General features: G+C 67.7%; 41 protein-coding genes and 1 pseudogene (1 of these 42 running past the window's edge). 20 read left to right on the top strand and 22 right to left on the bottom strand.

Annotation, left to right across the window (positions count from 1 at the left end; all coding sequences use genetic code 11):
* A protein-coding gene (locus ACTOWK_RS08760) for an efflux RND transporter permease subunit (RefSeq protein ID WP_441329928.1) crosses the window boundary here: on the top strand, positions 1-1,850 show its 3' portion. It extends 1,375 nt beyond the left edge of the window; the window shows 1,850 of its 3,225 coding nt (coding positions 1,376-3,225); the start codon falls outside the window, past its left edge; its stop codon occupies positions 1,848-1,850.
* 94 nt (positions 1,851-1,944) lie between these two features.
* Entirely contained in the window at positions 1,945-2,832 is an 888-nt protein-coding gene (locus tag ACTOWK_RS08755) for a cation diffusion facilitator family transporter (protein WP_441329790.1), read from the top strand.
* Between the two features lie 157 nt (positions 2,833-2,989).
* On the opposite strand, the gene ACTOWK_RS08750 is transcribed toward ACTOWK_RS08755, so the two are convergent.
* The 3 genes from ACTOWK_RS08750 to ACTOWK_RS08740 all read right to left on the bottom strand — a co-directional run bounded on the left by ACTOWK_RS08750 (position 2,990) and on the right by ACTOWK_RS08740 (position 6,273).
* Positions 2,990-3,559, bottom strand: a complete 570-nt coding sequence (locus ACTOWK_RS08750; protein WP_441329789.1) for a hypothetical protein — start codon at positions 3,557-3,559, stop codon at positions 2,990-2,992.
* Positions 3,560-3,569: 10 nt separating this feature from the next.
* A complete protein-coding gene (locus ACTOWK_RS08745; RefSeq protein WP_441329788.1) occupies positions 3,570-5,753 on the bottom strand; it encodes a molybdopterin cofactor-binding domain-containing protein in 2,184 nt (727 codons plus the stop codon).
* A gap of 64 nt (positions 5,754-5,817) precedes the next feature.
* Complete coding sequence (locus ACTOWK_RS08740; protein WP_441329787.1) at positions 5,818-6,273, bottom strand: (2Fe-2S)-binding protein; 456 nt, start codon at positions 6,271-6,273, stop codon at positions 5,818-5,820.
* Positions 6,274-6,580: 307 nt separating this feature from the next.
* Between ACTOWK_RS08740 and ACTOWK_RS08735 the strand changes: the two genes are divergently transcribed.
* Both ACTOWK_RS08735 and ACTOWK_RS08730 read left to right on the top strand, forming a co-directional pair.
* Positions 6,581-7,597, top strand: a complete 1,017-nt coding sequence (locus ACTOWK_RS08735) for an XdhC family protein (RefSeq protein ID WP_441329786.1) — start codon at positions 6,581-6,583, stop codon at positions 7,595-7,597.
* A 3-nt stretch (positions 7,598-7,600) separates the two neighbouring features.
* Entirely contained in the window at positions 7,601-8,200 is a 600-nt protein-coding gene (locus tag ACTOWK_RS08730; protein WP_441329785.1) for an NTP transferase domain-containing protein, read from the top strand.
* A 1,123-nt stretch (positions 8,201-9,323) separates the two neighbouring features.
* Here the strand turns inward: ACTOWK_RS08730 and ACTOWK_RS08725 are convergent.
* Entirely contained in the window at positions 9,324-9,539 is a 216-nt protein-coding gene (locus tag ACTOWK_RS08725; protein ID WP_031372547.1) for a hypothetical protein, read from the bottom strand.
* A gap of 274 nt (positions 9,540-9,813) precedes the next feature.
* A complete protein-coding gene (locus tag ACTOWK_RS08720) occupies positions 9,814-10,725 on the bottom strand; it encodes a LysR family transcriptional regulator (RefSeq protein ID WP_441329784.1) in 912 nt (303 codons plus the stop codon).
* Positions 10,726-10,823: 98 nt separating this feature from the next.
* Here ACTOWK_RS08720 and ACTOWK_RS08715 point away from each other — a divergent pair, with 98 nt between their 5' ends.
* Complete coding sequence (locus ACTOWK_RS08715; protein WP_441329783.1) at positions 10,824-11,270, top strand: carboxymuconolactone decarboxylase family protein; 447 nt, start codon at positions 10,824-10,826, stop codon at positions 11,268-11,270.
* 143 nt (positions 11,271-11,413) lie between these two features.
* Here ACTOWK_RS08715 and ACTOWK_RS08710 read toward each other — a convergent pair whose 3' ends face one another.
* Entirely contained in the window at positions 11,414-12,223 is an 810-nt protein-coding gene (locus ACTOWK_RS08710) for a class I SAM-dependent methyltransferase (protein WP_441329782.1), read from the bottom strand.
* Positions 12,224-12,564: 341 nt separating this feature from the next.
* On the opposite strand from ACTOWK_RS08710, the gene ACTOWK_RS08705 reads away from it, so the two are divergent.
* Positions 12,565-13,497: a DedA family protein/thiosulfate sulfurtransferase GlpE gene (locus ACTOWK_RS08705; protein ID WP_441329781.1), complete on the top strand. Its 933-nt coding sequence runs from the start codon at positions 12,565-12,567 to the stop codon at positions 13,495-13,497.
* Positions 13,498-13,515: 18 nt separating this feature from the next.
* Here the strand turns inward: ACTOWK_RS08705 and gloA2 are convergent, their stop codons facing one another.
* Positions 13,516-13,905 carry an SMU1112c/YaeR family gloxylase I-like metalloprotein gene (gene gloA2, locus ACTOWK_RS08700; RefSeq protein ID WP_441329780.1) on the bottom strand — a complete coding sequence of 130 codons (390 nt, stop codon included), beginning with the start codon at positions 13,903-13,905 and terminating at the stop codon, positions 13,516-13,518.
* Positions 13,906-14,146: 241 nt separating this feature from the next.
* On the opposite strand from gloA2, the gene ACTOWK_RS08695 reads away from it, so the two are divergent.
* The gene (locus ACTOWK_RS08695) at positions 14,147-14,431 is read left to right on the top strand and encodes a DUF4031 domain-containing protein (protein WP_031372541.1); all 285 of its coding nucleotides are present in this window, start codon (positions 14,147-14,149) and stop codon (positions 14,429-14,431) included.
* Between the two features lie 3 nt (positions 14,432-14,434).
* Here ACTOWK_RS08695 and ACTOWK_RS08690 read toward each other — a convergent pair whose 3' ends face one another.
* The 4 genes from ACTOWK_RS08690 to ACTOWK_RS08675 all read right to left on the bottom strand — a co-directional run bounded on the left by ACTOWK_RS08690 (position 14,435) and on the right by ACTOWK_RS08675 (position 21,332).
* A complete protein-coding gene (locus ACTOWK_RS08690) occupies positions 14,435-15,064 on the bottom strand; it encodes a LysE family translocator (protein ID WP_441329779.1) in 630 nt (209 codons plus the stop codon).
* 446 nt (positions 15,065-15,510) lie between these two features.
* Positions 15,511-18,630: an autotransporter domain-containing protein gene (locus tag ACTOWK_RS08685; RefSeq protein ID WP_441329778.1), complete on the bottom strand. Its 3,120-nt coding sequence runs from the start codon at positions 18,628-18,630 to the stop codon at positions 15,511-15,513.
* 531 nt (positions 18,631-19,161) lie between these two features.
* Complete coding sequence (locus ACTOWK_RS08680; protein ID WP_031372538.1) at positions 19,162-19,827, bottom strand: response regulator; 666 nt, start codon at positions 19,825-19,827, stop codon at positions 19,162-19,164.
* The gene (locus ACTOWK_RS08675) at positions 19,824-21,332 is read right to left on the bottom strand and encodes an ATP-binding protein (RefSeq protein WP_441329777.1); all 1,509 of its coding nucleotides are present in this window, start codon (positions 21,330-21,332) and stop codon (positions 19,824-19,826) included. Before ACTOWK_RS08675 ends, ACTOWK_RS08680 begins: the two co-directional genes overlap by 4 nt.
* A gap of 128 nt (positions 21,333-21,460) precedes the next feature.
* Between ACTOWK_RS08675 and ACTOWK_RS08670 the strand changes: the two genes are divergently transcribed.
* From ACTOWK_RS08670 to ACTOWK_RS08645, 6 genes are all read left to right on the top strand, one after another.
* Positions 21,461-22,672: a DUF418 domain-containing protein gene (locus ACTOWK_RS08670; protein ID WP_441329776.1), complete on the top strand. Its 1,212-nt coding sequence runs from the start codon at positions 21,461-21,463 to the stop codon at positions 22,670-22,672.
* Positions 22,673-22,888: 216 nt separating this feature from the next.
* The gene (locus ACTOWK_RS08665; protein ID WP_441329775.1) at positions 22,889-23,473 is read left to right on the top strand and encodes a hypothetical protein; all 585 of its coding nucleotides are present in this window, start codon (positions 22,889-22,891) and stop codon (positions 23,471-23,473) included.
* Positions 23,470-25,623: a peptidase domain-containing ABC transporter gene (locus ACTOWK_RS08660; RefSeq protein ID WP_441329774.1), complete on the top strand. Its 2,154-nt coding sequence runs from the start codon at positions 23,470-23,472 to the stop codon at positions 25,621-25,623. Before ACTOWK_RS08665 ends, ACTOWK_RS08660 begins: the two co-directional genes overlap by 4 nt.
* Positions 25,624-25,703: 80 nt before the next feature.
* Positions 25,704-25,889, top strand: a complete 186-nt coding sequence (locus tag ACTOWK_RS08655; RefSeq protein WP_057916646.1) for a hypothetical protein — start codon at positions 25,704-25,706, stop codon at positions 25,887-25,889.
* 195 nt (positions 25,890-26,084) lie between these two features.
* Positions 26,085-27,206, top strand: coding sequence for a hypothetical protein (locus ACTOWK_RS08650; RefSeq protein WP_441329773.1), 1,122 nt, complete (start codon positions 26,085-26,087; stop codon positions 27,204-27,206).
* A 369-nt stretch (positions 27,207-27,575) separates the two neighbouring features.
* Positions 27,576-28,661, top strand: coding sequence for an IS30 family transposase (locus tag ACTOWK_RS08645; protein WP_441329772.1), 1,086 nt, complete (start codon positions 27,576-27,578; stop codon positions 28,659-28,661).
* Positions 28,662-29,039: 378 nt separating this feature from the next.
* Here ACTOWK_RS08645 and ACTOWK_RS08640 read toward each other — a convergent pair whose 3' ends face one another.
* Complete coding sequence (locus ACTOWK_RS08640) at positions 29,040-30,086, bottom strand: lipid A deacylase LpxR family protein (protein WP_441329771.1); 1,047 nt, start codon at positions 30,084-30,086, stop codon at positions 29,040-29,042.
* Positions 30,087-30,410: 324 nt separating this feature from the next.
* Entirely contained in the window at positions 30,411-30,815 is a 405-nt protein-coding gene (locus tag ACTOWK_RS08635; RefSeq protein WP_441329770.1) for a DUF3224 domain-containing protein, read from the bottom strand.
* 297 nt (positions 30,816-31,112) lie between these two features.
* Between ACTOWK_RS08635 and ACTOWK_RS08630 the strand changes: the two genes are divergently transcribed.
* The gene (locus ACTOWK_RS08630; RefSeq protein ID WP_441329769.1) at positions 31,113-33,275 is read left to right on the top strand and encodes a TonB-dependent receptor; all 2,163 of its coding nucleotides are present in this window, start codon (positions 31,113-31,115) and stop codon (positions 33,273-33,275) included.
* A 1-nt stretch (position 33,276) separates the two neighbouring features.
* On the top strand, positions 33,277-34,647 hold the full coding sequence (locus tag ACTOWK_RS08625; protein WP_441329768.1) for a PepSY-associated TM helix domain-containing protein: 1,371 nt from the start codon (positions 33,277-33,279) through the stop codon (positions 34,645-34,647).
* Between the two features lie 104 nt (positions 34,648-34,751).
* Here ACTOWK_RS08625 and ACTOWK_RS08620 read toward each other — a convergent pair whose 3' ends face one another.
* The 3 genes from ACTOWK_RS08620 to ACTOWK_RS08610 all read right to left on the bottom strand — a co-directional run bounded on the left by ACTOWK_RS08620 (position 34,752) and on the right by ACTOWK_RS08610 (position 42,545).
* Entirely contained in the window at positions 34,752-41,075 is a 6,324-nt protein-coding gene (locus tag ACTOWK_RS08620; protein WP_441329767.1) for an autotransporter domain-containing protein, read from the bottom strand.
* 449 nt (positions 41,076-41,524) lie between these two features.
* Positions 41,525-41,950, bottom strand: a complete 426-nt coding sequence (locus ACTOWK_RS08615; RefSeq protein WP_441329766.1) for an organic hydroperoxide resistance protein — start codon at positions 41,948-41,950, stop codon at positions 41,525-41,527.
* A gap of 127 nt (positions 41,951-42,077) precedes the next feature.
* Entirely contained in the window at positions 42,078-42,545 is a 468-nt protein-coding gene (locus tag ACTOWK_RS08610) for a MarR family winged helix-turn-helix transcriptional regulator (RefSeq protein ID WP_441329765.1), read from the bottom strand.
* A 350-nt stretch (positions 42,546-42,895) separates the two neighbouring features.
* Here ACTOWK_RS08610 and ACTOWK_RS08605 point away from each other — a divergent pair.
* Positions 42,896-44,005: pseudogene (locus tag ACTOWK_RS08605) on the top strand (serine hydrolase domain-containing protein).
* A 319-nt stretch (positions 44,006-44,324) separates the two neighbouring features.
* Here ACTOWK_RS08605 and ACTOWK_RS08600 read toward each other — a convergent pair.
* From ACTOWK_RS08600 to ACTOWK_RS08585, 4 genes are read right to left on the bottom strand one after another with little or no spacing between them, the layout of a single operon-like run.
* Positions 44,325-45,044: a M15 family metallopeptidase gene (locus ACTOWK_RS08600; RefSeq protein WP_441329764.1), complete on the bottom strand. Its 720-nt coding sequence runs from the start codon at positions 45,042-45,044 to the stop codon at positions 44,325-44,327.
* Position 45,045: 1 nt separating this feature from the next.
* The gene (locus ACTOWK_RS08595; protein ID WP_441329763.1) at positions 45,046-46,683 is read right to left on the bottom strand and encodes a serine hydrolase; all 1,638 of its coding nucleotides are present in this window, start codon (positions 46,681-46,683) and stop codon (positions 45,046-45,048) included.
* Positions 46,684-46,742: 59 nt separating this feature from the next.
* Positions 46,743-49,712, bottom strand: a complete 2,970-nt coding sequence (locus tag ACTOWK_RS08590) for a TonB-dependent receptor (protein WP_441329762.1) — start codon at positions 49,710-49,712, stop codon at positions 46,743-46,745.
* Positions 49,713-49,754: 42 nt separating this feature from the next.
* The gene (locus ACTOWK_RS08585) at positions 49,755-51,269 is read right to left on the bottom strand and encodes a transglutaminase-like domain-containing protein (RefSeq protein ID WP_441329761.1); all 1,515 of its coding nucleotides are present in this window, start codon (positions 51,267-51,269) and stop codon (positions 49,755-49,757) included.
* A 229-nt stretch (positions 51,270-51,498) separates the two neighbouring features.
* Between ACTOWK_RS08585 and ACTOWK_RS08580 the strand changes: the two genes are divergently transcribed.
* From ACTOWK_RS08580 to ACTOWK_RS08565, 4 genes are all read left to right on the top strand, one after another.
* Positions 51,499-52,962 (top strand): C40 family peptidase, encoded by a 1,464-nt coding sequence (locus tag ACTOWK_RS08580; RefSeq protein ID WP_441329760.1) that lies wholly within the window; start codon positions 51,499-51,501, stop codon positions 52,960-52,962.
* Positions 52,963-53,112: 150 nt separating this feature from the next.
* Entirely contained in the window at positions 53,113-54,210 is a 1,098-nt protein-coding gene (locus tag ACTOWK_RS08575; protein WP_031373019.1) for a dipeptide epimerase, read from the top strand.
* Positions 54,211-54,262: 52 nt separating this feature from the next.
* The gene (locus ACTOWK_RS08570) at positions 54,263-55,111 is read left to right on the top strand and encodes a MurR/RpiR family transcriptional regulator (RefSeq protein WP_223620724.1); all 849 of its coding nucleotides are present in this window, start codon (positions 54,263-54,265) and stop codon (positions 55,109-55,111) included.
* A gap of 158 nt (positions 55,112-55,269) precedes the next feature.
* Complete coding sequence (locus ACTOWK_RS08565) at positions 55,270-55,998, top strand: L,D-transpeptidase family protein (protein ID WP_441329759.1); 729 nt, start codon at positions 55,270-55,272, stop codon at positions 55,996-55,998.
* Between the two features lie 799 nt (positions 55,999-56,797).
* Here the strand turns inward: ACTOWK_RS08565 and ACTOWK_RS08560 are convergent.
* Complete coding sequence (locus ACTOWK_RS08560) at positions 56,798-56,935, bottom strand: hypothetical protein (protein ID WP_441329758.1); 138 nt, start codon at positions 56,933-56,935, stop codon at positions 56,798-56,800.
* Positions 56,936-57,414: 479 nt separating this feature from the next.
* Positions 57,415-57,671 (bottom strand): transposase (locus tag ACTOWK_RS08555; protein WP_441329757.1); only part of this gene is annotated, 257 nt, incomplete at its 5' end.

Raw genomic sequence — 57,671 nt, 5'->3', positions numbered from 1 at the left:
TCGCCGCGGTGTACCTGCCGATCTTCGCGCTCAGCGGCATCGAAGGGAAAATGTTCCACCCGATGGCGATCACCGTGGTGCTGGCGCTGACCGGCGCGATGCTGCTCTCGCTGACCTTCGTTCCGGCCGCGGTCGCGACCTTCCTCGGCGGCAAGGTCGCGGAAAAGGAAAACCGCGCGATGGCGTGGTTGCGGCGCCGCTACGAGCCGGTGCTGGCCTGGGCGTTGCGCAGCCGCACGGCGGTGATGGCCGGCACCGCGGTGCTGGTGATCTTCAGCGGTGTGCTGGCGACGCGCATGGGCAGCGAGTTCGTGCCGAGCCTCGACGAAGGCGACGTCGCGGTGCAGGCCATGCGCATTCCCGGTACCAGCCTGACCCAGTCGGTCGGCATGCAGAAGACCATGGAGCAAGCGTTTCTGGCGATGCCGGAAGTCGAACGGGTGTTCAGCAAGATCGGTACCGCCGAAGTCGCCAGCGACCCGATGCCGCCCTCGGTCGCCGACACCTTCCTGATGCTTAAACCGCGCGAACGCTGGCCCGACCCCGGCAAGACCAAGGCCAGGCTGATGGAGGACATCGAAGCGGTCGCGCGCATCCTGCCCGGCAACAACTTCGAGTTCACCCAGCCGATCCAGATGCGCATGAACGAGTTGATCTCCGGCGTGCGCGCCGACGTCGCGATCAAGGTCTACGGCGACGATCTGCAGCAGTTGCTCAAGATCGCCCAGCAGATCGAAGCGGTCGCCAAGCAGGTGCCCGGCGCGGCCGACGTCAAGGCCGAGCAGGTCACCGGCCTGCCGATGCTCAGCGTCGAGCCGGATCGCCGCTCGCTGGCGGTGTACGGGCTCAACCCGGCGGCGGTGCAGGACACCGTGGCGACCGCGGTCGGCGGCGAAGTCGCCGGGCAGTTGTTCGAAGGCGACCGCCGCTTCGACCTGGTCGTGCGCCTGCCCGAACGCCTGCGCCAGGACACCGCGGCGCTGGCCGATCTGCCGGTGCCCTTGCCGGCGCGCAGCGAAGGCGATCGCGACGAGTCCAGCCGCGACGCCACCTGGAGTTCGGGTGCGCCGCGCACCGTGCCCTTGCGCGAAGTGGCCAAGCTCAACTCGATTCTTGGCCCGAACCAGATCAACCGCGAGAACGGCAAACGCCGCATCGTGGTGACCGCCAACGTACGCGATCGCGATCTCGGCGGTTTCGTCACCGAGCTGCGACAGAAACTCGATGCCCAGGTGAAGGTGCCCGAGGGTTACTGGATCGGTTATGGCGGCACCTTCGAGCAACTGATCTCGGCCAGCCAGCGCCTGGCGGTGGTGGTGCCGGTCACCCTGGTGCTGATCTTCGCCCTGTTGTTCATGGCCTTCGGCTCGGCCAAGGACGCCGCCATCGTCTTCAGCGGCGTGCCGCTGGCGCTGACCGGCGGGGTGATCGCCTTGGCTCTGCGCGGCATTCCGCTGTCGATCTCGGCCGGGGTCGGCTTCATCGCCCTGTCCGGCGTTGCGGTGCTCAACGGCTTGGTAATGATCGCCTTCATCCGCAAGCTGCGCGAACAAGGCGACCCACTCGACAACGCCATCGTCGACGGCGCCTTGGGCCGTTTGCGGCCGGTGCTGATGACCGCGCTGGTGGCGTCGCTGGGTTTCATTCCGATGGCCTTCAACGTCGGCGCCGGCTCGGAAGTGCAGCGGCCGCTGGCGACGGTGGTGATCGGCGGCATCGTCTCCTCGACCCTGCTGACCCTGCTGGTGCTGCCGGTGCTGTACCGCTGGCTGCACCGCAACGACGCCGGAGAGCGCAAGCTCGATCCGCCGCCGGCGCCGGCAACGGCGGAGCCCTCGCCCGCCCACTGAGGCGGTGCCCCGGCGGGTCGCGCAAGCGCGGCCCGCCTCGATCCTGGGCATCGCCCGCGGGCGATCCGCTTACGACGCAAACAGGAGCATCGATATGAGCAGCGGACACGACCACGGCAGCACTGCCATCCGCCACGAACGTCCTCTGTGGTGGGCGCTCGGATTGACCGGCGGCTTCCTGATCGCCGAAGTCGTCGGCGCCTTCCTGACCAACAGCCTGGCGCTGTTGTCGGACGCCGCGCACATGGGCACCGACACCCTGGCGCTGATGATCGCGCTGACCGCGGTGCGGCTGAGCCGCAAACCGGCCGACGCCAAACGCAGCTACGGCTACGCGCGCATGGAAGCGATGGGGGCGATGGCGAACGGCCTGATGCTGTTCGCGGTCGCCGCCTACATCCTGTGGGAAGCCGCCGGCCGCTTCAGCGAGCCGCCGCAGATCGCGACCACCGGCATGCTGGCGATCGCCTCGCTCGGCCTGGTCGTCAATTTGGTGGCCATGCGCCTGCTCAAGGCCGGCAGCGGCGAAAGCCTCAACATGAAAGGCGCTTACCTCGAAGTATGGAGCGACATGCTCGGCTCGGTCGCGGTGATCGCCGGCGCCATCGTCATTCGCTTCACCGGCTGGACCGTGGTCGACCCGATCCTCGCGGTGTTGATCGGATTGTGGGTATTGCCGCGCACCTGGACCTTGTTGCGCGAGGCCGGCAACGTGCTCATGGAAGGCGTGCCGGGCGGCATCGACCTCGCCGCGGTGCGCGCAGTGCTGTTGGAAGCGCCCGGCGTTAACGACGTGCACGACCTGCACGTGTGGTCGCTGGGATCGAGCACCCCGGCAATGACCGCACACCTGGTCGTCGACGCAGGCATCGATGCCGATGCCTTGCGCGGCGAATTGGTGCGAGAGCTCGACGAACGCTTCGGCATCGAGCATTGCACTTTGCAGATCGAGAGCGTGGCCTGCGATCCACCAAGTCACTGAAGACCGCTTCAAAGAGTAGGAGCGGCGCAAGCCGCGACCGCGAAACCACGCTTGCGTCGCAGCCGAGAGGTCGCGGTCGCGGCTTGTGACCAAAGGAAATCCCTGTGGGACGCCGCTCCTACTCTTCAGCTCAACCGCATCGGCGTGATGCGCCCGGCTACGACGCCGGGCACGGCCCGCCCGCATCGGCCCAGGTCTTGAACTTGGCGACGAATTCCGGGTGCGGCACCGGCACCGGCTTGCGTTCGCCGCCCGGCGCCCAGCCCCACAGCACCAGTTTGTCTTCGCTGACGTGCTTGATCAGCGCGGCGAAGTCGCGGCCGCCGTTGCTCTTCTTGTCCTTGATCATCTCGCACAGCTTCGGCGCCGGCAGACCGATCCAGGCCATCTTGTGGTCCGGCGGCGGCAACTGCCAATGCGGCGCGCCCGGCGGCGCGTTCGGGCCGTAGCTCGCCGGCAGATTGGCTTCGCCGTGGCAGGTCGAGCACGGCAGGCCGGCGGCGCCCTTGCCTTCGGGGCCGCGCACTACGCCCATCGCATGCGGCAGGCCGGCATCGAATTGCAGCGGTTGGTCGCCGGGAATATGGCAGTTCTGGCAGCGCGGGTGCTGGAACACCTGCTGCACGGTCGCGAACGCGGCGACCGCCTGTTCGCGTTGCTCCGGGCTCACCTTCGGTCCGCAAGCGGTCGCGGCAACCGCCGCGATGGCGATGATCCATGCACGCATCGTCGTCTCCTCAGGCCGGCAACTGCAGCGGCAGTTCGCGCAGCCGCTGTTGATTGAGTGCGAACACCGCATTGGCCACGGCCGCCGCGACCGGCGCGGTGCCGGGCTCGCCGGCGCCGCCCATCTTGTCGGTGCTCGGCACGATGTGCACTTCGATCTGCGGCGCTTCGTCCAGGCGCAGCACGCGGTAGTCGTGATAGTTCGACTCCTGCACTCTTCCGTCCTTGAAGGTCAGCTGGCTGTACAGCGCTGCGCCGAGACCGAAGTTGATGCCCGATTCCATCTGTGCGCGCACGCCGTCTGGGTTGACCGCCAGGCCGCAGTCGATCGCGCAGACGAAACGGTGCACGCGAATGCCTTGGCCTCCGCCCGGTTTGGGCTCCACCGAAACCTCGGCGACCTGGGCGATGAAACTGCCGAAGGATTCGTGCACCGCCACGCCGCGCGCGCGGCCCTTCGGCAGAGCCGTGCCCCAGCCGGCCTTGTCGGCAACCAGATTGAGCGCCGCCAGATGCCGCGGATGCTGCTTGAGCAGCGCGCGGCGATACTCGACCGGATCCTTGCCGGCGGCATGGGCCAGCTCGTCGATCAGGCTTTCCATGACGAAGGCGTTGTAACTGTGCCCGACCGAACGCCACCACAGCACCGGGATGCCGGTGCTCGGCGAATGCAGGTCGACGCGGTAGTCGGCGATCTCCTTGAGATACGGCGAATCGGCGACGCCCTCGACCGAGGTCGCGTCGATGCCGTTCTTGATCATCGCCCCGGCGAACGGCGTGCCGGCGATGATCGATTGCCCGACCAGCACGTGCTGCCACGCCACCGGGACGCCCTGCGCGTCGATGCCGATGCGCGCTCGCTGCAGGTACATCGGCCGGTAATAGCCGCCGCGCACGTCGTCCTCGCGCGACCACACGGTCTTGACCGGTTTGCCCGCGGCCTTGGCCACATGCACCGCTTCGGTGACGAAGTCCGCGGTCGGGGTGGCGCGGCGGCCGAAACCGCCGCCGAGGAACATGGTGTGGATCTGCACCTGATCGGGCTTGAGGCCGGTGATCTTGGCCGCGACCTGCTGGTCGACGGTCTGGAACTGGGTGCCGGTCCATATCTCGCAGCGGTCGGCCTCGATCTTGACCGTACAGTTCAACGGCTCCATCGGCGCATGCGCCAGATAGGGCACGTTGTACTCGGCCTCGATGGTCTTGGCCGCTTTCGCCAAGCCGCTCTTGACGTCGCCGGCCTGGGCGGCGATGTCGCCGTCGGTGGCGGCGAGCTTGCGGAATTCTTCGCGCAGTTTCGCCGTGTCCAGGCCGGCGTTCGGGCCGAGGTCCCAGTCGATGATCAGCGCGTCGCGCCCTTGTTTCGCCGCCCAGTAATGATCGGCGATTACCGCCACGCCGCTCGGCACCTGCAGCACGTCGCGCACGCCGGGCACGGCCTTGGCCGGCGCCGCGTCGAAGGATTTGACCGTGCCGCCGAACACCGGCGCACGCGCGACCACCGCGGTCAGCAGGCCGTCGAACTGCACGTCCATGCCGAACTTGGCCTTGCCGGTGATTTTCTCCGGCGAGTCCAGGCGCTTGGTCGGCTTGCCGATGATCTTCCAGTCCTTGGCCTCCTTGAGCGTCTGCGGCGCAGTCGGCGCCGGCAGCTTGGCCGCGTCGTCGGCGAGCTCGCCGTAACGCGCGCGCTTGTCGCCGGCGATGGCCACGCCGTTCTCGGTGCGGACCTGGTCGGCCGGTACGCCGAAGCGTTGCGCCGCGGCCGCCACCAACAAGGCACGCGCGGTCGCGCCGGCCTGGCGATAGCGGTCGAACTCCGACCAGGTGCTGGTCGAGCCGCCGGTCATCTGCATGCCGAAGGCGGTGTGCGCATAGGCCGGCGCAGCCGGCGCGTGTTCGACCTTGATCTTCGACCAGTCGGCATCGAGTTCTTCGGCGATCAACATCGCCAGGCCGGTCCACACGCCCTGGCCCATCTCCGAATGCGAGATCAGCACGGTGACGGTGTCGTCGGCGCCGACGCGCAGGAAGGCGTTGGGCACGAAGCCGCTCGATACCGCCGCGGCTGCAGCCGGATCGGCGTGGGCGAAACGCTTGGCGCCGGGCACCACGAAGCCGACCACCAGACCGCCGCCGATCAGGGCGCTGGTCTTGAGGAACTGGCGCCGCGACGGCGCCGGTACGGTATTCACATCGACCTCCTAAAGCGCCCAAGGTGCCGGCGCTGCGAGCATGACGTCGTGGGGAATGACGCGATCAGGCCTTGCCGATCTCGGCCGCGCGCTTCACCGCCGCGCGGATGCGCGGATAGGTGCCGCAACGGCAGATGTTTCCGGACAGGGCCTGGTCGATGTCGGTGTCGGTCGGCTTGGGGATCTGGGTCAGCAAGGCCGCTGCCGACATGATCTGGCCGGACTGGCAGTAACCGCACTGGACCACGTCGATCTCGGCCCAGGCGCGTTGCACCGGATGGCTGCCGTCCTGCGACAGGCCTTCGATGGTGGTGATCTGTTTGCCTTCGACGCTGGCGACCGGCATGACGCAGGCGCGTCGCGGCGCACCGTCGACATGGACCGTGCAGGCACCGCATTGGGCGATGCCGCAACCGAACTTGGTGCCGGTCAGGTGCATCAGGTCGCGCAGCACCCACAACAGGGGCATGTCCGGTGGAGCGGCAACCTCGTGTTCGGTGCCGTTGACAAGAAGCTTCATGGTTCCCTCGCGGCGGCTGGGGTCGTCCGAGCCTACTCCTCAAAATTGGCCGCCGCCAGATCGCCGGCGATACCAAGATGAAGCGACGAAACGCGGCGCTTGCCGGATTCTCCGAGCCTTCGCGCCGGTTGTTCGACGCAAGTCGATGGGTTCTGTGCGAGCGATGCGGCACGTCCCTGGATTTTCGTGCGCGGGCCGCGCTCGCGGCTTGCCCAAAACTGCCGGCGCAGGTCGACGTGATGCAGCGCAACGCCATCGCGACCGCGAACGTTCTAGACTCGAAACTTCTCCGCCCCTGGGCGTACGCATGGCCGACTCGCCGGACCCCGCACTAGCGAAGCGCAGCGCGCCGGGCGGCCCGCGCGCGGTGCTCGAGGCCAGCGCCGCCGCGGCCGCGCGCGGCGACCCCGCCACTTTGGCGGTCGTGCTCGAAACCGAAGGCTCGACCTATGTCCGGCCGGGCGCGATGGCCTTGTTCGGCGCACGCGACGGCCAGGTCGGCTGGCTCAGCGGCGGCTGCATCGAGCCGGACATCGAACTGCGCGCGCAGGACGCCGCGCAATCGCAAGGCATCGAATGGATGGACATCGACACCCGCAGCGACGAGGACCTGTTCGCCGGTTCTGCGGTCGGTTGTCGCGGCCGCCTGCGCCTGGCGCTGCTGCCCTTGTCGGCGCTGCGCGAATGGCCGGCCTTGATCGACGAGTGGCGGCGCGGCCATGGCGACCTGCAGCTCGACCTGCGCAACCACGGCGCCCTCGTCGCCACGGTCGGCGACGAACGCATGCGCTGGACCCTCGCGGTCAACACGCCACCGTGGTCGTCGGCCGCAGCCGCGCAGTGGAACCTGGAAATACCGGCGCCGCCGTCGGTGCTGGTGTTCGGCGCCGGCCCGGAAACCCCGACCCTGCTGCCGCTGCTGCGCACCCTGGGCTGGATAACCACCCTGGTCGAACGGCGCTCGCGATGGAGCGCCGCCGGTGGTCTTGCCGATCACGCCATCGAGCGCAGCCCGGCGCAGGCGCTGGCGACCGCGCGACCGCACGATGCCGCGCTGGTGATGCATCACCACTTCGATCTGGATCGCGAAGCGCTCGCACACCTGGCCGAAAGCGTCAACGGCCAGCAGATCGGTTTCGTCGGACTGCTCGGCCCGGTGCGGCGGCGCGAGGACTTGTTCCGGGTGCTGCCGGCCTCGGCGCAAGCCTCGCTGGCGCCGCGCCTGCATTCGCCGATCGGCCTCAAGCTCGGCGGCGAGGGCCCGGAGGCGATCGCCCTCAGCATCGCCGCGCAATTGCAGACCCATCGCCACGGCGAGCCCTGAGCGATGGCGCATGTCGCGGTGGTATTGGCCGCCGGCGCGAGCCGCCGCCTCGGACAGCCCAAGCAAGGGCTGCGTCGCGACGGCGAGACCTTGCTGCATCGCGCCGCGCGGTTGGCGACGACGACCGCAGCGCAGCGGGTGCTGGTCGTGCTCGGCGCGCAGAGCGGCGCGATGGCTGCGTCGATCGCCGACTTGGCGGTCGAATGCATCGACAACGAGCTCTGGGAGGAAGGCCTGGCCAGCAGTCTGCGCGCCGCCGCGCGCGCGCTGGCCGACTTCGACGGACCGATGCTGGTGCTCGGCTGCGATCAGCCGGCGCTGGAGGCCGGGCAACTGCAGGCCTTGCTCGATGGCGCCGCGGCGGCCGCGTCCGGTTGCGCCGCGACCGCACATGGCGATGCGCTCGGTATCCCGGCGGTGATCGCCGCGGCGATTTGGCGCGAGGCCGGGCAGCTAAGCGGCGACCGCGGCTTCGGCGCGGCGCTCAAGCGCCTGCCCATCGAGACCGTTTGGCGGTTGCGCGCCCCGGAGCTGGAACACGACCTCGACACCCCGGCGGATCTGATCGCGGCGATGACGCGGGGCTGGATCGATGAGGCCTAGGAAACGCAGAAGCCCGATCCGGCCATTGCACCCACGGCGTGCGTGGATCTCTCCGAGACAGCTGTAGGAGCTGCGATCGCGAAGCCGGAGTTGCGACGCAACCGACAGAACGCGGTCGCGGCTCGCGCCGCTCCTACCCAGGAGCGCTGACGAATCGTTCTGGAGCCCCTGCAGGAGCTGCGCAAGCTGCGACCGCGAAACCACAGTTACGACGCAACGGACAGAACGCGGTCGCGGCTTGCGCCGCTCCTACCCAAGAGCGCTGACGAATCGTTCTGGAGCCCCTGCAGGAGCTGCGCAAGCTGCGACCGCGAAACCGCAGCTACGACGCAACCGGACAGAACGCGGTCGCGGCTTGCGCCGCTCCTACCCAAGAGCGCTGACGAATCTCACCGAGGCCCCTGTAGGAGCTGCGCAAGCTGCGACCGCGAAACCGCAGCTACGACGCAACGGACAGAACGCGGTCGCGGCTTGCGCCGCTCCTACCCAAGAGCGCTGACGAATCGTTCCGGAGCCCCTGTAGGAGCTGCGCAAGCTGCGACCGCGAAGCCGCAGCTACGACGCAACCGGACAGAACGCGGTCGCGGCTCGCGCCGCTCCTACCCAAGAGCGCTGACGAATCGTTCTGGAGCCCCCGTAGGAGCTGCGCAAGCTGCGACCGCGAAACCACAGTTACGACGCAACCGGACAGAACGCGGTCGCGGCTCGCGCCGCTCCTACCCAAGAGCGCTGACGAATCGTTCCGGAGCCCCTGTAGGAGCTGCTCGCGAATCCTGCCGAAGCCTTTGTAGGAGCTGCGCAAGCTGCGACCGCGAAACCACAGTTACGACGCAACCGGACAGAACGCGGTCGCGGCTTGCGCCGCTCCTACCCAGGAGCGCTGACGAATCGTTCTGGAGCCCCTGTAGGAGCTGCGCAAGCTGCGACCGCGAAACCGCAGCTACGACGCAACCGGACAGAACGCGGTCGCGGCTCGCGGCGCTCCTACCCAAGAGCGCCGACGAATGGCGGCGCGAGCTCCACCGGCAGACGCACGCGTCCAGCGCCCGCGCGCGGGCGCAAGGAGGCCCGCGCCGCCCGGCCAGACTCCTGTCAGCCGGGCGGCGCAAACCGCACGTCGGCCCTAGGGAACCAACGTGCCAAACACGGGCTGCGAATCGGCATCGTAGATACGCAGCCACAACCCCTTCGGGGCGTGCGCGGCGTATCTCCTGGCCTGCGGCAGTACGGCGCGCAACGCCGCTTCGGCGCTGCGGTATTCCTGCGCGATCTCTGCAATCGCTACCGCCAGCGCACTGTCGTCGCTGCCATCACGCTGCTTCAGTTCGACGCGAAACATGGCTCATCCTTGTAAAAGTTCAGCCGGCGCGGTGGGGGGAAGTTCGCCTCAGGGCGAATCTGTATCCGGATGCCGTCGGAGCAATCAAAAGATGCGTCTTGCGTGAACAGTAAACCGTCGTCGGAACACCCCTAAGCGTGTAGGATTTTTCCTAATGTGATGTGCGTTCAGTCACAGGTTTCAAAAGTAACTGTGGACTTTTTGTGCCGGACGATCCGGGCGGACCGGCTTCACGGATGCGGGTGCGAGCGCTCGCCCCTGGCCGTCTGGCCTCCTAAGCGGACGCCCGACGACCATCCAGCACCGGCTGCAGCCGGGCCAATCCTTCGCGCATGGCCTCGCTGAAGACCCGAATGCGCTCGGTACGGCGCAGGTCCGGGTGGCTCAGCAGCCACAGGTCCGCGGCCAAACCCTCCAGCGGTTCGCCGACCCTCGCCAGGCGGCGGTCGGCATCGCCGAGGAAACAGGGCAAGACCGCCAGGCCGATGCCGTTCGCCGCTGCGTCGCGCAAGGCCAGCAGACTATTGGCGCGCAGCACCGCGCGTTCGTCGTAGCGCAGGCGGCGCAGCCATTGCGCCATGCCGATGTGCGCCAGGCTGTCGTCGGGCACCACCCAGTCGCAGTCGGCCAGGGCCTCGGGGCCGGCGCCGCGCGGCAGCCGCAGCGCACGCGGCCGGTACACCGCCGCGGCCAGACGCGCGACTTTGCGTCCGATCAGGCCTTCCGGCGGTTTGCCGCCGGGGCGCAGGGCGACGTCGGCCTCGCGCCGGCTGAGGTCGCGCACGGCGTTGTCGGCGACCAATTCGAGGACGATGCCCGGGTGCTCGCGGCGGAACTTCGCCAACAGCGGCGGCAACAGGCCGTACAGCACCGGTTCGACCGTGGTCACGCGGATGCGCCCGCTAAGGCGCGCATCCAGGCCGGCCAGGCGCCGCTCGGTCGCGGCGATGCGCGTTTCGATCTCGGCCGCCACTGCGATCACTTCCTCGCCGGTCGGCGTCGGCGTGTAGCCATCGCGGGCGCGTTCGAACAAACGCGCACCGAGCGCTCGCTCGATCGTATTGATCCGCCGGAACACGGTCGGATGACTGACCGCGAGGCGCTTGGCCGCACCGTTCAGCGAACCGGCGCGACCGACCGCGAGGATGAAGCGGTAGTCGTCCCAGTCCAGGGATTGTTCATTCATGCAATCTCGGCTTGCATCCATGGCGGAATGCCTTTCAGGAACGAACATCCTAACGTGGCGCCATCGCGTCGCACGACGCTCATCCGATGGAGACCGCCATGTCCGCCCGCCTGGATTACAACGCCGTCGACCCGCAGGGCACCCGCGCCCTGGCCGGCCTGCAAAGCTATGTCGACAAGAGCGGCCTGGAGCGCGCACTGATCGACCTGGTCAACGTACGCATCTCGCAGATCAACGGCTGCGCCTATTGCCTGCGCGTGCACACCGAAGAGGCGGTCGAACGCGGCGAAAGCCATCGCCGCCTGCACCTGCTGCGGGTCTGGGCCGAGGGCCCGTTCACGGCGCGCGAACGCGCCGCCCTGGCCTGGGCCGAGGCCATCACCGCGGTCGCCCAGGCGCCGGTATCGGACGCGGTCTATGCCGAAGTCTGCGCGCACTTCAGCGACCACGACCTGGTGGCGCTGACCTATGCGGCGATCTCGATGAACGCCTGGAACCGGCTGGCGATCGCGTTCCGCAAGCCGGACCCGACGTTAGCGGGGTGAGCGGGTCGCGCGCGCGGACCCGCGGCGTGGGACGGCGCAAGGACCGCCTCGCAGCGACCTCGCGACGACGACAAGTGAAAGGGCGCGGTCGCGGTTTACGCCGCTCCTGCAAAGGACCCTGCGGCGCCCTGATCGCCTGAAGCTCAGAAACGAAAGCGCGCCACCCGCCCCAGGTTGCGCAGCCATTCGGAGCGGTCGTAGAGCTTGAACAGCCAGCGCTGCGCCCGCGGCAGGGCCGCCACCTCGGCGACTTCGCTCAGGCGCGGCTCGTCGACGAACTTCAGGCGTGGATGCCAGGCCTCCAGGCTGCGCGGTCCGGCGCGGGTCCAGTCGCCGATGCGGGCCTTGGTCGCGCGGATCATGCTCGCGTGCCGCAGCAGGCGCAGCGCGAACGGGCTGTACAGGTCGCACAGCAACTGCCCGCCCTGCGGGAAATGCTCGATCAGGCGCCGCACCAGTTCGCGGACGCGGTGCTCGTCGAGATAGGGAAACAGGCCTTCGGCGATCACCAGCACCGGGCGCTGGTTGTCCAGGCGCTCGATCCAGTCCGGCTCCATGACGTTGCTAGGCAAAGTGCGGTAACGCCCGGCGCGTTGCGGCAGCAACGCCTCGCGCAGGCGGATCACCTCGGGAAAGTCGAGATCGATCCAGTCCACCTCCAGGGGCGGGTCGACCCGGAACACCCGAGAGTCCAGGCCGCAGGCCAGGTGCAGCACCAGGGTGTCGGCGCGCGATTGCAGCGCGGCGCGGGTCCAGCCGTCGATGATGCGCGAACGCAGCGCCAGCCCGCGGATATCCGACGGGCCCAGGCCGAAGCGCTCGAAGTCGTAATCGATATGGCGGACCAGGTCGTCGGCCAGGGCGTCGCGCAAGATCGACGGCGTGGCGCGGTTGTCCATCGCCTTGGCGTAGAGCGTGATCAGCAAGGTTTCCTGACTGCCTTCCAGGCGCATCGAATCCTCCCGTGACGGCCGGCCGCAGCGACCCGGCGACCGTCATTGTGCGGCCGCCGATGTGACGCCCAAGGCTACGGCGACCGCAGTATGGACTCGCCGCAGGCCCGAATGCGACGGACCGGCGACCGCAGCGCGGCGCCGATGCTGCGCCCGCAACGATCCGTCGCCGCCATGCGATTGCAGCGAACGCGGCACGGGCGGAAACTGCCGATGGCTTTCCAGCCGTGACGCGGCTCGCCCCTGTTTCCCGACCGCGTGAAGCGGCTTGCTCCTGTTTCCCGACCGCGTGACGCGGCTTGCTCTTTCCCGACCGCGTGACGCGGTCTTAGGACCGACCGATGGACGCCCTGCTGCATCTGATCCAGACCTACGGCCTGCTCGTGGTCTTCGTCAGCGTGTTCCTCGATCAGGGCGGGCTGCCGGTCCCGGCCTATCCGCCGATCATCGTTACCGCCGCGATCGCCGTGGACCAGCAGCAGAGCCTGTGGCCGATCCTGTTGATCGCCGCCCTCGCCGCCTTGCTGGCCGACAGCCTGTGGTACCTCGGCGGGCGCCGCATCGGCGCGGCCTTGCTGCGGCTGATGTGCAAGGTGTCGCTGTCGCCGGACTCGTGCGTGCTGATGACCCGCGGCCTCTACGCACGCTGGGGCGCGCCGTCGCTGGTGGTCGCCAAGTTCGTGCCCGGTTTCGCCGCGGTCGCGACCACCCTGGCCGGCGAAACCGGCACCAGCGCGCGCCGCTTCGCCTTCTACGACGGCATCGGCGCCCTGCTCTGGGCCGGCCTCGCGGTCGCGGTCGGCGCGGTGTTCCATGAAGCGGTCAACGACGTGCTCGACCGCCTGGAGACGCTCGGCCGCTACGGCCTGCTGCTGGTGGCCGCGGCCATCGCCGCCTTCGTCGGCTACAAGCTGCTCAAGCGCCGCCTGTTCCTGCGCGAACTGCGCATGGCGCGGATCAGCGTGGCGGAACTCTCCCGCCTGCTTCAAGACGGCAACAGCCCGACGATCCTCGACGTGCGCTCGCAGCCGCAGCGCGACGCCTCCGGCTGGATACCCGGCGCGGTATTCGTCGCCTCGCTGGCTGACGTGTCCCTGGCCGATGTTCCCTTGGAGCGGCGCGACGAGGTCATCGTCTACTGCGATTGCCCGAACGAAGCCTCGGCCGCGGTCCTGGCGCGCGAGCTGCGCCGGCGCGGCTTCAAGCGCGTGCGTCCGCTGGCCGGCGGCTTCGAGGCCTGGCGCGAACACGGCCACCTCGTCGCCCACGCCTGAGGCCGGCGGCGCGGCGCCTCAGCCGCGCTCGTAGAACTCGATCGGCAAGCCGTCGGGGTCGGCGCAGAAGGTGTAGCGGCGCCCGGTGTATTCGTCCACGCGCACCGCCTCGACCGCGATGGCCTGCGCCTGCAGTTCGGCGACGCAGGCATCGATGTCGTCGACCGCGAAGGCGAGATGGCGCAGGCCGCAGGCTTCCGGATACGACGGCCGCGGCGGCGGATCGGGGAACGAGAACAGTTCGATCTGACCGCCATCGGGCAAGGCCAGGTCGAGCTTGTACGAACGCCGCGCCTCGCGATGGACCTCGGCGAGCGCCTGCAGCCCGAGCACCTGGGTATAGAAATGCTTCGAGCGTGGGTAATCGGAACAGATGATCGCAACGTGGTGGATGGCCGAGATCCGCATGACGGCTCCTGTGGGCGATGGGGGTGCGCCCGCGACGTCGCGATTGTCGGATACTGGGTGCATCCTGTCGCCTGCGTCGCTTCGAGCCGCACGGCCGGCGCCAGGCCGCGCCTGCCGTGAGAGAGCCTGCCGTGAGAGAGCCTGCCGTGAGAGAGCCTGCTGTGGCGGAGCACGCCGTGACAGAGCACGCCGTGACAGAATCGACGGCAGTGAGGCTTGGATTGTTCCCGGGAGAGATGCGGTGACCGTGTACGTCGACGATGCGGTATGGCCCTGGCGCGGCGAACGCTGGGCGCATCTGATGGCCGACCGTCTCGACGAGTTGCACGCATTCGCAGCGCGGCTCGGCAAGCGTCGCGAATCGTTCCAGGACAAGGCCAGCGGCTGCCACTACGACGTCACCGCGCAGATGCGCGAACGCGCGATCGCACTCGGCGCGGTGGCGATTTCGCGCCATCGCGACCGCGCCCAGGTGCGCGCGATCATCCAGCGCGCGCGCGACCAGGCCGCCGGCCGCGCGCCTTGAGCCTCAGCGGCGGGCGTCGACCGCCATCCGCACCGCCAGCCCCGACAACACCCCGCCCATGACCCAGCGCTGCGCGGTCACCCAGCGGGGCCGTCCGGCGAGGAAGTTGGCGATGCCGCCGGCGCCGGCGACGATCAGGGCGTTGACGCCGACGCTGATCGCGATCTGCAGGCTGCCGAGCAACAACGACTGCAGCATCACGCTGCGCTGCGGGTCGATGAACTGAGGCAGCAGGGCGAGGTAGAACATCGCCACCTTGGGGTTCAACAGACTGGTCAGCAGGCCCATGGTGAACAAACGGCGCGGACTGTCGGCGGCGAGGTCGCGGACCTGGAACGGCGAACGCCCGCCGGGCCGCACCGCCTGCCAAGCCATCCACAGCAAGTACATCGCACCGCCGATGCGCAGCGCGTCGTAAGCGAACGGCACCGCGAACAACAGCGCGGTGATGCCGAAGGCGGCGGCGAACAGATAGAAGAAGAAGCCGATGCCGACCCCGGCCAGCGAAATCAGCCCGGCCTTGCGGCCCTGGCAGATCGAGCGGGAGACCAGATAGATCATGTTCGGCCCCGGGGTGAGGACCATGACCAGGGCCAGGCCGGCGAAGGCCAACAGTGCCGACAGCTCGAACATGCGCATCTCCGGAGTCGTGGGGAACCGGCGCGATGCACGGGGCGATGGCGGCGGGGCCTCATCATCGCCGAATGCGGCCGCCGGCATAAGCCGGTGCGATGCAACGCTGGGAGGCGATGGATGAGGAGGTCGGGCGGCGACGGAGGTGGAGATGCGTTCGTTGGCATTGGCGTAAGAGCACGAGCAAATCCCCCCTACCTCCCTTTTTCAAAAGGGGGGAACAGCTCGGCGTGATCGGGGAAAAGCGTTGGCCCATGGTGCGTTCGTCGGATGTGCAACGCGAGAGCATCCGATCCCTCCAAGAACGAGTCCCCCCTTTGAAAAAGGGGGGCAGGGGGGATTTGCTTTTGCCTTGCTTTTGCTCCGCTACCGATACACGCCCAAAAAAAGAAGCCGCAACGGCTTGCGCCGTTGCGGCTTCGGGGGCTCCCCCTTCGGGCGGGGGGTTAGAAGCGCAGTGAATACCGCGCGTTGACTCCGTGGTCGTGCGCCTCGTCGGCGAGTTGACCGCTGTAGTTGAGTTCCAACAGACCGTTCGCGCTCAGGCGTGCGGCGATGCCGGCTTCGAGCAGGGTGGCGTCGTCGGCCAGGGGCGCGCCGTGGACCTGGAAGGCGTCGCCGCCGCGCCAGGCCACCGAGGTCGCCGGGTTGAGGTCGCCGCTGGCATGACGACGGCCGAGGCCGCCGCGCAGGCTCAGCCAGCTCTGCTCCTGCTGCGAACCCTTCAGGTCGACGTTGAAACGCAGGCCCAGGGTCGACAGGTTGACCCGGCTGTCGGCGCTGCGGCCGGTCAGCGCCGCGGCGCCGCCGCTTTCCTGGAAGCCATCGCTCTTCACCCGCACCTGGGCGAACTGCGCATACGGCTCGAACGCCCAGACGCCGGCGTCGAAGCGGTAGCCGCCTTCGACGAAGCCCTGCTTGCTGTCGGCGTCGTAGTTGGAACGGGCGCGATCGTTGAAGCCGTTGAAGGCGATGCCGCGATCCAGGTCGACGTCGTGACGGGCGAACGCGAAGCCGGCGCTGAGGCCGAAACCGCCCCAGTTCTGGCCGGCATACAGGCCCAGGTGACGGGTCTTGATCCGCCCCTTGTCGTTGCGGGCGTCGTCGCTGTCGCTGCGGCCGCGGCCGCCGAGCACGCCGATGCGCCAGCCGCCGTCGAAGCGGTAGTCGTAGCCGAGCAAGGTGGCCGAGCCGTTGTACTCGTTGCGCGCGGCATTGCCGTCGCCGTCGAGGGTGCCGCCGGACTTCAGCAACTGCACCCAGGCGCCCTGCGAGGATTCGCCGGCGCTGTCGGCGGCGAAATCGCCGCGACCGGCGCGCGCACGGCTCAGGGCCGCGTCGCGCACGTGGCGGCCGTCGTCGACCATGATCGAACGCAGGCTGGCATGAGCCTCGCCGCTGAGCGCGTCGAGCGCGGCCAGCGCTTGCTCCGGGAACAACTGGGTCAGCGGCTGCGGAATGCCCTGGCCGATCGCGAGGCGGTCGGCGGCGGTCGCGGCGGCACGCTGGTTGTCGGTCTGCGCGCTCGCCGCCAGCGAGGCCCCGCGGGTCACGTCGATACCGACCTGGTTAGCGGCATAGCTCAGGCCGAACTTCAGGAACGGCGAGAACGCGGTCTGGTCGAGCGAGGCGAACTGCCCGCTGATGCCGCCGGCGGCGCTGATCAGGTTGAACGACTGGCCGAGCATGTATTGGCCCGGCGCATGCAGCACCACCAGCTTGCCGCCTTCCAGGCGGGCCTGGCCGCTCACGTCGATGCGGTCGGAGGCGCCGCCAGCCGACAGTTCGGCGACATACGTCGAACCGGCCGCCTGCACGTAGTTGCCCTGCACGCTCAGGGTGCCGATCGAATTGCCCGGCGAGACCGCGCCTTCGATGCGCACGTCGCCGACGATGCGGCCGCTGCCGCCGAGCGCGCCGCCGGCGAGTACTGGCAACGAAGCCGTGGTCAGGGTGCCGTTGACGACCAGGGTGCCGCCTTCGACCCGCGCGGCATAGTTATTGTTGCCGGTCAGCTCGAGCACGCCGTGCTTGACCGTGAGACCGCCGAAACTGTTATTACCGCTCAAGCGCAGCCAGCCGAGGCCGGACTTGCTCAGCACGCCGGGACCGCCGATGTCGTTGCGCCAGTCGTCCCAGGCCTTGCCGTCCCACACCTTGGCGCCGCCGCCCGGACGGTCCATGACCACGTCGGTGTCGACGCGGATCTGGCCCGGGCCGTCGATGGCCTTGCGCAGATCGATCAGGCCCCAGCCGTAGACGTCGTCGACGCCGGGCGCGCCGAGATCGGTCGCGGTGGTCAGCAGGATGTCGCGGACCTGGGTGTTGGCGAGATAGGGGAAGCGCTCCATCAACAGGCCGAGCGAACCGACCGCGTGCGGCGTCGCCATCGAGGTGCCGCTGAGGTTGCCGTACTCGAACGTCGGCGCGCCGGCGGCGATGTCGAAGGAGATCGTGCCGTCGGGATTGCGCACCAGCCCGCCCTGCAGCGATTCCTCGCCTCCGAGCACGGTCGAGTTGATCACCGAGCCCGGTGCGGCGACGCACCAGTTCGCGGTCTGCGCGCAACGCATCGAGGAAGCGCTCAGCACCAGGTTCTGATTGACGTTGACCACGGTCAGCCAGTACGGCTCAAGCTCGGCGCGGCCACGCGGCAGGCTCGCGTACAGACCGGCCTGCGGCGCGGTCTGCGGGGTCGTGCCGGCGACGTTGTGGTTGCCCGCGGCCCATACCTGCAACATGCCCTTGTCGAGCGAACCCTTGGCGAAGGTGTCGAAATAGGCGGCGTTGTCGGGGTCGAACAGATAACCGTCGAGCTGGGCCAGGGTATTCGGCTCGGTGGCCAGGCCCCAGCTGTGGTTGACTGCGCGCACGCCCTGCTCGTTCATCTGCGCGTACATGCCGGCGACAGTGGCGTCTTCCGGACCGACGCCGCCGATGCTGACCACGCTGTAGCCGCCGGTGGCGCTGCGCGCCCACTCGCGCACGCTGTTGAACGACCACTTGGCCGCAGTCAGGTCGGCGCCGAAGGCGACGCCGTGCATGCCGCTGCCGTCGCGGTTGGCGGCGATGGTGCCGCCGACGTGGGTGCCGTGGGTGTTGAACTCCCAACCCGGCTGGACGTAGGGGCCGGACTGGATGATGCGGCGGATGTTCTCGGGCACGTTGGCGTTGAAACCGACGTAACGGATCTGCGCCTGGTCGCCGCGCGAGGTGAAGCAGGCGCCGGCGCCGCTGATGATCGAGGTGTTGGTGCAGACGCTGCCGTCGGCGAGCACGTCGGCCATGTGCACGGCGCGGTGGTCCTTGCCGGCGAATTCGGGATGACTGAACACGGTGCCGCTGTCGTACACGCCCAGGCGGATGCCCTTGCCGGTCAGGCCGCGCGCATAGGCGTACTGGGCGTTGATCGTGGCCAGGCCCCAATCGGCGTTGAATTCGTCGCTGCGCCAGCTGTCGGGATTGCCGAGCTGGCCCATCGGGCTCGCGTTCTGCGCCGCGGCCGACGCCGAAACGGCGAGCAGGCCGCCGACGATGGCGAGCGAAAGCAGAGAGCGGGAATGCATGCCTTGGGTGACGCTATTACGCGTAATGCGGGTATTGCCTTGCATCGGTCAGTAGTCCCTTATCGTGTCGAAAGCGCGGCGTAGCGGCGCTTGAAGCAGCGGTTCGATGCATGCGGCGGCATCGTGTTCGGTCGATCTTCGTGCGACCTGAGTGATCACAAACGCACAGACATGTGTGCCTCCCTACCTGCTCGTCGCATCAGACGGGCATGACTAACGACGCTTGCGTAGCGAGCGAGGCGACAAGAATGATCGACTTGACTTTGCCGAATTTGGCGTCGAGCGCTATGACTAAGCGTGCGGATGCTTGACAGGGGCGCCGCGAGAGCAACCATCGTCGTCCCCGCAAGGGTGGGCACCCAAGGTCCACTGAGGCATGGCGCCGAGGTCTCCGGATGTTCGGCTCCGCCGAAGTAAAGCAGAGCCCGCCTGCGCGGGAATGACATCTGCGAGGGCTTCGCGTTGCTTACTTTCGTCGTTCCCGCACAGGCGGGAACCCGGGGCTTCACCGAGGCATGACTCTCAAGCCTCTCAACCGCCGCCGTGCTCGGACTCGGCCGACATCAACCCGCGCCGCCAGGCGAAAGCGACCGCCTCGGTGCGGTCGGCCAGATGCAACTTGGCCAATACGTTACCGAGGTGCGACTTCACCGTCTTCTCGCCGATGTTCAAGGCCGCGGCGATGCGCGCGTTGCTGCCGCCCTCGGCGAGTTTGCGCAGCACGTCGAGCTCGCGCTCGGTCAGGCAGGCGAATGGGTCCTCACGCGGTTCGCGCTTGCGCCGCACCGCCTTGAGAATGCGCTGGGCGACGAAGGGATGGATCACCGCCTCGCCGCCGGCGATGCGCCGCAAAGTCGCCAGCAGCTCGTCGCCGAGCATGCTCTTGAACAGCAACGACTGCGCACCGGCCTCGATCGCGGCGAAGGCCAGATCGTCCTGGTCCGTCGATGTCAGCACGGCGATGGCGCTGCGCGGGCTCAGGCCCTTGATCGCGCGGATCGCCTCGACGCCGTCGACGTCCGGCATCATCAGGTCGATCACGATCAGGTCCGGCGCCAGTTCGCGCGCCAGCGCGATCGCCTCGGCGCCGCCGCCGGCCTCGCCGACGACCTCGAAGTCGTCGGTCAGCATCAACAGGCTGCGGATGCCCTTGCGCACTACTTCGTGGTCGTCGACCAGCAATACCGACGTGCTCATGCCTGGATTCCCTGCGGTTCTAGCGTGAACGACACGGTCACCACCGTGCCGCTGGGCGAGCTGGCGAGACGGAAGCGCCCGCCCGGCAGGGTGCGCGCGCGCAAGCGCATGTTCGCCAGGCCCATGCCGGTGGACTCGTGTTCGTTGGGGACGAAGCCGCAGCCGTCGTCCTGGATGGTCCAGCCGTAGCGGTTGCCGGAGTTGTTGAGGACCACCTCGATGCGCCGCGCGCCGCTGTGGCGCAGGCTGTTGCTGACCGCTTCGGTGGCGATCAACAACAACTGCCCGGCATGCTGCGGCCACGCGCCCAGGCCGCGCTCGGCGACGCCGTCGAGCAACAACCGCCATTCGATCTCGCTGCCGGCCAGCAGATGCGAGCAAGTGTCCTCGATCGCCTTGCGCAGGCCTTGCTCGGCCACGGTCGGCGCCGAGAAGCGTTGGATCACGTCGGCCAGATCGTGCTGCAACTGGCCGGTCAGGCCGAGCGCGGCCTTGATCAGGGTGATCTGGCGCGGGTCTTGTTCGCTGCCCTCGCGCTGGCTCAGGTGATCGAGCACGCTGAGTTGCAGGCCGAGGGCGAAGCTGCGCTGCTTGGCGGTGTCGTGCAGGTCGCGGGCGAGACGGTTGCGCTCCTCCGATACCGCCAGGGCCTGGCGCACCTGGATCACTTCGCCGAGCGCATCGGCCATGCGGTCGAAACGCTGCGACAGCCGCCCGAACTCGTCGCGACCGCCATCGTGGATGCGCGCGCCGAGCTCGCCCGCGGCCCAGGCGTCGGCGGCGCGCTCGGCATGGCCGATGCGGCGGGTCAGCAGAGTCGCCACGGCAATGGCCGACATCGCACTGATCAGCACCAGATAGATCGCCAGGCTTTCGAAATCGCCCGAGTCCATGCGCATGAAGCTCGCCAGCGAACCGCCGGCATGCTGGCCGACGCTGAGCGTCGCGCCCGGGGTCCGCGCCAGCGGCAAGGCCACCGCGCTGATCCAGTCGCCTTCGCGCTCGTTACGGCGCGGCACCGGCGCATGCGTCGCCACCGCCTCCTGCTCGATGTCTTCCAGCAGCTGCGCCAACGGCGGACTGGCCTGCGAGGGATAGCGACAGACGCGGCCATCGCGGTCGCGATAACGGATCGACAAACGGCCGTCGCCGGTGCTGCCGGCGAAGCTGCGCGAGCTCATCCACTCCTGCGAATCCATGCCGACGATGCGCACCAGCAGCGCTTGCAGGATCGCCTCGCATTGCGCGTGCGAAGTCATCGCCAGGTCCGGCAGCGCGCCGAACTGCTGCAACTCGCGTTGTATCGCCCCTTGCAGCGCCGGCGGCGCCATCGCCTCGCGCACGTCCCGGCGCGACAGATACAGGTCCAGCGCGGACAGCAACGCAGTGCTGATCCAGGAAGCGATCAGCATCGACAGCAGGCATTTCCAGAACAGCCCGCTCCACCAGCGGCGCGCCGGCGCGCGCGCGGCCGGCACCTGGCGTGCGGCGGGGGTTTCGCTCATGCCGCCAGTATTCCAGTTTCCGCGCGCGGCGAATCCGCCAAACGTCCCGGATGACTCCCGTCGCGGGCCCGATGCGGGCGTCCGGCGACGACGCGCAGCATCCATGCTCCCCTGTTCGTGTCGCGCTCATGCCCCAGCCATCGTCCATCGCCCCATCGCGCATCGAACAGCTCGACGCCCTGCGCGGCATCACCCTGTTCGGCATCCTGGTCGTCAACCTCGGCGTGTTCGCCTCGCCCTATTACGGCCTGGGCCTGCCCGACCCGGGCCACGACGGCATGCTCGACCGCGCCGTGCGTTTGCTCGTCGCCGGCCTGTTCGAGATGAAGTTCTACCTGCTGTTCTCCTTCATGTTCGGCTACAGCTTCAGCCTGCAGCTCGACTCGGCGCAACGCGCCGGCGAAGCCTTCGTGCCGCGGATGCTGCGGCGCCTGCTCGGGCTGTGGTCGATCGGCCTGGCTCACGCGCTGTTGTTGTTCCATGGCGACATCCTCGGCACCTATGCGGTGATGGGCCTGGTCCTGTTGGCGATACGCGGCTGGCCGGAGCGGACCGCGCTGCGTTGCGCGCTGGCCCTGATCGTGGCGACCGCCGTCGCCTGGGCCGGATTGGCTTTGCTGATTCGGCTCGATGGCGACACCGGCGGTGTGGATGCGAGCGCCGCCGCGCTCGAAGCGCAGGCAACCCTCGCCGGCTTCACCGGCCCCCCTGTCGCGGTCATCGCCCAGCGCGTGCGCGAGCTGGCATCGACCGGGATCGTGCTCGCCTTCATGCAGGCGCCGTGCGCGTTGGCGATGTTCCTGTTCGGGCTGGTCGCCGGCCGTCGCCAAGTCCTCGCTCGTCTCGATCGTTACCGGCCGCTGCTGCGCCGACTGCGTCACTGGGGCTTGGGCATCGGCTTGCCGTCGGCTGCGCTCTATGCCGTCGTCTCCAGCTTCGAGCCCGGCGGCGCGCTCGAATTGTCGGCGCTGGCCTTGAGCCTGCTGACCGCGCCCTTGCTGACCGGCGCCTATCTCGCCCTGGCCATGGATGGCTTCGCCAGCCGCGCCGGCCAAGCCGCCGTGCGCCTGCTCGCCCCGGCCGGGCGCATGGCCTTGTCGAACTACCTGCTGCAATCGGCGGCCGCCGCGTGGGTGTTCACCGGCTACGGCCTCGGCCTGATGGGGCGGGTCTCGCCGCTCGGCGTGTCGGTCTTCGCCATCGTCCTGTTCTGCGTGCAACTGCGCTTCAGCGATCGGTGGATGCGGCGCCACGGCTATGGCCCGATCGAATGGCTGTTGCGCGCGCTGACCCTCGGCGTTTGGCCGCGCTGGCATAAACCGGCGCACGAAGCGGACTGATCGCCGTTGATCGAAACGCATCGCGACAGGCCTGAACGATCTGTTGCGATCCTTGCGAACCGTGACGGCGTTCGACAACGACGACCTGGAATCGCCATCGGCCTTGTACGACACTCAGCGACCGAGTCGTAACGGCAGGAGATGGCAGACGCAGCGTGATCGCCAAGGGTTCGCCGAATCGCGCCCTTCGATTCTCGCCACGCGTCCGAGGCATACGTGCACGAAGACCTGTTCAGACGCGAAATGCTCGAAGCCAGGAAACAGCGCTGGCTCGGCAGCATCCGCCTGCCGATTTCGCGCCTGGGCTGGCCGATGGCCGCGCTGGCCCTGCTCGGTTTGCTCGCATTGCTCGCCCTGCTCGGGTTCGGCCGTTATACCCATCGCGAACGCGTCGATGGCGTGCTGATAGCGCAAGCCGCATCGAACGGCACCGTGTTCATGCAGGCGCAGTTGTGGGTGCCCGATCGCGCCATCGCCGCGATCCGCCCCGGCACCCCGGCAGTCCTGCGCTACCGCGCCTTCCCCTATCAGCGCCATGGCGTGCAGCACGGCCGCGTGGTCGCGATCGCCGCCGAGCCTTCGTCGCCCGACGAGATACATCGGCGCACGGGTCTGCGCCTGGATGCGCCGGCCTGGCCGGTGCGGGTCGAACTGGAGCGCCAACGCATCGGCACGCAGGCGTTGCAGGCCGGCATGCGAATCGATGCGTCGCTGCAACTGGAGCAGCAGCGCCTTTACGAATTCGTGCTGGCGCCGCTGTCGAACGAGGTCGCGACCACGCCGCCAGGGGCCAGACCGTGAGCGTGCAGCCCTTGCCGGTGATCCAGCAGAACGAATTGGCCGAGTGCGGCCTGGCCTGCCTGGCGATGATCGCCGTCCACCATGGCCACGACCTCGATCTGAGCAGCCTACGCCGGCGCTTCCCGGTGTCGCCGCGCGGCGCCACCCTGGCCCGCCTGATCAAGATCGCCGGCGCGCTCGGCTTCGACAACCGCCCCTTGCGCGCCGAGATCGAACACCTCGCCGAACTGCGCCTGCCGTGCGTGCTGCATTGGGACCTCAATCATTTCGTCGTGCTCAAGCGCATCGCCCGCGGCCGCGCCGAACTGCACGACCCGGCGCGCGGGGCGGTCAGCCTGCCGCTGGCCGAATTCGGCCGTCACTACACCGGCATCGCCCTGGAGTTGTCGCCGAAGACCGACTTCGTGCCGATGCGCGAACGCCAGCGCCTGAGCCTGCGCGGGCTCGCCGGCCGCATCGTCGGCCTGCGTCGCGCCGGCGCGCAGATCCTGATCCTGGCGCTGAGCCTGGAGGTGTTCACCCTGTTGCTGCCGTTGGCGATGCAATGGGTGATCGACCGGGTCCTGGTGGCGGCCGACATCGGCTTGTTGAACCTGCTCGGCATCGGCTTCCTGGTCGTGGTGGTGTTCCAGGCGACGTTGACGGCGATGCGCGGCTGGCTGGTCGCCGACCTCGGCGCCGCCTTGAACTCGCAATGGCTGGCCAATCTGTTCGGCCACCTGATGCGGCTGCCGCTGGACTTCTTCGAGAAGCGCCACGTCGGCGGGGTAATGTCGCGCTTCGTCTCGGTGCAGGCGATCCAGCAGACCCTGACCGGCAGTTTCGTCGAGAGCCTGCTCGACGGCCTCACCGTGACCCTGGTGCTGGCGCTGCTGCTGTTCTACAGCCCGCCGTTGACCGCCGTGGTCCTGGCCGCGTTCGCCGTCTACGCGATTCTGCGCTGGGCGGCGTACCGGCGGCTGTGGCGACTCAAGGAAGAGCAACTGATCCAGGTCGCCAAGCAACAGAGCCTGTTGATCGAATCGATCCAGGGCGTGCAGACGATCAAGCTCGGCAACCAACAGGACGACCGTCGCGGGCGCATCGCCAACGCCAGCGTCGAGGTCGCCAACCGCGAGGCCGCGATCAGCCGCACCACCGCGGTGTTCTCGGCCTTGTCGAAGCTGGTGTTCGGCGCTCAGCGCGTGCTGCTGATCTGGTTGTGCGCCTGGCTGACCCTGCAGGGGCGCTTCAGCGCCGGCATGATGGTGGTGTTCGTCGCCTACGCCGACCTGTTCGCCACCCGCACCGGCAGCCTGATCGACAAGCTCGTCGACCTGCGCCTGCTCGGCCTGCACGGCCAACGCATCGCCGATATCGCCTTCGAACCGCCCGAAGCGCACGTGCACACCGACTACGCCGGCCCGCGGCCGGCGCCGCGCATCGAGATCGACCGGCTCAGCTTTCGCTATGCCGACGACGAGCCATGGATCCTGCGCGATTGCAGCTTCACCATCGAGGCCGGCGAATCGGTCGCGATCGTCGGCGCTTCGGGCTGCGGCAAGACCACCCTGGCCAAGCTGATCCTCGGCCTGCTGCGGCCCAGCTCGGGCACGATCCGCATCGGCGGCGTCGATATCCACCACTACGGTCTGGCCGCATATCGCGAATTGTTCGGCGCGGTGATGCAGGAGGACGTACTGTTCGCCGGATCGATCGGCGAGAACATCGCCTCCTTCGACCATGCCGCCGACTCCGCTCGCGTCGAAGCGGCCGCGCGCGCGGCGCGCATCCACGACGACATCGCGGCGATGGCGATGGGCTACGAGTCGTTGGTCGGCGACCTCGGTTCGTCGCTGTCGGGCGGACAGAAGCAACGCGTACTGTTGGCCCGCGCCCTGTACCGGTCGCCGGCGATCCTGCTGCTCGACGAAGCCACCAGCCACCTCGACGTCGCCCGCGAGCACGAGATCAATCGCGAGATTTCCGCCTTGCGCATGACCCGCATCGTCATCGCGCACAGGCCCGATACGATCCGCAGCGCCGACCGCGTCGTCGCCTTGCGCGACGGCATCGGTGAACAGATCACAACGTCCGAGTTTGCAATCCCCATCGCTTCGCGCATTCAGGGCGAAAGTGGGATCGCGATTAGCAAACCGCGACTTTCATAGTTGCTAGCATCGATGCACGTGCCGACGCCGGGACGGCCTTTCAACTCATCCTGGCACTCTACGGTTTAGGAGAACGCTCCATGAGTAAGCAAGACGTTTACAGCAACAACGCTCTGCCTCAGGACGAAGCCGCCCGCCCGCTCGCCCGCATCGCGGCGCGCGAACTTTCACTGGACGAGATCGCAGCGATCTCCGGCGGCAAGGGCGATACCACCCACGCCACCGGTCCGAACGGCGACGATCCGGGCGATCCGGATTTCCTGTAATCGCCTGCCCGCACTCCCGTCATGTCCCGCCGATCGATCCGATCGGGCGATTTGATCGGGTGCATCCATGCGACAAGCCAAGGTGGACTCGCGCGCGAGCGACGTACGCGTAAACCCGCGCCAAGCGCATGATCCGGCACGCCCCGTCCGACGGGGCGTGTCGTTTTCAACGGTTCCAAAGACACGAATGCTTCCATGCCTGCCTATCGCCGTCCGCTGATCCTGTCTTCGCTGGCCCACGACATCCACGCTTCCGCCGCGCGCTGGGCCTTGCGCGCCAGCGGCCTCGACGCGACTTGGCTGAGCTCGCTGGCCGAAGCCGAACTCGGCGCGATGTCCCTGCATTGCGATCCCGACCTCGGCCTGCGCATGAGCGGCCCGCTCGACGACGCCCACGTCGGCACGGTCTGGTACCGGCGACCACGCAATCCCGAAACCTTCCCGCGCGCGCATGCCGGCGACCAGCCGTTCCTGCGCGGCGAATGGGGGCGTTTCCTCAAGAACGTCTACGCCCTGACCGACCAGGGCGCCGACCGGCTCTGGGTCAATCGCCCCGCCGCCGCGGCGATGGCCGAGAACAAACTCGTGCAACTGCGCGCCGCCCACCACTGCGGCCTGCGCTTCCCGCCGACCCTGGTCTCGCACGACCCGGCCGAGATCCGCCGTTTCGTCCAGCGCCACGGCCGCGTCGTCTACAAACCCTTCCTGACCCATACCTGGAAGGATGCCGAAACCGGCCGCATGTTCAGCACCTATGCGCGCATCGTCGAGCCGGCGATGCTCGAAGACGACCAAAGCCTGCTGCACTGCCCCGGCATCTATCAGGTCTACGTCGACAAACGCCACGACCTGCGCGTGACGGCGATCGGCGACCGCTACTTCGCCGCGCGCCTGTACGCTCAGCACGACGACGGCTTCGTCGACTGGCGCGTGCCCCAGAACACCCAGGGCCTGCGCGCCGAAGTCGGCGAACTTTCGTCCGCCGACCAGGCCAAGCTCGCCGCGCTGATGCGCGAACTCGGCCTGGTGTTCGGCTGCATCGACCTGGCCATCGACGGCAACGGCGATGCGCATTTCCTCGAAGTGAACCAGGCCGGTCAATTCCTCTTCATCGAGGACCTGCTGCCCTCGCTGCCGCTGTTGCGTGCGATGAGCGCGATGCTGGCCGAAGGCCGTCCGGATTATTCCCTGGCGACCATCGCCAAGCTGTCTTATGCCGAGTATTGCGCCAGCGAAGAGCACCACGAATGGTGGGCGCAGGCCAGCGAGACCTTGAAGGACCGCAGTCCGGCGGCGGCGGGGATTACTTTGGAGTGAGGGGCGGCTGCCGCACCGGCTGGCTCTTTAGGGCTAGGAGCGGCGCGAGCCGCGACCGCGTTGTTTAATCCTCGCGTCGCGAATGGGAAGTTCACTTGTAGGAGCGGCGTAAGCCGCGACCACGGAACGCGCAGAGATCACCAAGCCGTCTCCGCTCGTCGAAGCGGTGTCTTCTCGCAGGGTAGGAGCGGCGCGAGCCGCGACATCGTTGTTGCGGTCTCGCGTCGAAGCGATCAAGCAAGATCAGGATCAAACGCCAAAAGCTTCCGCCACTAAAGCGGCGGGTTACTTTCTTTTGTCTAAAGCAACAAAAGAAAGGTAACTGCACTGTCTAACCTCAAGCGCATCACTCGCCTTTGAGGTCAGCGCATGGGAACCCGGTACAGCCACTTCAGCGCCGAAGAGCGCGGTGTGATCATGGCCATGAAGCAGCACGGCCATAGCGGCCGGGCCATCGCCCGCATGTTGGGACGCGCCGACAGCAGTGTGTCGCGTGAATTAGCCCGCAATGGCGTGCGCGCGCCATCCACGACCCCGGCGCTGGGTCGGCCCCGGCGAGGCTATGATGCGGTTCGTGCTGGCGAACGGGCTAAGCGCTTGCGCCGGCGAGCTCGGCGCAAACGCAAGCTGACCGCCGACAGCGCACTGTGGCTGGAAGTGAAGCGGCGCCTGGCACGCTATTGGTCGCCGCGTCAGATCAGCCAGGGATTACGCGAAGAGTATCCTGACCGACCGGAGTGGCAGGTGTCGCACGAGACCATTTACACCGCGATCTACGCCATGCCCCGTGGGCCGATACGGCGGGAAATGACCCGTTTGTTGAAGCAGCATCGTGCTGCTCGCCGTTCGCCCCGGCAGGGTCCTGATCGGCGTGGCCGGATGCTGGATTTTCAGAGCATTCACCTGCGTCCGCCCGAGGCCACCGAACGCCTGGTGCCCGGCCATTGGGAAGGCGATTTCCTGGTCGGCGCGCGTAATCGTTCGGCGATCGGCGTGCTGGTGGACCGCAAGACGCTGTTCACGGTGCTAGCCCGAATGCGCGGATGCACGGCCGCCGACGCGCTGGAAGGATTCAGCCGGGTGCTGCGCCGTTTGCCGCTCTCGGCGAGGCAGACGTTGACCTACGATCAGGGCAAGGAAATGGCGCTGCATCGGGTGTTGACCCAGCACACCAACGTATCGGTCTACTTCGCCGACCCAGGCAGTCCTTGGCAGCGCGGGATTTGCGAGAACACCAACGGTCTGCTCCGGCAGTACTTTCCGAAGGGCACCGATCTATCGGGTTACACGCAACGGCAATTGGATCGAATCGCTCACGAATTCAATACCCGGCCGCGAGCGTCGCTGGGCTATCAGTTCCCCGCCGTGGTGTTCTTGCACGAACTGGGCATGCCGGAGTTAGCAGCGAAAGTTCGTCAGAGTGTCTTCGATTCGTTTGCTGCACTTAGACGTTGACAGTGCAGTTACCTTTCTTTTGTTGCTTTAGACAAAAGAAAGTAACCCGCCGCTTTAGTGGCGGAAGCTTTTGGCGTTTGATCCTGATCTTGCTTGAGCGAGGCGTCGCGAGACCGAAACAGCGCGGTCGCGGCTTGCGCCGCTCCTACCCTGGCTCCAGCCAAAAGCGCCGCGAGATTGAGGCATCGCGGTCGCGGCTTGCGCCGCTCCTACCCTGCCTCCAGCCAAAAGCGCCGCGAGATTGAGGCATCGTGATCGCGGCTCGCGCCGCTCCTACCCTGCCTCCAGCCGGAAGCGCTGCGAGCTTGAGGCATCGTGGTCGCGGCTCACGCCGCTCCTACAAGGGGCACCCCACAACAAAACAAAAAAACTCGTCCCTTAGAACGCCCGACTCACGGTAAAGCTCCCGAACACCGGTGTCTGCTTCTGCCCCTCGAACTCCCGCGTCCGGTGATATCGCGCCAACGCGAACTTCCAGCGCCCGCGCATTACCGCCAGGCCGTAGCCGACATCGGCTACCAGCGGCCGCTTGTCGACGCTGTGGCTGCTGCGGAAGGTGTTGCCGTCCAGGGTGATGTCGCGCAACACCCAGCGCGCATCGAAGGTCAGGAACATGTGCGCGCCGAAACGACGATTGCCGGTGTTGTAGTGCTGGGTCGGCGCGGTGTTCTCGCCGGCCGGCCGCAAGGGAGTGCTGCCGAAATCGTCCGGCAGGCGCAGGCCGAAGCGCAGCTCCGCGCCGGCATTGGTATAGGCCGCCAGATTGCCGAAGCTGCCGCCGTAATGCGAAATCGCATCCCAGCCCCAACGGCCGTTGTGGGCGTCGCCGGCCGAGTAGCGGTGCATGCGCTCATGAACGATGCGGAACACCGGCTCGTCGTGCAGTTGCTGGTCCCAGCCGCGAAAGGTCTCGTCGCCGAGCATCTTGTGCACTTCGTTCTGCACTTGCTTGCCCAGCGCCGACGGCCCGACCAGGCCGAACTGCAGTTGCGTGGTCTGCAGGTATTCGCCGTTGCGGGCGTTGTAGCCCAGGCCGACCAACAAGGCCGCCGCGTACGGCCGGTCGTCTTCGATCAGGTCGCGGCGGGTGTAGTCGGTCGGGGTGAAGATGCCCTGGGCGAAGGTCGCGATCATGTTGCGCTGCTCGAAGCCTTCGGGCTGCAGCGCATCGAGGTGGCGGTTGACCCAACGCGCGAGGCGCGGAATGCAAGGGTCCTCGGTGTAGTCGGCCAGGTTCGGCGAGACCAGGGTCAGCTGGATGCCGTTGCTATAGCCCTGATCCTGGCCGCCGAACAAATCGTTGTCGAGGCGCAGATTGACCGTGGGCGGCAGGCGGGTGTGGCCGTTGGTGCAGGCCTCGCGGCCGGCGGCGTGCGCGCCGGAAGCGAACAGGAGAGCGGAAAGCAGGACAGCGGTCTGGCGCATGGGGAAGGGCTATCGAAACGAACGTATCGGACGGAGCGACCTCGCCCGCTAACGGGACGAAGCAGTGCGACGCGCGTGCAAGCGCCGATCCACACGCCACGACGCTCGGCCCGCAAGGCCGGTGAGGCGGTCGAGGATCGGCGCACACGTTCGCACGGAAGCCGCGCTGCGGCGCTCGCAGGACCGCGATGGATTGTCCCGTCGATGGTGCTTGAGACGCCGGCCGGCGTCTTTGCCCGATGTGCCGGCCGGACCGGCGGCAAGCTCGCGCATTCGCTTGGGCAGATCGCGCCCTACAACGCGCGGCCTCCAATCGTCTGCCGCTTACTCGGCTTCGGGCAGCGCGTACTCGAAGCGATAGAAGTGCGCGCCGCCCTCGCGGACGTCGATGTCCATCGTGCCGGTCAGGCCGAGCAGTTCGCCGGTGCCCGAGTCCGGCACCACCACGATGCTGAGATCGGGCGTGCCGCGCACCATCAAGGCGCGGTGCAACAACAGGAAGCTGCCGCTGCGCCCGTCCAGGCGGCCCTCGACTTTTTCCAGGGCGACGTAGCCGGCCGAGCCTTTGACCTCGGTCATCGCCGCCAGCATCTCGCCGCGGCTGTCCGCCTCGAGTTCGCCATGGAAGCGCTTGTCGATCGCCATGCGTCCGAATTTCCCGGTGGCCGCGTCGTGCACCGGTTCCGGGCTGAGTTTCACGTCGAAGGGTCCTTCGATCTTGCGGGTCATGGCGTCACCGTGGCGGGTGTGGGCGGCCGCGAGGCCGGGGCGATCCGGCGCAGGTCCTGCGACGCGGGCCGCCAGCATAGGCCGGAATGCGTCGCCGCAGACGCGATTGCCGCAACCGCAGGTCGGAACGCGCCGTGCGGCAACTTGCCGCAGCCGGCCGCGCCACCGGCTCGCCTAGCATCTGCGCGCCCGGCTCTTGCAAGCGCCGCCTCCCCTTTCGACCGCGACCCTCGCCGCTTCGCAGCGGCGGCGGCCGCGAGCCCGCCGTTCCAAGTTCAGATGTCCCCGATGCCGCCGATGCGCCCCCACCGTTCCAACCTCGCCCTCGCCTGCCTCGCCGCGGTGCTCGCCCCTCAACTCGCCTACGCCGACACCGCTGCGGTCGACCTCGATGCGGTACGCGTGGTCGCCGCGCCGACGCCGGCGCGCTCGGTGGCCACCGCAAGCCGGCTCGGCCTGGACCCGGAGGACATCCCGGCGACGCTCGACGTGTTGGATCGCCACGACCTCCAGGCACGCGGCCTGCGCGACAGCGTCGAGGCCCTGCGCGCGATGCCCGGGGTCATGGCCGGCAATCTGCCGGGCCAGCCCGGCGTGGCCTCGATGCGCGGCTTCGCCAGCGGCGCGGTGTCCTATCTGTTCGACGGCGTGCGCCTGACCAGTTCGGGTTTCTCCTCGCGCAACTGGGACAGCTTCAATTTCGAACGCATCGAAGTGCTCAAGGGCCCGGCCTCGGTGCTGTACGGCGAAGGCGTGCTCGCCGGCGCGATCAACTACGTGCCCAAGAGCGCACAACTCGACGACCGCGGCGGCGAGCTGCTGCTCGGCTACGGCAGCCACGGCAGCGCGCGCCTCGGTCTCGACGGCAACCTGCCGCTCAGCGAGCGCCTGGCGATCCGCGGCGTGCTCAGCGCCAACCGCTCCGACGGCCACGTCGACGACACCGATTCGGCGGCGCTGGCCTTCAGCGGCTCGCTGCTGTGGCGCCCGAACGAGCGCTTGTCGGCCACGCTCGCGCTCGATCATCAGCGCGACGATTTCGACACCGCCTACTTCGGCACCCCGTTGGTGCCGCGCACGGTCGCGAGCGCACCGAGCGGACTGGTCGACAACGCCTTCGGTCTGGCGATCGATCGCGCTGCGCGCGAACGCAACTACAACGTCGGCGACGGCCGCATGGATGCGCATTCGACCTGGCTGCGTTCGCGTCTGGACTATCGCATCGACCAGGACTGGTCGCTCACCAACGAACTCAGCGTCTACGATGCCCAGCGCCGCTGGGACAATACCGAGGACTTCAGCTACAACGCCGCGACCGGCCTGCTCGACCGCAGCAGCTCGCGCATCCATCACGAGCATCGGGTCTGGAACCAGCGCCTGAGCCTGCGCCACGACGGCCGCCTCGGCGGGCGCCGGCACGTGTTCGCGGCCGGTTTCGAGTACAGCGACACCGACTTCTTCAACCTGCGCCGCTTCGGCCGCGCCATGCCGGTCGACTTGGCCGCGCATGAACGAGGCCGCTTTCCGGCCGATACCGCCGCCAACTTCCGCAATGGACGCAACGATTTCAGCACCCGGGTCGACGTCGCTGCCGTGTTCGTCGAAGACGCGATCAACCTGAGCCCGCGCTGGCTTCTGGTCGGCGGATTGCGCCACGAGCGCATCTCGCTGGATCGCGATGGTCTCGATCTCGACACCGGCTTGCGCAGCGGTTTCCATCGTCGCTTCAACCCCACCTCGTGGCGGCTCGGCAGCGTGTTCGATCTGCGCCCTGGCACCCAGTGGTATGCGCAATACAGCAACGCGGTGCTGCCGGTGAGTTCGTTCCTCACCATCAACCAGCGCAACAACGCCTTCGAGCTCAGCGAAGGCGATTCGATCGAAATCGGCCTGCGCACCCGATGGTTCGACGATCGCCTGCAACTGACCGCGGCCGCGTACCGCCTGCGCCAGGACGACATCCTGACCCGCGACCCGCTGCAGCCGGCGCTGACCGTACAGAACGGCCGCCAGTCCTCGCGCGGAATCGAGTTCTCGCTGTCGGCGCAGGCCACCCCGCGACTGCGCATCGACGCCAGCGCGGCCCTGCTGTCGGCGCGCTTCGACCGCCTGCTCGAAAGCGGCGGCATCGACCGCAGCGGCAACCGCCCCGCCAACGTGCCCGAACGCAGCGCCAACCTCGACGCCTGGTACCGCTTCGAAGGCTTGCCGCTGAGCATCGGCCTCGGCTTGCGCCATGTCGGCGATTTCTACACCGACAACGCCAACGCCTACCGGGTCCGTTCGCATACCGTCGCCGACGCCTCGGTCGCCTGGAAACCCTCATCCGCCAGCCGCTACAGCCTGCGCCTGCGCAATCTCGGCAATGCCTTCTATGCGCAGTGGTCGGGCTACAGCGCGACCCAGGTCTACCTCGGCGCGCCGCGCACGCTCGAGCTGACCTATTCGCACTCGTTCTGACATGGCCGCGGCCGCTCACGAGCCGTATCGCGCGGTCTGGCGCTGGCATTTCTATGCCGGCCTGTTCGTCGCGCCTTTGCTGTTGATCCTGGCGATCACCGGTTCGATCTATCTGTTCAACGAGGAGATCGAGGACGCGGTCCACCCGACCCTGCACTTCGCACCGGAACGCCTTGCTGCGCTGCCGCCGTCGCGCCTGATCGCCGCGGTACAGTCCGCGTATCCGGGCGCGGTGACGCGCATCGACCTGCCCTCGCAACCGCGGCGCACTGCGCAGGTGTTCGTGATGCCGACACAGGGCGAGCCGCTGCGGGTGTTCGTCGATCCCGGCACCGCCCGCGTCCACGGCGCCTTCGTCTACACCCGCACCCTGGTCGGTTTCGCCGACACCGTGCACGGCTCGCTGCTGCTCGGCCGCATCGGCGATGCCATCGTCGAATTGGCCGCGTGCTGGGCATTGCTGCTGATCGCGACCGGCCTGTATTTGTGGTGGCCGTCCGGTGCGGGCTGGTATCGCGCGTTGTGGCCCGACTTGCGCGCGCGCGGACGCGGCTTCTGGCGCAGCCTGCACGGCGCGGTCGGGGTGTGGACCTCGGCGCTGATCGTGTTCCTGATCCTCACCGGCCTGCCCTGGGCCGGGGTCTGGGGCGACCTGTTGCGTGCCGGCACGCAATCGTTCGGCATCGGCTATCCCGAGCAGCATCGCCATCATGGCCCGGCCAAGACCACCACCCCGACCATGGCGCAGGCCATCGGCGAAACCCCGTGGACCTTGCGCGACGCGCCGATGCCGGTATCCGCGCATGCGCATCACCACGGGCCTACCGGCGTATCGCGGGCGCCAGCGACCGACATCGGCATCGACGCCGCCGTGGGCGTACTCGCCGCACAGGGACTGGTCGCCGACTATCGCCTGTCGTTGCCGCAAAGCACCGACGGCGTCTACACCGCAGTGGTCTATCCAAACCGTCCACAAGGCCAGCGCAGCGTGCAGATCGACCGCTATCGCGGCAGCGTCGCCGCCGACACCGGCTTCGCCGATTACGGCTGGGCGGCGCAGGCGGTCGAGGTCGGCGTGCAGTTGCACATGGGCAATTACTTCGGCCGCGCCAATCAGCTGGTCATGCTGTTGCCGTGCCTGGGCGTGGTCGGCTTATGCCTCAGCGGCGTGTGGATGTGGTGGCGGCGGCGTCCGCGCGGCCGCCTCGGCGCGCCGCGCACCTCGACGCCAACCCAGGCGAAAACCGTCGTCGTCATCGCCGTGGCATGCGGCCTGCTGTTTCCCTTGCTCGGCGCATCGCTGTTGGCCGTATACGCGATCGACCGTTGGCTGATCGCGCGCCTGCCGCGCGTGCAGGCTGCGTTGCGATGAACCCTGCGCGATGGACCATCGCGATAAAAGCGACTACCGGCCCCGGTCCAGCGTACCGGGGCCAGTAGCGCCCCCTGCCGAGGACGCTGATGCATCGGTCCGGTCTAATCGACCCGGGCCGAAGCCTCGTCGCACCAGTGCGACGGCAGGGCCACCGCGCCCGACGGAGGGGCGGGCGGCGGTGTCCGGGCGGCGAGCCGCGTCGCAGTGCGACGCGGCTTCGCCTTGAGGCCGGTGCCGCGCGAGGCGACACGCTCGTTCTTGGAGATCGGTCGCGCGGCGCGCGCCTTGGCCTTGGCGATCGAACCCGCAGCCTTGAACGCGCCCAGCGGCTTGATCGGGCAATAGCCGTAGCTCGCCGGTGTCGCGGCCGCCGACGCGGTCGCACCTGCGTTCGAAGCTGCGCTCGCTAGCGCAGCCGCACCGCTGTCGATCGCCGCCGTTGCGACAGCCGGCGCCGACGCAACAGCCTTCGCGGTCGAAGTCGTCGTAGCCGCAGTGGCCGGATCGTCGTCGCCCGCATGGGCCTGGGCACCGGCCCACGACGCAGCGCGCGCGGCCGCGACTGCGGGCGTACCGCCCCAACCCAGGCGCAGGCCCATGTTGAGCGAATGCGCGCGGTCGTCGCTGCCGATGTCGCCGCGGTATTCGATGAATCCGCTGCTGACCGGGCTGAGCCGATAGGACAAGCCCAGGCCGACGTTCCAGCGATTGCGCTCGGCGGCGAAACCGTTGACGCCGAAGTCCGGCACGGCCGCGCCGGCGAAGGCATTGCGCGCGAACGGCCGGTCGTCCTGCAGGTCGTGCAGATAGCGGATGTCGGCGGTCGGTCGCCACTTGCGCGCGGTCTGACCTGGCAGGCCGGAGAAGCGCACGCCGATACCGGCGGTGGTCGCGTCGAAACTGTCGCTGCTCACCGCCAGGTTGGCGTCGCCGCCACCGCGTTCGCTGAAACGGATCGCTTCGAGCTTGCTGTAGTACACGCCGAGCAGGGGCTCGACGCGCAGGCTGGCGCCATCCCAGCGCCAGCCGGCTTCGAGCATGCCGTACACGCCGTCGCCGCTGAAATGCGCATCGGTGCGGGTATTGAAGGCGCCGACCGCGATCTCGCGCTCGGCGTCGTAGCTGGCATAGCTGTAGCCGACCGCGCCCTGGGTCCAGAACCCGCCCGGCGCATACAACCACTGGATGCCGACGTTGAACAGATCGGCTTCGACCTGGTCGTCGCGGCGGTCGGTTTCCATCTTCGAGTGGGCCATGCCCAGGTGGCCGCCGAAACGGAAGTTCGCGCCGGGCGAACCTTCCAGGCCCATCGCGAAGCCGGCGAGCGAGTTGTCGATGCCGGCCAGGCCTTCGCCGTCGAACTCGGCGCGGCCGCCGTACGCGGTCGCCCACAGGGTGCCGAGGGTGGCTTCGTCCTCGACGCCGGCATCGCGCACGCGGTCGAGTTGGCGAGCGACGCTGCGCTGCAGTTGCTCGGCGTTGTAGCGCTGGGCGCTGACGATGGACGCGTAAGTCTCGCCGCTGAGCGTGTCGAAGGCGCGTGGCGCCTGTGCCGCGGTGAGGCCGCGCGCGGCCGCGATCAGGGTCGGCAACTGGCCGCTGTCGGCGTCGGCGATCGTCTGCAAGGCATTGGCCACCGCCTGTTGATTGCCGCTCAGGCCGGGAAACTGATTGAAGCGAATGCCGCTGCCGCCGGCGTCGTGTTCGCTCAAGCGCAGGAACACGTCGTTGCCGATCGTCACCAGGGTCGCATCGAGGAACGGCAATGCGGTCTGCGACACGCCGGTGAAGGCGCCGCTGATCGTGCCGGCGTCGACGATGCGGTAGTCGGTGATCGGGGCGTAGCTGCCGGCCTGCGGAATCGCCACCACCTGGCCGCCGTTCAAGCTTGCCGTGCCCGCGACCACCACGCTGTCGGTGACGCCGGCGCCGGTCTGCCGCAGTTGCAGAGTCCCGCCGGGAGTGAAGCTCAGGCTGGCGACATTGAGTGACGCGCCGACCGATCCGTTGCCGCCGGCCGCACCCGTCGCCCCGGCCAGGCCGGAAGGCGCGAGGGTACCGCCGAGCGTCAACGCACCGGTCAACGCGCCATCCCCAATCAGTGCGCCGCCCGACGCGACCGCAGCATTGCCCGCAAGCGTGCCGTTGAGCACCAGGTTGCCGGCGATGGCGCTGTCGACGAAGTTGGCGGTGCCGCCGGCGGGCAGGATCAAGCTGCCTCCGGCAGCGAGGCTGAGCTGCTCGAAGCCGATCAACGAAGCCCAAGGCAAACTGCCCTCGCCGCTGCTGCCGACTGCGAAGGTGTCGCTGCCAGCGCCGCCGTTGATCGTGCCGGTGATGCCGGCCAGGTTCGCCAGCCTGCTGTAGAAACGGTCGTCGCCGCCGCCGAGATCGACCGCCCCGGCGATGGCGCCGGTCGCGCTGAGTTGGTCGACGCCGCCGCTGAAGTTGGCGCTGGTGCCGGCCGCCGAAGTGAAGCCGGCGGTAATCGGATTGCCGACGTTGAGGGTGCCGCCCTGCACCGATAACCCGCCGGCGAAACCCGAGACATTGCCGTTGAGCGTCAGCGCGGCGCTACCGGCCTTGATCAAGGTGCCGCTGCCCATCAGGGTACCGCTCAAGGTCAGCGCGTTGGCGCCTATCACGCTGAGCGCGGCGCCCGCGTCGACCTCGACGGCGTTGGCGAGGTCGATGCCGGCGACCGCGGCGCTGAGGTTGGCGTTGCCGCCGACGCTGAGCGCGCCGCTGCCGAGCGCGGTGGAACTGCCGAGCGCCAGGGTGCCGGCGTCGAGCTCGAAACCGCCGCCGAAGGTATTCGCCGCACCGAGCGTCAACGTGCCGCTGCCGTCGAAGGCGAGGCCGCCGGCGCCGCCGATGCTGCCGTTGAGCGCGAGATCGTTGCTGCCGCCGATGCCCAGCTGCGCGCCGCTCGCCAAGGTGATGGCATTGCCGAGCGCGATGGCGGGCGCGGTCGCGGTGAGTTCGGCATCGCCGTCGACGTTGAGCGTGCCGCTACCGAGGGCCAGATTGCTGCCGACGCCCAAGGTGCCGGCATTGAGGGTCACGCCGCCGAACAGGTTGGCGCCGCTCAGATCGAGCAGGCCGCTGCCGCTCATGATCAAGCCGCCGGCGCCGCCGATGACGCCGCTCAGCGAGAGGTCGTTGGCGCCGCTGACATCGAGCGAAACGCCGGCGCCGAGATTGATCGCATTGGCCAGGGCGATGTCCGGCGCGCTCGCGGTCAGGCCGGCGTTGCCGCCGACGTTCAAGGCGCCGCCGCCGAGGGCCAGATCCGCGCCGACTGCGAGGGTGCCGCCACCGAGGGCAATGCCGCCGTTGAAGGCGTTGCTGCCGCTGAGCGTGAGCGTGGCCGGGCCGTTGAAACTCAAGCCGCCGCTGCCGCCGATGGTACCGGCGAGGGCGAGGTCGTTGGCGCCGCCGATCGTGAGCCCGGCGTTGAGGTTGATCGCATTGCTCACGCTCAGCGCGGTACTGGCGTTGAGCGTGGCCGCGCCGTTGACCGACAGCGCGCCGTTACCGAGGGCGGTGTCGGCGCCGAGATTGAGCGTACCGGCCTGCAGGTCGAAACCCCCGCCGAAGCTGTTGGCGCCGTTGAGCGAGACCGCACCGATACCGGTCTTGATCAGCGAGCCGGCGCCGCCGATGGTGGCGCCGAAGCTGAGATCGGCGGCGCCGCCGAGGGTGAGGCCGGCACCGGAGCCGAGGTTGACCGCATTGCCGAGGGTCAAGGCTGCGCCGGTGCTGGCCAGGCTGGCGTTGCCGCTGACATCGAGCGTGCCGGTACCGAGCGAAGCGCTGCCGCCCAGCAGGAGATCGCCGGACGCGAGCGCGACGCCGCCGCCGAAGGTGTTGCTGCCGCCGAGCGTAAACGCACCGCTGCCGTTGATCGACACACCGCCGTCGCCGGCGATGCTGCCGTTGAGCGCGAGCGCGTTGGCGCCGCTCAAGGCGAGCGTGGTGCCGGTGGCGAGATTGACCGCGTTGGCCAGGGCGATGCCGGGCACGCCGGCGCTGAGGCCGGCATCGCCGCTGATGTTGAGCGACCCGGTGCCGAGGGCGAGGTTGTTGCCGACGCTGAGACTGCCGCTGGCCAGGTCGACGCCGCCGCCGAAGGCGTTGGCGCCGTTGAGGCTCAAGGTGGCGCTGCCGCCGTAGTTCAAACCGCCGGCGCCGGAAATCAGGCCGCCGAAGCCGATGTCGTTGGCACCGCCGATGCCGAGATCGGCATTCAGCACCACCGCATTGCCGAGGTCGACTGCGGCGGTGGAGCTGAAGTTCGCCGCACCGTTGACGGTCAAGCTGCCGAGGCCGAGCGAGGTGTTGGTGCCGATGCTGAGTCCGCCACCGAGCAGATTGATGCCGCCGGCGAACGCGTTGGCGTTGCCCAGGCTCAAGGTCGCCGCGCCGCTCTTGCTCAGGCCGCCGAGCCCGCCGAGGCTGCCGCTGAGGGCGAGGTCGTTGCTACCGAGGATGCCCAGCCCCGCATTGAGATTGAAGTTGTTGCCGAGACTGACCGCGGTGTTGGCGTCCAGGGTGCCGGCGCCGCTGACGGTCACCGCGCCACTGCCGAGGGCAGTGTTGCTGCCGACGGTCAGCGCGCCGCCGCCGAGATTGAAGCCGCCGGAAAAATTGTTGCTGCCGTTGAGCGTTAGCCCGGGCGCGCCGGCGAGGCTGAGACCGCCGGCACCGTTGATCGTGCCGTTGAGGGTCAACGCGCCGCCCCCGCCGCCGGCGCCGAAGTTGAGGGTGTTGTTGAGCACCAGGTTATTGGTCAGGGTCACACCAGCCGCGCCGGTCAAGCTGCCGGCGCCGTTGACGGTCAGGGTGCCGGTGCCGAGCGCGCTGTTGTTGCCGACGTCGATCGAGCCGGCCTGCAGCACGGTGCCGCCGCTGTAGTTGTTACTGCCGGTCAAGGCCAGTGCGCCACTGCCCAGGGTCAGGCTGCCGGCGCCGTTGATGTTGCCGCCGAGGGTCAGCGTGCCGGCGCCATTGAGCGCCAATGCGCCGTTGAGCTGTACCTGATTGGTCAAAGTGCCGGTGAAGGCGGTGTTGAGCGTCGCCGGGCCACCGACCAGCAACAGGCCGGTGCCGAGCGAACCGGCGCTGCCGAGGGTGAGGCCGCCGGCGTTGAGCGCCAGGCCGCCGCTGAAGTTGTTGCTGCCGAGCAGCGATAGCGTGCCGGTACCATTTTTGATCAGGCCGCCGGCGCCGCTGACGGTGCCGCCGAGGCTCAGGCTGTTAGGGCCTTGCACGATCAAGCCGCCGCTGAGGTTGACGTTCTGCGCCAGGGTCAGGCCCGGCAACGAGGCCTGGATCGCGCCGCCGTTCGCGGTCAGGGTGCCGGTGCCGAACGACAGCGAGTTGTCGAACACCGACAGGCCGCCGTTGAGGGTCGCATTGCCGCTGACCACCGCGCCGCTCAGGGTCCATGTGCCGCTGTTGACGGTCAGGTTTTCGAAATTGAGGTATTGCAGCCCCGAGACCGAACCGCTGCCGCCGGTGCCCGAGCCCGGGCCGGCGACGGTGTTCTGCAACACCAACGTGTCGAAGCCGCCGACGCCGGCATCGACCGTGCCGGTCCCGGCGAAGGTCAGCAAGCTCGGTGGAATGGAAGGCGTCGGTATGGTCACCGGCGGCAGCGGAATCAGCGGATTGCCGAGCGAGGAACCGGTGACCGCGACGAAGGTGTCGTTGCTGAGGGTGGTGCCGAGCGAGACGCTGCCGTTGATGGTGCCGGCGTTGACGAAGAGGTTGCCGCCGCTGCCTGGGCTGGAGAACGCGACCCGACCGGTGATCGTGCCGGTGTTGGTGAAATTGACGTTGCCGCCGCCGTAAATGGCCACCGCGACCGAGTTGACCGGGTCGAACAGGCCCAGCGCGCTCATGCCGATCGAGCCGCTGTTGGCGATGGTGGTGGCGCCGGTGTTGGCGATCAGCATGGCCGTGCCGCCGAGACCGAAGGTACCGTCGAAGGTGCCTTCGATCGACCCCTGGTTGTTGATGGCGACGTTGCCGCCGGCCGGTGCGATCAGGTTGCCGACCGACAGCGCGCGCGCCAGCACCAGCGAGCCGGCGGCATTGGCGTCGATCGCGCCGAGATTATTGAGGGTCAGGCCGTTGCCGCCGAAGGTCATCGCGGTGCCGCCCGGCAGCGTGCTCATGATCGCGCCGGCCTGGACGGTGACGTCGAGGTTGTTGGAGTTGCTGAGGAAGCTGTTCGGATTCGGCGGCAGCAGGATCGGCACGCCGGTGCAACTGACCGTGGCGCCATCGCTCGGCGCAGCCGGTGTGCACGCGGCCCGGGCCTGGCCGGCGAACATCTGCAGCGCGATCAGCAGCGGGATCGCCTGGGCGATGCCGCGGCTGAGGGGATGTAGGCGAAGACGACGCGCATCTGCGGGCATGAACGTTCCTCCGTTAGCCAAAGTTGGCACGACGGGGACGGTCGAAGGACGAGGACCTTCGATTACAACGGCGTCACGCCCGTGCCAACGACGAAGCCGGGCGCTGACCCGGCCATCCGACAACGACGAGATCCAGTTTCGACAATGACGAACGACAGCTACGAGCGACAGCGGCGAACGACAACGTGCAGCGGGTGAGTCGATTCGCGACAGCAGAGAACGAAACGCCGTGGCGAGTCTGTGCGATCGCGTAGCAGTTTATTGATCGGTTTGCGTTGCGAACTCACGCTCGCTCACGCGGATTCAGGCAGATGTATGTAGCTCACCGAAATTCACCGCCTGCGCTTCAAATCCCACCAAAACGAACGGCCCGGCTGCATGCGCAACCGGGCCGTTCGTCGTCGCGTGCTCGCGGCGGCGCAGCGAGGGCTGCGCCGCCAGCGTATCGATCAGACCAGGGTCAAGGTCACGTCGATGTTGCCGCGGGTCGCGTTGGAGTACGGGCAGACCACGTGGGCCTTCTCGACCAGCGCCTGCGCCTGGTCGCGCGGCAGGCCCGGCAAGGAGATCTTCAGTTCGACTTCGATGCCGAAGCCGGTCGGGATCTGGCCGATGCCGACGCTGCCGTCGATCGCCGCGTCGGCGGGCAGCGCGATCTTCTCGCGGCCGGCGACGAACTTCAGCGCGCCCATGAAGCAGGCCGAATAACCGGCAGCGAACAGCTGCTCCGGGTTGGTGCCGTCGCCGCCGGCGCCGCCGAGTTCGCGCGGCGTGGTCAGCTTGGCGTCGAGCGCGTTGTCGGAAGAGACGGCGCGGCCGTCGCGGCCGCCGGTGACGTGAGCATGGGCGGTGTAGAGGACTTTTTCGATGGACATGGTGAGGCTCCGGTGGGATGGGTGATGGATGATGGCGGGTTGCGGGCCCGCCGGAATGAATCGATGGCTATTTAATCGCACACTACTTACAAGCTCGATCGACGCGGGCCGCACGGGCCGGCATCGCTCAACCGTTTCGGATCAGACTCTCGCGCAGACTTTCGAGTTGCTGCTTGATCAGCGCCAGTTGCTCGTAGGAGCAACCTTCGACCGCGCACGACACGCCATGCGGAATGCCCTGGGCCTTGGTCTTCAGCGCGCGCCCGGCCTTGCTCAACTCGATGATGACCTGGCGCTCGTCGTTGGCGGCGCGGGTACGCGTGACCAGGCCGGCGGCTTCGAGCCGCTTCAACAGCGGCGTCAGCGTGGCCGAATCGAGGAACAGGCGTTCGCCGATCTCCGACACCGTCACCTCGTCGCGCTCCCACAGCACCATCATCACCAGGTACTGCGGGTAGGTCAGGCCGAGCTTGGTCAGCAGTTTGCGATAGACCTTGTTGAGCGCCAGGCTGGTCGAATACAGAGCGAAGCATAGCTGGTCGTCGAGCAACAGGGTCGGCTGCGGCGATTGGGCGGGGGCGGCGGGCTTCTTCATGGCGCTCAATTTACATAGCGCGCTATTTAATAGCAAGCACTGATAAGCGCCGAATCGGGTCCCGGAGTGTTCCAGCGGTGGATTGAATCCCAGGCGAGCCCTGCGAGTTCGGCTCCGTCGAAGTAGGCAGGGCCTGCTTCGCAAACCGACAGCAGGAAGGAACTCGTGGCGCCCCTCACCGCCGTCATCGCCGCGCAGGCGGGGATCCAGAGACTTCAAAGCGATGCCTCGATAAAACCCTGGGGATCCAGACACTTCAGGCCATGCATCAGTAAAGCGATGACGTCCCGCCAAGCCGCAACATGACCAAGACACTTCCCGCCGCGCGCGCCCTATCGCAGTATCGGCCGATGCGAACGCTCACCCTGACCCTGGGGCTGACCGCCCTGATCGCCGGCTGCGCCGGCACGCCGGCGTCTTCCACTGCCGAGCCCCCGAGCGCCGACTTGGCCCGGTCCGAACGTATCGACACTTGGATGCGCGACTACGCCGGCACCGGCCCTGGCGCCTCTTTGCTGGTGCTGCGCGACGGCCAGCCGGTGTTGCGCCGGGGCTACGGCCGGGCGGTGGTCGAGACCGGCACCGCGGCAACCCCACAAACCAATTACCGCCTGGCCTCGATCAGCAAGCAGTTCACCGCCGCGGCGGTATTGCTGCTGGCCGAGGACGGCAAGCTCGGCCTCGACGACCCGATCAAGCGTTGGCTGCCGTCGCTGCCCAAGGCCGCCGATGCCATCACGATCCGCCAGATCCTCAGCCACAACTCGGGCCTGATCGACTACGAAGACGTCATGCCGCCGCAGTACGACGACCGCGACCGGCAGATGCACGACCGCGACGTTCTGCGCGTCCTCGAAGGCTAGGACCGCACCCACTTCGTCCCCGGCCAAGCCTATCGCTACAGCAACAGCGGCTACGCCCTGCTCGCGCTGACGGTCGAGAAAGCCTCGGGCCAGAGCTTCGCCGGTTTCCCGCGCGAACGCATCTTCCTGCCACTCGGCATGCGCGATACCGTCGCCTACGAACGCGGCGTGTCCGAGGTCGCACACCGCGCCTATGGCTATAGCTTCGAGCAGGACCGCTGGACCCGCACCGACCAGAGCCCGACCAGCGCCGTGCTCGGCGACGGCGGCATCTATTCCTCGATCGACGACCTGACCCGCTGGGACGCAGCCCTGTACGACGACCGCTTGCTCAGCGACGCGTCGCGGCGCTTGGCCTTCAGTCCGCATACCTCCACCGACTTGGCGGATGTCGCCTATGGCTACGGCTGGCGCATCACCGACGAGACCCTGTGGCATTCCGGCGAGAGCATCGGCTTTCGCAACGTCATCGTGCGCTATCCGCAGCGACGGCTGACCGTCGTGCTGTTGAGCAATCGCAACGACCCCGAGCCGTATCGCCTCGCATTGCGGATTGCGGAGCTGTATTTGCCGGTGGGCGCGCAGTCGGATCGCTGAGGCCATCGTCGGCGGAGGCTTGCGCGATGCCCTCACCCTGACCCTCTCCCGCAAGCGGGAGAGGGAACCGAAAGCCATGCGCTCTTAGCCCCTTTCTCGCTTGCGGGAGAGAGGACTAAAGCCGCCCGCTCTTAGCCCCTCTCCCGCTTGCGGGAGAGAGGTTGGGGTGAGGGGAAACAGTTGGGGTGAGGGGAAACAGGCGTTGCGAATGCCTAGGTCGAAGCGCAACGCCGAGAACCGAAGGCCCTCGCCCTAGCCCTCTCAGCCCTGCACTGCCTACGGTCGCCGTAAACGCGAGAGGAAAGAGGAGCTCAGCCCCTCACCTCACCGGAAAATCGAACGCCGTCTGCGGCGTAGGCTCCGGCTTGTAGGTGTAGTGCCACCACTCCAGCGGATAGTTCTCGAAACCTTCGCGACGCATCGCCGAGCGCAGCAGTTCGCGATTGGAGCGCTGCCGGGCACCGACGTTCGGCGAGGCGGTATGCGCGGTTTCGTCGAAGAAGTCGAAAGGCGTGCCCATGTCCATCGGCTCGAAGCGGTCTTCGCGCAGTTCCAGCAGGCTCAGGTCGACGGTGGCGCCGCGACTGTGGCCGGAGGTCGGCGAGATGTAGTCGCCGAGCAACTCACGTTTGTCGAGGTTCGGGTAGTACTGCGGCTTGCCGCGCTGATCGGCGAGGTCGCCGGCCCAGGCGACGAAGTCCCGGACCGCGCGCACCGGCCGGTAGCAGTCGTATATCTGCAGCATCAAGCCCTGCGGCCGCAGGCTGCGTTCGACCCGGGCCAAGGCCTGGGCGACGCGCTCGTGCAGATAGCAACCGGCGGCCTCGTATCCCTTCACTGGGCGGCCGACGAAGTTGTCGCGGCCGGCGTAGCGGATGTCCAGGGAGATGTCCCAGACCAAAGATCGGATCTCGACCATGCCCCCGGCGGCGGCATCGGTCGCCGGCGAAACCTCGGGTGCGACGCTGTGCGGCTTCGTCGGCACCGGCGCTAGCGCAGGCGTAGCGACGCAGGCGCTCAGCGCCAGGACGAGGCTCAACTCAAGGGCGGCTCTCAACCCTGGGGCAGTCGCCGACGCGCACGAACGCCAGGTCTTCGTAGTCGTAGCTGAAATCCGCATCGGGATCGACCTTCGCCAGTGTCAGGGTAACGGCGCCGTCGGCCGAAGTCTGGAAGTCGAGCCAAGCCTCGGCGTCGATTTCGTCTGCGGCCCAATCGACCAGCAGGCGCTCGCCGACGCTCATGATCTTACCCTTGAGCAAGGGCGACTTGCGCGCGGCGAACTCGACTCCGTCGCCGCGTGCGCAAACCACGGCCTCGCCGAACCACGGGTCGCGATAGACGCCCAGGCGATCGCGCAGCATCGACGGGCGGATCGCCGTGCGCTTCGAGGTATCCGGCGCGCGCATCGCTGTCGGCGCCTGCGCTTCGCGCTCCTGCGTTTCGTGCTCGAGCGCATCGGCGTAATAACCGACCGAGCGGGCCCGGGCCGGCGCGGTGTAGCGCTCGCTCAGGACCTGGTCGAGCACGCTGCGCGCCTGTCCAGCGTCGCCGTTGATCAACACGACGAAGCCGCTGCGACGCTCGGGCAACAAGGTCACCAGCGAGTACATGCCCATCAGGGTACCGGTGTGCGAGACCTTGAGCAGGCCGTCGGCATCGCTGAGCCGCCAACCGTAACCGTAGGCAGCGAAATGTGTGCGGCTCCATTCGCGTTGCCGCTTCGAGACGGTCATCGCCATCTGCGGTCGCCACAGTTCCTCGCGCTGCTGCGGCGACAGCCAGGGTTTGCCGTCGGCGCCCGCGCGTTGCGGATCGAGCCAGGCACCGATCAAGGCGGTCATGTCGCGCAGACTGCAGCGCACGCCGCCGGCCGGGTCCATCGTCGTCGCCGCGATCTGCGCACCGTCACGGCGCACCACGACATTGCGGCCATCGCGCTGCACATGCGGTTGTGCAACATCGCCGAGCGCATCGCGGCTCCAATCGCCGATCTGACAACGCGACAGCCCCAGCGGCACGAATACTTCGCGGCGCAGCAAGGTCTCGTACGGCGCGCCGCCCGCCGCGGCGGCCACTTCGCCGGCGACGATGTAGAGCAGGTTGTCGTAGTCGTAACGCGAGCGGAAGCTGTGCACCGGTTTGAGATAGTGCAGGCCGTGCAGGATGTCGGCACGGGTGAACGTGTTCGGCTCCGGCCACAGCATCAGGTCGCCGGCACCGGCGCGCAGGCCGCTGTTGTGGATCAGCAGGTCGCGCACCTGCATCTCGCGCGTGACCCAATCCTCGTGCATGCGGAAACCCGGCAGATGCCGGGTCACCGGGTCGTCCCAGCGCAGCTTGCCGGCATCGACCAGGCGCGCCAGCAAGGCGGTGGTCATCGACTTGGTGTTCGAAGCGATCTTGAACAGGCTGTCGGGCGTGATCGCCGCGCCCTCGCCGGCCACCAACTCGCCTGCGGTGCGCTGATAGGTCACGGCGCCGTCTTCGACCACGCCGATCGCGAGCCCAGGCAGGCGGTAGCGCGCCATGGCGTCGTCGAAGATACGGTCGAGCGCTCGCCGGTTCGCGTCATCGGCGTCCGGCGTGCCGGCACGACCCGCCGCCGCGCCCGCCAGGGGCACCGCGACGATCGCCAGAATAAAAATCAGGGCCGGCCAACGGGGTCTGTGTCGCATCGGGCGGCCCTGCGGGAAAGAACGGCGGCCCCATCCCGGGGCCGCCAACGGGTACACCATCAGAAATCCACGGACACGGTCAGCTGGGCGTAGCGCGGGCTCTGGTAGCCGGTGCCGTAACGGTAGAACTCGTTCGGCACGCCGATGCCGGTCTCGAACTCGTCGTCGACTTCGAGCTTGCGCTGGTTGTTGAGCAGGTTGTAGACCGCCAGCTTGACCCGCAGATCGGCTTCGCCGATCGAGCGCTGATAAGTCAGGCTGGCACCGATGTCGAAGGTCCACGGCAGGTGCCCGCCCGAACCGCGGCGACGCAGCTCGTACACGCGCTGCGAAGCGTCGGCGGTGCAGTTGGACACGCACACGTAGAAGCTGTGGTAGCTGGTGTCGTCGAACGGATTGCCCTTGCCGAAGGCGTTGATCGGCCGGCCCGACTGCGCGTTCAAGGTCGCGCCCACCGACCAGTGGTCGTCGAAGGCGTAGGCGCCGCGCAGCTTGATCTGGTGGCGGCGGTCGTTCGGCAGGGGGCCGTTGCCGTTCAAGTTCACGAACGGGTCGTCGAAGGACTCGGTGCGGCCGGTGTTGTCGAAACCGAAGTCCGAGTTAGACGGGCCTTCGGCGTTACCCTCGCTCTTGGACCAGGTATAGGACGCATTGAAGGCCCACTTGTCGTCCCAGGCGCGGTCGAGCATGAACTCCAGCGCGCGGTAGCTGCGCTTGGGCTTGACCCAGCCGCGCTCGCCGACGTAGTTGCCGTCATCGTCGTACAAAGCCCAGCCGGCGCGCGAGGTGTCGATGGTGACGAAACCGTCGTTGGTGCCGTCGCAGTTGGTGTCGGTGTAGAGGGTGACGTCCTTGCCCGGGTTGGCCATGACGTAGCCGATGCTGCCGGGTTCGCCGCCGCACAGGATGCCGTTGGAGGTGATTTCCATGTCGTCGATGGCGTTGTGCAGGCGACGGTAGATGCCGCGCACGCCCCACGACCAAGTGTCGTCGATCATCGACTGGAAGCCGAGGATGGCCTCGTCCTGGTAGACCGGGTCGATGTCGGCGTCGACCTCGCTGCGCAGGTCGCCGACGGTGCCGTCGCCCTGGCTGTTGTCGACCGCGCCGATCTGCGCGCCCAGAATCGGGCGGTAATAGGTCGAGCCGTTGTACTGGAACGGCTCCAGGCCGTTGAACACGTAGAAGGTGCGCTCGTCGAGGAAGGCGCCAGCCTGCTTGACGTTGATCTGATTGACGATCGGCAGGAAGTAGCGGCCGACGTTGCCGAACACCTTGGAGCGGCCGTCGCCCTTGAAGTCCCAGGAGAAGCCCAGGCGCGGCGCGACCATGTCGTCGATCTTGATGTAGGTGTTGCCTTCGCCGTTCTTGTTGTCGAAGCCCTCGATGCGCACACCGGCATTGAGCATGAAGTCCGGGGTGATCTGCCAGTTGTCTTCGAGGTAGTAGGCCGAGTTGATCGACTCGAAGTTGCCGCGCACTTCCTGCTGGCGCGCGCGCACGTAGGCGGTCACGCCGGCCGGCACGACGCCGCCGTTCTCCAAGGTGGTGCCCGGACGGGTCGGGTAGATCTGGAAGAACTTGCGCGACGGCCCCGGGTAGAAGCTCTCGTTCTCGGAGGTGTTGACCTCGCGGTCCAGGCCGAAGCGCAGCAAGTGGTTGCCGAGCTGCCACTCGAAGTCCAGGCGCGCGGCTTCGCGCTTGTCCAGGCCGACCTCGATCTGCGCCGACGACACGCAGCCGATCTGCGGCAGGCCGGCGACGCGGCGGTCCTGCACCGCATCGCAGGCGATGTCGTTGAGGCTGCTCTGGATGCGGTCGCGCTTGTTCTCGCCATACAGCGCCTTCATCGAGAAGTTCTCGGTGAGGTAGCCGGTGTAGGTCAGCGCCCAGTTGGTGCCGCCGGCCTCGTTGAACTGGGTGTTGGAGCGGTTGCCGCGCTGGCCGGCGTCGAAGTCGTACTGATAGTTGTCGGTGGTGGTCTCGTTCTTGTCCGAGAAGGCCAGGAATTCGAGCAGATGCTTGTCGCTGATCTGCCAATCCAGCTTGGCGCCCCAGAAGCCCTTGTCGGACTTGCCCTTGAAGAAGGTGCTGCCGGCGTCGTTGGTGCTTTCCGGCTGATAGTCGCGGAACTCGTACATCGCGTAGAAGAACAGCTTGTCCTTGACGATCGGACCGGAGGCGTGGACGTTGAGGTTGGTGCGGTCGTACTGGTCCTTGCTGGCGATGCGGAACGGATTACCGTCGGCGTCGTAGTGGTTCTTGCCCTTGGACTGCAGCGAAGCCGGTTCCCACACCAGCTCGGCGCCGTAGCGGAACTCGTTGGTGCCCGACTGGGTCACCGCATTGATCACGCCGCCGGTGGTGCGGCCGTACTCGACCGAGTAGCCGCCGGTCTTGACCTGGAACTCCTTGAAGAAGCCGAACGGCACCGAGGAGAAGCCCACCCGCTTGTAGAAGTCGGTGACGTTCAGGCCGTTGATGTAGACCGCGTTCTCCGACACCGACGAGCCGCCGAACGAGGCACCGCCGTACTGGCCCTGGATCACGCCGGGCGCGAGCAAGGCCACCGACTGCGCGTCGCGGCCGACCGGCACGCGTTCGAGTTCGGCCTTGGTGACGTTGGTCGCCGACTCGGTCGAACGCACGTCGACCGGCGAGATCACCCGCGAGCCGATTACCTGCACGGCACCGAGATTGGTCGCATCGCCGAGGTTGATGTTGGCCTCGTTGCCCAGACTCACCACCACCTCGATCGGCTGGCCGACCGCGGCGCCGTCCTTGCTGGCCTGCAGCTGATAGGTGCCGATCGGCAGGAACGGGAAGCGGTAGTTGCCGCTCTCGTCGGCCTTCACGGTGCGGGTGAAACCGGTCTCGGTGCTGCGCACCGTGACCTCGGCGCCGGCGGTCACCCGGCCGGCGAGCGAGCCGTCGGTGTTGGCCGCCAGCGCCGGCTGCAGCGCCATCGAAGCAAGGCAGATCCCCATCGCCATGCACAGCCCGGACTTACGCAAGGTCTTGCCGTTCATACCGCACTTCCTCCCCAGAATGATGGACGCCGCTCCGCCTGCTCAAGCCTTGGCGGGCAGCACTTGTGTCTCGTAGTCGTAATCCCATTGGTCGAAGTAGAGATTTCCCCCTTCCCACTCGACCTCGCCCCGTTGCGAATCCACGGTTTCGGAGCGTTCGTGCGTCTTGGCCGGGACGAAGTCGCGGCCGTAGTCGTCGTTGTACGCGATGCGGTAGGCATCGAAGCCGCCGAAATAGAAGTCGGCGAGCTGCGCATCGGACGAATCGAAACGGCCGGTCGTGACATCGACCGGCATCCAGCCGTAGGGCGCCAGATACATCCAGGCCCAGTCGTGCATGTTGGTGTAGCCGTCGTCGCCGTAGACCCAGCCCGACTGCCAGCGCGCCGGGATGCCGTTGAGGCGCAGCAGGGTCATCAGCAGCAAGGTCTGCTGGCCGCAGTCGGCATGGCCGGCGTGCAGGGCGTAGTCGCTGATGTTGGAGATCGTCGAGTACTCGCGCGCGCCGGCCCAGGGAATGCGGTCGACCGCGGCATAGAGTTTCTTGGCGATGCGGTAAGGATTGGTTTCGTCGCCCACCACCTCGCGCGAGAACTTGCGCAGCGCGTCGGTGTAGACCATATGCGGCGCGCGTTCGCCCAGATACGGCCGGGTGTGTTCGTCCAGCGGCGCCGGCACCACCTTGTCCGGGTCGATCGCGCGGTACTGGCCGTACACGGTCAACTCGTACTGCACCTGGAACTTGGTCGGCTGGCCGGCCTGCGCGGTTTGTTCCAGATAGATCGTGCGCTGCAGCGCCGACTCCGGCGCGATGCGATGGCGGGCCGGGGCACTGGCGAGATAACGGATGCCTTCCTGCTGCCGCGGCAGGGCACGCGGGTACGGCAGCCAGGCGCGCACCGTCTTGCCGGCCGGCACCGCATCGACTTCGACGGTCAGCGACTGGGTCACGCGCACGCGCCGCGGCGCGGCATGGGCCAGCCCGCTCTTGAGCGCGGCATCGCGTACTTCGGCGTGATGGGCGTTGAGCACTTCCATCGGCCCATGGCTCAGCGGCTTGGCGCCGGGCTTGCGGCGCGCCAGCGCCTGCTCGCTGAGCCGGAACAGGTTCGACGGCGCGCGTTGGAAGTAGCGTTTGTCGCCGTCGATGATGATGTACTCGAGCAGGCCGGCGCGGTCCCAGGCGGCGAACTCGTCGGCATGCAGGTCGGGGATCTGTTCGCGCAGCTTGGCCTGGGCCCGGGCTTCGTCGAGGGTGAAATCCAGACGGATGCGGCGCATGCGTTCGCGCTCGAACGCCAGCGCCTGGCGCTGCGGCGCGGTCAACCCGGGGCGGGCCAGGGCCTCGTCGATGCGGGCGCGGGCGCCCTCGAAATGGCCGGTGTCGACCAAGGCGACGATGGCCGCAAGGCGCTCGCCGGCATCGTCCGTGGCCGCGCCGTCGGCCCAGGCCGGCGCGGCCACGGCCAGCGCCGCGGCCAGCACGGCCGCCCGCCAACTCCCAGCGAAGAAGACGATGGCCCTCGCGCGGGGAGCGATAAACAGCAGGTCAGTCACGGGATCCATACCTGGTGTCACCCACGCGGGGGCCATCGATTCATGGCTGTGTAACATGAAGGGCGGACCCGGTCAATAAATTATTCTCTATCTATTTTTTGTAGGAAGTATGTATTCTGCGGACCGACCCGACGTCGCGCGTTCGTCGAAGCCGGGTGGGTGCCGGACGACCGGCATCGGGCCTGTGACGGCGCGCGGGATCGGCCCAGCGCGCCCGGAGCTTGAAGCGATGCCTGACGACATTCGCCACCCGCAGCATTCCCACGGCCGCACCGCGTTGTTGCTCGCGGCATGGCTGGCCGCCACGCAACTGGGCGCGACGCCGGCGCTCGCACGCGAGACGCCGCGCACGCCGGCGACCGGCATAACCGGAACGGGCTCGATAGAGACCGGCGTGATCGGCATCGAGGAGGGGCAATTGAACGCGGACTACTGGATACGCCAGCAGACCCAGCCCGACACGACGATACTCGACCGCAAAGCGATCGCCGCGCAGAACCAGCGCCTGCATCGGCTCGACCCGTCGGTGCACGATATCGAACATCTGCCGGCAAAACTGCGACGTGCGCAGGTGCATGAATGGATCGCGGCGCTGTCGCAGGCACGCGAGGAAACCCTGTACGACGAGCGCGGCGAGGAAGTACCCGCGCTCACTTTGCAGCTACTCGGCGACGCCCTGGCGCTGGACGCGATCCCGGCGCAACAGGTCACGCGCTACGGCATGGTCGTGCGCCGCGCCGACCTGCGCACCTTCCCGACCCGGCTGCGCGTGTTCACCTCGCGCGGCGACACCGACATCGACCGCTACCAGGAGAGCGCGCTGTTCCCGGGCACGCCGGTGGCGATCGCGCACGAGAGTCTCGACGGCCAGTACTGGTTCGTGGTCAGCGAGCTGTACGCGGCCTGGGTCGAGAAAGACCGCATCGCCGAGGGCGAGGCCAAGCCGATCTTCGCCTACACCCGCAAGGCGCCCTATCTGGTGGTGACCGGCGCGACCGCACGCACCGTGCATGCCCCCGAACAACCCGGCGTGTCCGACCTGCAATTGGAGATGGGCGTGCGCGCGCCGCTGCTCGCCGACTGGCCGGCCGAGCGCCCGGTCAACGGCCAACACCACTACGCTTCGCATGTGATCGAGTTGCCGTATCGCGACGGCGCGGGGCGTTTGCAGTTTTCCCCGGCCTTGCTGCCGCGCACCTCGGATGTTTCCGCGGACTATCTGCCGCTGACGCAGGCTAACTTGGTCCGCCAGGGCTTCAAGTTCCTCGGCGAACGCTACGGCTGGGGTCACTCCTACAACACCCGCGACTGCAGCGGCTTCGTTTCCGAGATCTACCGCAGCTTCGGCGTGCAGCTGCCGCGCAATACTCGCGACCAGGCGGTCAGCCCGGCCTACAACCGCATCGAGCTGGCCGACGACGTCAGCCACGACGATCGCCTGAAGATCCTCAAGACCCTGGAAGTCGGCGACCTGATCTACATCCCCGGCCACGTGATGATGGTGGTCGGCCACGAGGACGGCTGGCCCTACGTGATCCACGACACCACCGGCATCACCTTCCGCGACCGCACCGGCGAACTGGCGCGCGTGCACCTCAACGGCGTCTCGGTGACCCCGCTGGTGCCGCTGCTGTTCAACCGCGAGCAGCCGACCGTGGACCGGATCACCAGCATTCAACGTATACGTCCATGAGCGGGGCCATCCGCGCCGGAGAGCGATCCCTCTCCAAGCAGGGGGCGCTGACTTCACATCGCCGTCGATACCCTCCGAAGTAGCGTCGCCGAGCGCCGCCACCCTCCCAACCACCGAACACGCCGAACGAACCAAGACCCTACCGACCACATGAAGATCACCGACATCCGATTCGGCATGCTGCGGGTACCGCTCAAGACCCCGTTCAAGACCGCGCTGCGCACGGTCGACGTGGTCGAGGACATCGTCGTCACCGTCCACACCGACACCGGCCACATCGGCTACGGCGAAGCGCCGGCGACGGCGGTGATCACCGGCGACACCCACGGCTCGATCGTCGAGGCGATCCGCAAGTTCATCTCGCCGCGCCTGATCGGCGAGGAGATCGCCAACCTCAACCGCATCACCGGCCTGATCCAGGGCGCGCTGGAGAAGAATTCCAGCGCCAAGGCCGCGGTCGAGATCGCGGTCTACGACCTGTGGGGCCAGCTTTACGGCGCCCCGCTGTACAAGATGCTCGGCGGCGGCGACCCGGTCATCACCACCGACATCACCATCAGCGTCGACTACATCGAGAAGATGGTCGCCGACTCGATCGCCGCGGTCGACCGCGGCTTCGAGTCGCTGAAGATCAAGGTCGGCAAGGACATCGGCGTCGACATCGAGCGGGTCAAGGCGATCTATGCCGCAGTCGAGGGCCGCGCCCTGCTGCGCCTGGACGCCAACCAGGGCTGGACCGCCAAGCAGGCGGTCTATGCCCTGCAGACCCTGGAAGACGCCGGGGTGCGCCTGGAACTGGTCGAGCAGCCGGTCAAAGCGCAGGACCTCGACGGCATGAAGTACGTCACAGATCGGGTCCACACCCCGATCATGGCCGACGAGAGCGTGTTCGGCCCGGCCGAGGTCATCGACCTGATCCGGATGCGCGCGGCCGACATCATCAACATCAAGCTGATGAAGACCGGCGGCCTGTCCAAGGCCATCCAGATCGCCGACATCGCCGCCATGTACGGGGTCGAATGCATGATCGGCTGCATGATCGAAACCAGCATCAGCGTCGCCGCCGCGGTCCACCTGGCGGTGGCCAAGTCCAATGTGATCACCAAGGTGGATCTGGACGGTCCCTCGCTGTGCGCATTCAATCCGGTCGACGGGGGAGTTATCTTCAACGAATCGGAGATCACGGTGACCGACGCGCCGGGCCTGGGCATCCGCGAGATCCGCGGCCTGGAACCGCTCGACGTCTGAGCCGCGGCTCCGGTTTCGCCACAGGATTAGCCGTACAGGACTGGACCCGCCGATGTCGCCCTTGCTCAAGATCCGCTCCGAACGCGACCAGATGTCGGCGATCGAACGCCGGATCGCCGATTACCTGCTCGAGAACGCGCACCTGCTGCGCGACTATTCCTCGCAGCAGCTCGCCAACGCGCTCGGCATCAGCCAGTCCAGCGTGGTCAAGTTCAGCCAGAAGCTCGGCTTCAAGGGCTATCCGGACCTGAAGTACTCGATCGGCGAGGCGGTCGCGCGCGGCCACGGCCACGACGACGCCCACGCGGTCGAATCGGTCCACGCCGACCCGCATGCGGCCTTGGCCGAGCGCCTGTGGCACGGCAAGGCCCGCGCCGAGGAGGAAACCCGGCTGATCAACCCGGCCGAGCGCATCGACGCCATCGCCGAGCTCATCCAGGACGCGCGCCGGGTCTTCATCATCGGCCTGGGCGAGGACGGCATCCCGGCCCGCGCCCTGGCGATGAAGCTGGCGATGATCGGCATCCTCAGCGTCCACCATTTCGACCCGGTGCTGATGACCGCGAGCACCGCCACCGCGAACCAGAGCGACCTGCTGCTGGTGTTCTCCGAGCTCGGCAAGCAGACCGCGCTGTGCCACCTCGCGCGGACCTTCGGCGAAGCCGGCGGCAAGGTGGTCTCGGTGACCCGCCACACCCCCAACCCATTGCGCGCCCATGCCGACTTCTCCCTGCTGGTCTCGGCCCACGACGAGCGCGCCCACGTCGAGCCGCTGTTGTACCAGTCGGCGCTGCAGCACTTGCTCGACCTGATTTTCATCCTGCTGTGCGAACGCGGCCAGGGCCGGCTCAGCCAGCTCGACAGCAACGCCGAACGCATCCAGGACATGCTCGACACCTGATGCCGCACGATGCGCCGCGAGGAATCCCCATGCTCCGGTCCTTCCGTTTGCCCTCGTCCGGGCGCGATTCCGCCTCTCCAGCCAGGCCCGGGGCCAGGCTCGAGTCCGCTTCGGGGCGGCGCTGGTGCGCCGGCCTCATCGCGGCGGGACTGGCCCTGATGCTGGCCGGCTGCGCCACGACCGGCACCGACCGCTACGGCGGCGAAACCAATCAGGCCGGGCAATTGGTGGTCGTGACCACGACCGACTGGGACGCCGATCAGGGTCGGCTGCAGCGCTTCGAGCGCGTCGGCGACCATTGGCGCTCGATCGGCGACGCGGCCGAGGTGACGATCGGCCGCGCCGGTTCGGCTTGGGGCCTCGGCCTGCATCCCGCGCAGCAGGACGGCCCGGTCAAGCGCGAAGGCGACGGCCGCGCCCCTGCCGGCCTGTTCCGCATCGGCACCGCCTTCGGTTACGCCGACCGCGTCGCGACCGCCCTGCCCTACAGCGCGATGACCGCGTCGGATTACTGCATCGACGTCAGCGGCTCGCCCTTGTACAACCGCATCGTCGATGCCAAGACCGTCGGCGAGGCCGCGGTCGCCGGCTCCACCGAGCCGATGCGCCGCGACCTGCATGCCGGCGGCGACCAACGCTATCGCCAGGGCTTCGTGATCGAACACAACCCCAACGGCGTCGCCGACGCGGGCAGCTGCATCTTCGCCCACCTGTGGAAAGCCCCCGGCGAAGCCACCGCCGGCTGCACCGCGATGGACGACGGCGAGATGAATCGCCTGCTGGCGTGGCTGAGGCCCAACGCCCAGCCGGTGTTCGTCTTGTTGCCACAGGCGCAGTACGCACGGCATTGGCGCGCGTGGGGGCTGCCGGAGCCTGCGGGGCATTGAGCGCAACGCCGCCGCATCGTCACTGCGCGGTCGCGGCTACAAAGGCAGCGTCTGAGTAAGGCAGCGGTGCCGCCTGCCCTGTAGGAGCGACGTGAGTCGCGACCGCGGGACGCGCGGAATCTGCAGCGCCCGCGTCATCGATTGGAGGAGCGCACCGTCGCGGGGGTAGGAGCGGCGCAAGCCGCGACCGCGCCGCATCGATCTCGCGCCGATACCGACCGCAGCCCGTCAGGGTAGGAGCGGCGCAAGCCGCGACATCGTCGTTGCGGTCTCGCTTCGGATCGACCTAGCAAGATCAGGATCAGGATCAGGATCAGGATCAAACGCTAAAAGCTTCCGCCACTAAAGCGGCGGGTTACTTTCTTTTGTCTAAAGCAACAAAAGAAAGGTAAACCAAAGAAGTTGCTTCCTTTGAATCACAAGCCCGCACGAGCGATGCATCCGCGGTGATTTTTCATACGGGACATCCCTGTCCCGATGAAAAACGACGCGCATCCCTGCGCGCCGCCCTCCGGGTCTTCGTTTGCCTTCGCTAGTGCGAGACGGCGCACAGCCATGGCAGAGGCAGAGGCAGAGGCAAAGGCAAAGGCAAAGGCAAAGGCAAAGCAATCTGCCACGCAATAAACCAACATCCACCCCACGACCAAGCCGGCCCGGGTGCACGGTCGCGTCTACAAAGGCTGCGTCTGAATCAACAGGCGACGTCCTCTCCCCTGTAGGAGCGACGCAAGTCGCGACCACGCAGCCTCCAGATCGCCACGTCGTTATCGCAATGCCGCGGTCGCGGCTTGCGCCGCTCCTACCCCAAAGCGATGCCGGTGCCGGTGCCGCTGCGGTTGCGGTTGCGGTTGCGGTTGCGGTTGCGGTTGCCGTTGCCGTTGCCGTTGCCGTTGCCGTTGCCGTGAAAGCTTGGCGCAGTGCCGAATTCCCGATGCAACCGTAGACCCGGAGGGCGGCGCACAGGACGTGCGCCGTTTTTCGATAGGACAAGGATGTCCTATCGAAAAATCCCGGCGCACGCTTCGAACTCGCAGGGGAGCTTCGTCAAGGAAGGCCTTTTCTTTGGTTAGCTTTCTTTTGGGCCAGCAAAAGAAAGTAACCCGGCCGCGTCAGCGGACGGAAGCTTTTTGCTCTTGATGTTGCATCATCGCCTTGCGGCCGGAAACGCCGCAGCCGGACACAGCGCGGTCGCGGCTCGCGCCGCTCCTACCCCAAAGCGGTGCCGTTGCTGTTCCTGTTGCTGTGAAAGCTTGGCGCAGCACCGAACTCGCGATGCAACCGTAGACCCATAGGGCGGCGCACAGGACGTGCGACGTTTTCCGATAAGACGGGGATGTCTTATCGGAAAATCCCGGCGCGCGCAGCGAACTCGCACGGGAGCTCTGTCAAGGAAGGCCTTTTCTTTGGTTTGCACTGTCAACGTCTAAGTGCAGCAAACGAATCGAAGACACTCTGACGAACTTTCGCTGCTAACTCCGGCATGCCCAGTTCGCGCAAGAACACCACGGCGGGGAACTGATAGCCCAGCGACGCTCGCGGCCGGGTGTTGAATTCGTGAGCGATTCGATCCAATTGCCGTTGCGTGTAACCCGATAGATCGGTGCCCTTCGGAAAGTACTGCCGGAGCAGACCGTTGGTGTTCTCGCAAATCCCGCGCTGCCAAGGACTGCCTG

Source organism: Lysobacter sp. CA196, from assembly GCF_052078695.1.
In the GTDB taxonomy this organism is placed as follows: Bacteria; Pseudomonadota; Gammaproteobacteria; order Xanthomonadales; family Xanthomonadaceae; genus Lysobacter.
This window is presented reverse-complemented; position numbering and strand designations above follow the sequence as displayed.

Bases quoted from the DNA above. Each gene is read 5' to 3' on its own strand.
- ACTOWK_RS08645 (WP_441329772.1), top strand. From the start codon at position 27,576: ATGGGAACCCGGTACAGCCACTTCAGCGCCGAAGAGCGCGGTGTGATC.
- ACTOWK_RS08670 (WP_441329776.1), top strand. From the start codon at position 21,461: ATGCCCCAGCCATCGTCCATCGCCCCATCGCGCATCGAACAGCTCGAC.
- ACTOWK_RS08640 (WP_441329771.1), bottom strand. From the start codon at position 30,086: ATGCGCCAGACCGCTGTCCTGCTTTCCGCTCTCCTGTTCGCTTCCGGC.
- ACTOWK_RS08735 (WP_441329786.1), top strand. From the start codon at position 6,581: ATGGCCGACTCGCCGGACCCCGCACTAGCGAAGCGCAGCGCGCCGGGC.
- ACTOWK_RS08720 (WP_441329784.1), bottom strand. From the start codon at position 10,725: ATGAATGAACAATCCCTGGACTGGGACGACTACCGCTTCATCCTCGCG.
- ACTOWK_RS08680 (WP_031372538.1), bottom strand. From the start codon at position 19,827: ATGAGCACGTCGGTATTGCTGGTCGACGACCACGAAGTAGTGCGCAAG.
- ACTOWK_RS08575 (WP_031373019.1), top strand. From the start codon at position 53,113: ATGAAGATCACCGACATCCGATTCGGCATGCTGCGGGTACCGCTCAAG.
- ACTOWK_RS08655 (WP_057916646.1), top strand. From the start codon at position 25,704: ATGAGTAAGCAAGACGTTTACAGCAACAACGCTCTGCCTCAGGACGAA.
- ACTOWK_RS08620 (WP_441329767.1), bottom strand. From the start codon at position 41,075: ATGCCCGCAGATGCGCGTCGTCTTCGCCTACATCCCCTCAGCCGCGGC.
- ACTOWK_RS08650 (WP_441329773.1), top strand. From the start codon at position 26,085: ATGCCTGCCTATCGCCGTCCGCTGATCCTGTCTTCGCTGGCCCACGAC.
- ACTOWK_RS08625 (WP_441329768.1), top strand. From the start codon at position 33,277: ATGGCCGCGGCCGCTCACGAGCCGTATCGCGCGGTCTGGCGCTGGCAT.
- ACTOWK_RS08685 (WP_441329778.1), bottom strand. From the start codon at position 18,630: ATGCATTCCCGCTCTCTGCTTTCGCTCGCCATCGTCGGCGGCCTGCTC.
- ACTOWK_RS08710 (WP_441329782.1), bottom strand. From the start codon at position 12,223: ATGCGCCTGGAAGGCAGTCAGGAAACCTTGCTGATCACGCTCTACGCC.
- ACTOWK_RS08675 (WP_441329777.1), bottom strand. From the start codon at position 21,332: ATGAGCGAAACCCCCGCCGCACGCCAGGTGCCGGCCGCGCGCGCGCCG.
- ACTOWK_RS08595 (WP_441329763.1), bottom strand. From the start codon at position 46,683: ATGCGACACAGACCCCGTTGGCCGGCCCTGATTTTTATTCTGGCGATC.
- ACTOWK_RS08610 (WP_441329765.1), bottom strand. From the start codon at position 42,545: ATGAAGAAGCCCGCCGCCCCCGCCCAATCGCCGCAGCCGACCCTGTTG.
- ACTOWK_RS08730 (WP_441329785.1), top strand. From the start codon at position 7,601: ATGGCGCATGTCGCGGTGGTATTGGCCGCCGGCGCGAGCCGCCGCCTC.
- ACTOWK_RS08565 (WP_441329759.1), top strand. From the start codon at position 55,270: ATGCTGGCCGGCTGCGCCACGACCGGCACCGACCGCTACGGCGGCGAA.
- gloA2 (WP_441329780.1), bottom strand. From the start codon at position 13,905: ATGCGGATCTCGGCCATCCACCACGTTGCGATCATCTGTTCCGATTAC.
- ACTOWK_RS08590 (WP_441329762.1), bottom strand. From the start codon at position 49,712: ATGAACGGCAAGACCTTGCGTAAGTCCGGGCTGTGCATGGCGATGGGG.
- ACTOWK_RS08715 (WP_441329783.1), top strand. From the start codon at position 10,824: ATGTCCGCCCGCCTGGATTACAACGCCGTCGACCCGCAGGGCACCCGC.
- ACTOWK_RS08705 (WP_441329781.1), top strand. From the start codon at position 12,565: ATGGACGCCCTGCTGCATCTGATCCAGACCTACGGCCTGCTCGTGGTC.
- ACTOWK_RS08570 (WP_223620724.1), top strand. From the start codon at position 54,263: ATGTCGCCCTTGCTCAAGATCCGCTCCGAACGCGACCAGATGTCGGCG.
- ACTOWK_RS08580 (WP_441329760.1), top strand. From the start codon at position 51,499: ATGCCTGACGACATTCGCCACCCGCAGCATTCCCACGGCCGCACCGCG.
- ACTOWK_RS08755 (WP_441329790.1), top strand. From the start codon at position 1,945: ATGAGCAGCGGACACGACCACGGCAGCACTGCCATCCGCCACGAACGT.
- ACTOWK_RS08635 (WP_441329770.1), bottom strand. From the start codon at position 30,815: ATGACCCGCAAGATCGAAGGACCCTTCGACGTGAAACTCAGCCCGGAA.
- ACTOWK_RS08690 (WP_441329779.1), bottom strand. From the start codon at position 15,064: ATGTTCGAGCTGTCGGCACTGTTGGCCTTCGCCGGCCTGGCCCTGGTC.
- ACTOWK_RS08615 (WP_441329766.1), bottom strand. From the start codon at position 41,950: ATGTCCATCGAAAAAGTCCTCTACACCGCCCATGCTCACGTCACCGGC.
- ACTOWK_RS08725 (WP_031372547.1), bottom strand. From the start codon at position 9,539: ATGTTTCGCGTCGAACTGAAGCAGCGTGATGGCAGCGACGACAGTGCG.
- ACTOWK_RS08740 (WP_441329787.1), bottom strand. From the start codon at position 6,273: ATGAAGCTTCTTGTCAACGGCACCGAACACGAGGTTGCCGCTCCACCG.
- ACTOWK_RS08630 (WP_441329769.1), top strand. From the start codon at position 31,113: ATGCGCCCCCACCGTTCCAACCTCGCCCTCGCCTGCCTCGCCGCGGTG.
- ACTOWK_RS08750 (WP_441329789.1), bottom strand. From the start codon at position 3,559: ATGCGTGCATGGATCATCGCCATCGCGGCGGTTGCCGCGACCGCTTGC.